The organism is Plebeiibacterium marinum, from assembly GCF_026013615.1.
Lineage (GTDB): Bacteria > Bacteroidota > Bacteroidia > Bacteroidales > Marinilabiliaceae > Saccharicrinis > Saccharicrinis marinus_A.
On record NZ_JAPDPI010000043.1, the window covers coordinates 1 to 47916 of the forward strand.

Consider the following 47916-nt stretch of genomic DNA (forward strand, 5'->3'; position numbering starts at 1 on the left):
GGTGCGAATATCCTTGTGGATGGCTTTGTACTTTTTATAAAACTCCTTTTCCGTCATAGTATGGTCTTGATTTTAGGATGAGTACCAAGCCCGGCGACTGCCCGAAGCTGTTTTTGCTTAATCAGGATTGCCTTTGCACGGAGCTTCACAAGCTTCAATTGCTTGCCTGTGTCAATGCTTACCTTTTTACCTTTGGGTGCAGATTGTTTTTGTTTGGCCAGTCGTTTGGGGAATTCTTTTTTATCCTGCTCAAATAGCTGCATCGCCTCATTGGTAAGGCTGTCAGTAGAGTTGCTTCGCTTTGTTCCCTTATCTAAAAACTCATCGTAATAATGGCGTGGAATTTTAACCGATAAACTAAACCGTTCACCAAGCAGATTAAGAAGCTTAGGCATCTTGCTTTCTTCTATCGAAGCCTTCATATTGCCTGAAACCATTTCAAAACCATCCCGATTATTAACCAGGAGCTTCACCACTTCTTTATCGGTGTAAATGGGGATATGTGTTTTAGTTTTAGGCATGATGACCTTAAAAGTGCCATCATAATGCCTGGCTATTGTAATCCTGTTTTCGGTGGCAATGGTTGCACCATTGCGGAGGCTCATAATGTGCTTTTGCAGTTTGGCTATTGGAGCTACAACATAGTTGTCGGGCGACCATGCCTCACTCATTAAAATACCTTTTTGAACACCTCTGCCTTTGGTGGTAAAGCTTACCAACTTGCCTGAAAAGTCCGCAGAGCCTTGAAGTATGTTTCCTGTAACGATGTATCGTATTTGACGGTCTGCTGTGAAGTCTTTTATGGCTTCATCCCAACGCTCAATCAAGCTTTCCTTTTGACCTGTGGAGAGCTGCATGCTACGGCTCATTACACGCTCAATTTCTTTGGCAGTATCGCCCGAAGCAGGGAGAACTATGTATTTACGGCTGTCCGATATGGCAAAACAAAGCTTTACCGATGAAGGTGCATAAGGATTCTTGCGTTTTGGGTTGATGTCGAAACCAAGAAATACGGAGTATGAATTGGAACTGCTATCGGTTTCAAAACTGACTGCCGGATAGAAATAGCCATGACCGACTTTGAAAAACTTGAAAAAGTTGTTCAAGTAGCGTTTTCGGTTCTCGCTTTGTGTTTTGGTCTTGGTAATTTCGGCTTGTTTCCCCTCTTCAATTTCTTCGGTTCTTTCAGCGACATAATCTCTTTGGGCTGCTTTGTCATATACAGGAATTTTCTGATAGCCTTTCTCATCGGTAATGCCATTAAAAAGGTCTTTGTATTTATCCTCCAACGCCTTTAAATCGTTAGATAACTTATTTTGGACGAATTTCTCGTGAGCCAAAACTATTTCTTCAGAAATGCTATCAGGGTGTTTGCTGCTTAGTTGTTTTTGAATCAGCTTTTCAAGTTCAGCCTTGCCATAGGGCTTTTTCAAAACGTTGCATTCGCACTTTTCCAAATAGGTATCGTTACCAAATACCGAACGTCCACCTTTCCCGGCAATCACAACACGTTTTTCAAGTGATTCCGCTTTCAGGTTCAGGACTTCCACTTCAAGGTCGTACTCATCGGCTTGCTTGAGGTATTCGATGTAATCGTTATATCGCTCAATGACTTCCTGATAGAATTTCTCTTGTTCCTTAACCGATAGAACAGCCACACGCCCTGTTACTTTTGAAGCATCACCTTCGGATGGTGTCTCATCACTCTCTTTGCCCTCAAATTTGAGTGGGTTATCCAGGGCTTTATTTAGCTCTTCATTCTCCAACATGTATTGACGAACTACCTTGTCTCCATACTTATTCAGAAAGTCATCCGATTCCAATTGTGACGTGCTGCTTTTCTGGTTGGAAGTGGTATTAGCATCCAGTGATTTCAGCTTCTTTTTGAGCATCATCATAAAACGCTTTTGTGCCGGGATAGATGAAATAATGTAATCATAAATCGGTTTCATTATCTGCCCTGTGCGATTGATACGACCACGCTTTTGAATTTCAGTATTGATGTTTAGCTCCGGTTGGAGTATCACCATCACACGCTGCTTCACCTGATCAGCTGATACCTTATCGGTAACAATGGCATGTGCCGAAGCTCCTGTAGAACCACTTTGGTTAATCAACAAGCAATCAATTTCATTGTCGTTGAACTGACGGAACAGGTCAGCTGTATTTTCCTTTTTCCGGCTCATCACCAAAGCCGTTGTGTTATTGGCTTTGGTAGATTTGTACTGTACACAAAGCTTACGTCCTGTCACTTCGCCAACTGAATAGCCGGCTTCTTTAATTTTCTGTATAATCAGGTCCAGGGGACTTATTGTAATTCCTGTTGAAGCTTTTTCAATGCGTTGAATAATAACACGATATGCAAACTGAGCTTCTTCCGGTAAGTCAGCAATATTGAACTGTTTACCTTTGCCTTCTCCGTCAATATCCTTTTCAGTATAACGAAGAACTGAATCCAATCCTTTTTCCAACACAGTTGAAAAATCACCATTAATAATATCATCCGGTTTTGCCATTCCCTCCAGGAAACTTCCCATTGTTGATGCAAAAGCGATAATCGGTTTCTTTCCTTCTTTTAAACGCTTAATGGCATGATTGGCTACATCATTGGCATTGATGGAAAACAACAATTGATTGATAACATTGAAAACCTTTGAGAAATACGGCACATTATCAACTCCTGCCTTGCTTGTTCCTTTCCTGGTTTCTACTTCCTTTCCCTCGGCTGCAGCAATCTTATCCAGCTGCTTAACCTGTTTGTTAATATACTTCTCCTGGAAACCTATAATATCACGAATGATAGCCGTTACTTTATCAGCAATATCAGCCTGTTCTTTGGCTTTTTCTTTTAGCTCGATGTAGTTTACTTCCACACCCTCAAAAGAACGTTCTCGTCTTATCATTTGCCCTTCTGAAACCAATTGCGCTGCTAATACTTCCTGTAAAGCCACACCACCTTTCATGATGGCTTCCACCAAATCCTCTTTAGGCATATTGGCATCACTCATCGAAGTCTTTTGAGCGTAAATAGGCATGTTATCTGGTCGCTTGGCAAATGTGGCAGAAAGGAAACAAACACCTTTGGTTTGCCTCAAAACATCTTGCATAAATTCACCTGTATTGGAGCTTCCCGAAGCATTGTGAGCTTCGTCCATAATTATAATGTTCCCTTTAGCTGCTGAGCTTAAAAACTCCTGCTTGGCTGGTTTCTTGGGTTGGTTGAATTGCGAATAGGTGGCACAAACAAAGTTATAGTTTTTAGGTACTTTCTTGCACTTGATAATCCTTTCTTGTGTTGGCTTTTCAGGTGCAGTATAAACTATCACACCGCTTTTATCTTTTACATTGGTTTTACTCTCTTTGGTGTTCACGATAAAAGGAACCAGGGCAGAACTTCCAATGTCTGATAAATCCCGATACAGGTCAGTAAACAAATTGGGCTTTTCAGAAAGGAAGATTGGTTGCAAACCACTTTTAACACCGTAGCGTATCAAAGCTGCTGCGGTTCTACCTTTACCAATACCTGTTTGGTCACCAACAATGATTCCCTGGCCACGCTTTTCAATATTGTAGATGGCCAACGAAACAGCATCAATCTGTTCGCATGAAAGCGATTTTACAAGTTCATCATTTTCGTAATCGAGTTTCTCAGAGATGTAATCAAACAAAGGCATCCCAATGCTTTTCTTGATTTTGCGGATAGCAATGTGCATTTCATGTCCCATTGAATCGGGCACTGTTGTATCCAGGATAAAACCTTTTTCGGCAGTCGGGATATAAGCCATACCCAGACCCTGAACACCCAACATTCCTTGTAGGTATTCATGTTCGTTTTGAGCCAGTTTTTGAGTTCGGATAAAGCTTTTATTATCCTTTGAAGAAAAGCCCAGTTCAATTAACCTGGAAACAATATGCCCCTTTGGTTTTTGGCTGAACTTTATCTTTATGCTTTTTTTCTGGAATTTAATTTCGGATTTCATATTGCTTTTGTTTTAGAAGGATGGCTTTAGCTCTCAACTTTACTAAGCTCAATTGTTTGTTATTAGTATTACTTTGGGGATTCTCTAACCACACCCTGTCCCAAAGCTCTTCGTGAGTATTGACTACAGAGCTATGCAGTTTATTTTTAAGGGGTGCTGCACCTCCCGGTGTTTCTTTTGCTCCATCAATCAGAATCAATCGGGTATTGACCGATGTTCCTTGTCTGGAGTAAAGTTTTTTCCCGTTTATCAGGATAATGTCCTCTACATTGTAAAAGTGATAGAGGTGATTCAGGAAGATTCTATTAGCTCCGGCAGTCACCCTGCCTTGTTCATCCCAGGTAGTATGGCCTCCTATGATAATGGCTGCTTTACCATCATCTTTCATGCAATGCAAAGCTTTCAATGCCATTGCATGTTCCAGGCGTTTAATCTTGAATTTACCGAACATCATAGGTTCAGAGAGTGAACCAAAAGGAGGATTGGTGATTACACCATCAAATTTTCTTTCATAGGGATATGGAGGTTTTAAGGCATCCCAACTGCTGACCTTTGCAAAAGGTTGTTCTTTCAGGTTAGCCAAGCGTACATCATCCAGTTCGTTTACATGGGTGAATTGATAAGGTAGAGCAATCGTTAAGAGTCCGTTCCCTGCCGATGGTTCTAAATACTTTGGAAAGTCACTATCAGTATTATTTTTGAGAATATAGCTCGATGCCAGGAACGAAATAGGTGCAGGCGTAGAATATTGCTGCATCAACACGCTCATGCTTGTTCGCATAGACAGGTTGACCTGTGATTGATACAGGGCTACAATATAAAGGTACTTTTCGTAAGTGATCAACGAATTATCGTGTGCTGTCTCTCGTGCATTAAGGATTATTGCCAGTTCGGTATATTCCTTAACCAGGTTCTTGTTGGTGATACCAAAACCTTTGGCAATGCTTTCAATAGTGGTTTTAGAGTGCTTACGACCATTCAGTAAATCCTCACGAATCCTTGATATGTAGCCCTGTTTATTCATTTAAAACTATTCAAGTGTGATAGATTTCTCTGATTCGTCAGTAAACCTCAATTTCATGCTGTTTCCAACTACATCCACAGCAACGCTGTTAACCCCTGCATCGACAAAGTTTTTCATAAACTCTATCTGAAAATTCAATAGTTCTGTAAGTTGAGCTTGCCAGTTTTCCCCTTCAATAATCCCTGCCTCCACATAGGTATTGATAAAATGTGTTAGAAACTCGGGAATATTAACCAGATTGGTATCCCAGTCTGCACCTACGGTTGCATTTTCTTCAATGTCTGAAAGCTTGTCTTCATCAACTTGCGGATAACTGCGTTTTTGCGTATTTGCTTCAATAGCTGCGGCCTGTTCTGGGGAAATAGTAACAGGCTTATTCTGTATATTCGTCTCCCAATCCGCACCAATAGTCGCATTCTCTTCAATTCCTGCTAACTTATCGGCATCTACTTGTGGATAGCTTACCTTTTGTGTATTGGCTTCAATAGCTGTTGCTTGTTCTGGGGAAATGGTGACAGGTTTGTTTTGTACATTCGTTTCCCAATCCGCTCCAAGTGTAGCATTTTCTTCTATGCCAGCTAACTTATCAGCATCTACTTGTGGATAACTTACCTTTTGTGTATTAGCTTCAATAGCTGTTGCTTGTTCCTCGGTAATTGTAACAGGCTTATTCTGTACATTTGACTCCCAGTCTGCTCCGGCAGTTGCGTTTTCTTCAATCCCTGCAAGCTTATCTGCATCTACTTGTGGATAGCTATTCTTTTGGCTATTTGTTTCAATAGCTGCTGCTTGTTCAGGAGATATGGTTACAGGTTTGTTCTGCACATTTTGCTCCCAGTCTGCTCCAACAGTTGCATTCTCTTCAATTCCTGTCAACTTATCTGCATCCGCTTGTGGATAGCTTACTTTTTGCGTATTGGCTTCGATAGCTTCGGCTTGCTCAGGAGAAATGGTAACTGGTTTGTTCTGCACATTTGATTCCCAGTCTGCCCCAACAGTCGCATTTTCCTCGATACCCGATAACTTATCTTCATCGGTTTGTGGGTAACTGCGTTTTTGAGTATTCGCTTCAATAGCTGCTGCCTGTTCCTGAGAAATGGTTACAGGTTTGTTCTGTACATTTTGTTCCCAATCTGCTCCAATAGTAGCGTTTTCTTCAATTCCAGACAGCTTATCTTCATCTGCCTGTGGGTAGCTGCGTTTATTGTTATTGGATTCAATGTCTGCTGCTTGTTGTGGGGAGATGGTTACAGGTTTATTCTGCACATTTTGCTCCCAATCAGCACCAACAGTCGCATTTTCCTCGATACCGGAAAGCTTGTCTTCATCATTTTGAGGATAAGTACGTTTTTGAGTATTCGCCTCAATTGCTTCTGCCTGTTCCTGGCTAATTGTTACAGGTTTGTTTTGCACATTGCTTTCCCAGTCTGCTCCGGAAGTTGCGTTTTCTTCAATACCTGCCAACTTCTCGGCATCTTCCTGTGGATAGCTACTCTTTTTATTGTTGTTTTCAATGGCTGTAGCTTGTTCCGGAGAAATGGTATTGGGTTTGTTTTCCAGTTCCTCAAAATTGGAAGTCAGGTTCATATCGTTTTCCAACTGTGATAACTTTGTCGGAATGGCAATATTGATATTTCCATCAGGGTCGGTCACAAAACCGCCATGTACCTCGATACCTCCATTGGGCATATACACAGGACTCTTCTCTGAAATCAATAAGTCTTCGACGTTCCCTGCGATAATCAAACCACCTGAAATCTGTTGTACAATGGTCTTTGGTCTAAAGTCCGGAGCTGATTTTGAACGGGCGATATTAATGAAAGAACCAACCGAAGCTTTATCCAGGATAGTGTCCTGAACATCCCTGTTCATCTTGAAATAAGTATCGGAAAATACAATCTTATTATAACCTCGGTCAAATACACATGATTGATTGACCTTAGCCTCAAAACAGCAATCGTCTATGTTCGTAGTACTGTTCAGAAATGCCAATGCACCGCTTCCTTCATCGCTGTACTCAAAACGGATATCCCTGAAATTAATGGCACTATTGTAAATCTCAATAGCCTTGTCGCTCTGGAAAATTACAGGTTTTACGTAAGTACCAACCATACCATCCACCTTGTTACTCAATGAGCAGATGTTGATTTGATAGGAAAAATCACGAAGTACCAGGAATGTTCCCAGGTCGTTAATAAAAGTACCGTCCTCGAACATGATACTGATACTTGCACTTTCGTTGGTATGGTATTTCAATGCTTTAGGCAATGAATCGAATAAAAGCTGGAGCTTTGAAAATGGAGTTCCCGAAGGAATGATGATTGCCTTTTGGTCAAGGTCATACTCAAAACCTGAAATTTGTTGGTCTTTACTCATGTCAAATACGCCTTGGAATACCTTGTATTGTTCGTGTTCCATTCCTAAGTAAGCGTACTGGCCATCGGAAGCCCATTCGCCTTTTTTAAGTAGCGGAGGGGTTGTTCCCCTAAACATCTTGATTGTTCCCATATATATTATTTTTTTAGTATCAAGTATTAAGATTTGAGTATCAAGATGATTTACACAATGGTAATAGTCTTGTGTCTTGATACTTTTGTCTTGTGTCTTTTTATATCATTGAATAAGCTTTGTCGAATAGTTCTGTGCTGACATAATTGCCTCCATTTTCAACCCTGGCTATTGAAAGCACCAAAAGGCGAAGCGTATTTTTGGTAGGTAATAGCTTGGCTGTTTTATTGACCTTTAAGTCCTGACAAACCGTATTGATGTATGCTGCGGTGTTATTCTCAAACTTGGGTGCGTATTCCTTAATAAGAGCCGGAACCGTATTCTTGCCTTTTTCGATGTCGTGCTTGAGGTCTTTTATCATGGCACGTACACCATATTCTGGCGAAATGAACATTTCAAAACGCCTGTCTTTGTTTTGCTCTTTGGGTAGTTTGCCGTTCCATTTGATTTTGGTATAAATCAGGTTTCCCGGATTGTTGTTCCTGATTCCCCTGGGGGCATTCGATAAGTAGTTGTTGCCACCATTCCAGTTCTTAAAATTGGATGGTAACTGATTGCTGTTTGTTGTAAAAATGTTAGAACCACCAGGAGGCAATAGCCCTTGCCGTTTCGCTGTTTTTCCAGCTTTTAATGCAGACTGCTTCCTATTTCGTCTGCGAATAAGTAAAACGGTGGTAACTATTGCTCCCGTGGTTAACACCCCTCCCGAAATAAATAATATCTTCTTTTTCTTGTTCATAGCTGTAATCGTGTTTTAAAGAGGGATTCCCCAAGAGTCGAACTTGGGTTTGATTTTGGCAATTTCTTTACTGTCCAGTTCGGCTCTTAACCACCCGATAAGATTGTAGTTCTGACCTAAGAATGCAGCTCTTGCGCCCCATAGGTATTGTTTCATGCCGAAGGCTTTAATTACAAGCAACATGTCATCCTTGGATTGAATCTTAGCGATGGTGCTATAAATGGTAGCTTCATCAGTACCGATGTCAAGCATTGCACCATATAAAGTGTTTGCAAACAAGGCAGCATCAGATGGAGAGATGGTCAGGTTCTCTTTCTTCAGAACCATTTCACTTAATGAGGGAGCTACCTGTGAGGTTGTTCCGTCAGCATTACGCTTGAACATCTTTTTGATGGCATAAACACCGATACCGATAGCCAATATAGGTACTCCAATGCGTATTCCTGTGCCAATTAATGCTGCTTTGTTTGCCTGGTCCATTTGTAAACTGTTTTAGATGTATCTCAATGCGGTCTTTACAATCTTTGGGTTCTTTACCACCTTGGTCAGTAGCTTGATGATGTCCTCCTGGTCAACCTTGTTAACCGCATTTTGTATCAGGTTTCCCATCTGCTGAACCGTCTCCGGAGCTTCAGCTTCAATCGTGATTCCTACTTTGAATTTTCGCATAATCGTTTGTTTTAAATGTTTATTCTTCACTATCCGTTTGCTGCATTCCTTGTAAAGTTTGGTTCAGGAATGCAAGGGTTTTATTGATGAGTTCCGCTTTATCCAGGCACAGCCCAACAATGTTGGCTATCTTGGCCACATCTTGCAATTCCCACGTCATAAGTGCATCCGAAAGGTTCTTGATAATCTCTGCTTTCTTTTTGTCTTCAGGAGAACTTGCTGAACCCATATCGGTAATCTCAACATTGGTATCTGGAATTGTGGCTGATTCTTCAGGACTGTCATCGACCATACCCAATGCACCTTTCAATTCTTCTGCGGTAAGCCCTAACAACTCTGCTGTTTTGGGACTATTGGTAAGTATGCGTGAACCTAAACCGACCAATGCACCTGTTGCAACCCTTTTCATCACTTCGTTGGGAGCATAACCAGCCAAGCGGTTTTCAAGGTCTGACTTTTCTGTTTTTAGCTCCTTATTTTCGCTCTGATAACGGTCTTTTTCCGCACGTAGTTCGGCATTCTCGTTACGCAAACGCTCATATCTTTCTTCCAGGTTGGTGTAGCGTGTCTCGAACTTAAAATCATCCAATTGTTTTTGGTAGTTGATGCGCTCCACTTCTTTGTTGTTGCCCGATAGCGCATTGAACAGTCCAAACAAACCTTCAACTTTGCTTTTTGCCTGTTCGTTTTCTCCTGTAATCAAACCTAACAAACCATTCAGCTCACCAATCTCATCCGTACTGTTCTGAATTTGGTGCTGCTTCATTTCCTCTTTAATGATGGTATGGATTTCAGCCCTTTCAATGGGTTCTTTGGGTGGATTTAATAACCCACTAACATTTACCGTGTAGTCGTTGATGTGTTTTGCATTATGGCTCTTGCCACCATATACCACCACACGCAAAGTGCCGTGTGCCTGTTTGGCTTTTTCGATAGCCTTTTCTATATCGCTGTTGAACATCTCTGTTCCTGCGGTTCTTGATGTAAGTGCCGTCTCATCAACACCTGTCAATAAGAATATTTCATAAGCGTATGGGTATTTTTGTTCAACCTCGGAACGCTTGATAAACTCGTATATGCTTTGTATCTGGTCTCTGTAATCTAGCATAGTTGTATTAATTACGGTGAGGGATAATCTTTACAAACTCCAATCGGTAAGGCTTAAAGCTTTCCGTTTGGGTTTTAATGTCGATGTAATCGGTGAATACCTGGTAACGGTACTCATCCATAAAGTCGTACTCTTCGGGTGTTGCAGTAAACACGTTATCGCTGCTTATCATTTCCAATTCATCAATTGAACCGGGAAGACCTTTGGTGTTCAGAATCCACATGTCGTTTTTCAAATCAAGTGACATGTCGGGACTTGTTACCCTGACTACCGTTGGTTTTAACTGGTAACTATCAATGGTTCGTAGTCCGGCAATACGGTCTTTGGCGATGGTATGTAATAACTCACTAGTGTTCATTGCTCACTTCCTCCTGATTTGAGTTCGACAATTGAAGTTCTTTTTTGGATGGGGCTTCGTACTCGATATAAATCCTGATGGTCAGGATATTTTCATCGCTATTCTTGTTGCTTTTGAATACCGTGTAGATGTTGCTGTTTACTTCCAATGGCTCATGGAAAGGAATAATCTCTTTACTGAGATATTTAATCTTTCTGTTTGCCGTAACCATGTAATCACGAAGCAAGAAACTGTTACCGTTTACCAATAAGCTGATATTGCCACATTCGTAAGATTCCGGTTGTTCGTATGCCTTGATGGTTCTTTTGAACAATTCATCTTTATGCTGATAGGTAAAAAACAAGGTCTGCTGTGCGATAAAATCAGAAAACTCAAGGTTGGTCATTCCTAATCCCCTGGCAAACAAATTGGCTTCGTCATAAATGTAGTCGGTAAACTGTTTGTTGAATACCTGGGAAATATGGTCGCTCAGTTCCTTTTGCTCATCTTTATCCAGGCACGAATAAGCGATGCCGTTGGTCAGTACCCTGACAATCTCCGGCAGGATATCGCTTTCAAAGAATGCACGGCTATCATATTCGTCAGCCCTGGTGCGTAAAAAGGAGTAGAATAAGTCCGTAATCTGCTCATCGCTTAACAGGTCGGTAATCAATGATTGTGGAAAAGCCAGGCTCTCCACCACATCAATCAGCTCTGTTTTCTTTTTTACGGTAGCGATAACAGCCAAACCGGTTATCAACTTACAGGAAGCAGGAAGTAAATCCTGTGCGTTGATATGGTTGTTGTCCTCGGATTTATGCGTAATAACAAAATATCTTTTCATATCGGGAGTATTGGGGAGTTGCTAATTATCTACCTCTGCAAGCAGATATACACGGACATGGTAACTATCGTTAACAGTCAGATTTTCGCTATCATCCTTGTAAATGATTCTGACAGGGCTGTTCTTGGCTTTTTCGTCCACAGGAAAAGTCACGTCTTTGATGCTCATATCATCATTATGATGTAACAAGGCCACTTCTGTATCATCCGGAATTATCTCGGTATCGTCAATCCAAACACGAAGTGTTGCTCCGGATAAGGCTTGTGGATTCGATAGGCGTAGGAAGATTCCTTTTATGCGGTCGTGTTCTGTTTTGGTGTTACCGTTGAACTCAAAGGTTTCTCCTTTCTTGACCTCGAACTTTACAACCTGTAGCTTCTTTATGTTGTTGTCTTGTACTTCCATTGGTATAAGTGATTAAGAAAAAAGGGGCGGAAGCAGATACCGCTACCGCCCCTCTAACGATTATGGCATACCCTAAAAACTATGCTTTCTCTGTGATTGTACCCAATAGCGTAATCTTAACAGCCGGGTTGAAAACCTTGTCGCTGTTGTTGATAGCCTTTGGCATATTCAACTTTGGCGTGATGTCCATTGATGGCTTTAACCACTTTGGATTGGCAAGCTTGTACTGGAACTTACGCTTGGTTGTATCTGTATCATCGAATACCGCACATGAAACCTCTGGAAGAATTACTTTCGTTCCCAATGTCATCTCGAACGTACCGTTAAGGATTTGTGCAGGAAGTGCGAACTGACCAAATGAGAAATCAGCCGGGTCGTTATCATCTTCCGATGCACCGTGAGCGTACTCAAGAACGATATCAGTCAATAAGAAATACTTTCCTGAATCCAACTGGGCACGGTTCAGGTTGGTACGTCCAGCCTTTTTATCATCCGATGCTTCCATCAAATCAATGTCTGACTTATCCTTAATGGATTTAATGGTATAGATTGCCGTATCAACGGTCTGCATACGTGCATCTTTCAATGCTTTTTGAATCTCTGCCGGAAGCTGTTGTCTGCGCAATTCAAACTGACCTTTTGAAGTCAATTGGGTTGTCAAACCAGTTTTTACGGCTGTACTTCTTCTACCTGCATTGTATGACCTGCGAACGGCACGTCTGCGGTAACTACGTCTGCGACCTCTATGGCTTCTGCGTCTTCTTCTGCGTCTCGAACGTCCGAGTTCACCGATGCCTTCCGTTGCATCATCCTGGTCATCTTCTTTATCCAGGGTATCCTCTTCCTTATCGAGAATCGCTTCTTCTAAACCTTCTATATCTTCCATTGAAGGGTACAAATCACTTTGCTCATTAATCTCTGCCATGATAATTTGTTTTTGTGGCTCAATAGCCTGTTATAAAATTGAATTGATTACTTAGTTGTGAATAAATCAGGATGCCATCATATCACCCGAAAAGATGTCATAGTCCATGCTGTCGGGGTCGATGTCTTTTATCTTACCGATTTGAGGTTCTTCATCATCCGGATAGTCTGTTTTGCCGATAGGTTCATCGCTCATTGCATAATCTGCTGCTGCACTTCCCACAGGGTCGTCACTCATGGAGTAATCTTCTGCTGCACCAGAAACAGAAGCTTCTATTTCTCGTTCGATGTCAATATCGGCTGCTGGCAATGCCTGTGTGATTGGGTTTAATGCTTGAAGCCCGTCTACTTCTTCGTAGTCCACATCAATAACATCCTCTTCACCCATTAAACCCGTTAATCCCTGAAGAATGGTTTTGCCTGTTGCTTTTTTGATGGTGGCTTCAACTCCGGCTCCTGCCACACCATACAAGCCCATCTTGATGAACTCGTTCTTGGTAAACTGCTGACCTACCAGACCACCCATTGTAACCACTGCCGGAACGATATAACCTTTCATGTCGTTACCTAGCAAACCGCTAACTGTTCCGCTCTTTTGGAGCTTCTTAACAGCGTACTTTCCAACCGCAAACCCTGCTACGGCAGCAATGGGCTTGCCTATGTTGTTGGTGGCTTTCATAAAGTCAATTTTTGTCCCTGCGGATGTTCTCCTAGGGCTTGACGTTGTTTTCTTAACTGCCATGTTCTTAATTTTTAATGATTGTTTATCTATGGAGACAAGGCGTACCTTGTCTTTACTTTAATTCTATGCTTCCTAATGCCTTTTTCGAAGTGGATTTCTTTGATGGCGTGCTTCGCTTTGGCTTATCATCATCCTTGTTGCGGAATGCGAAGTATGCACCTGTACCAAGCAATGCCAATGCACCGATTCCGATACCTATTTTAGCTCCCTTGCTCATTCCTTTTTTCATTGGAACAGCATTATGGGTAGCCCTTTGCGGAACTGTAGGTGTTACGTATGGAGCAACCGATGTTGATTGTGGGATTGCCTGAGGTACATAACTATTTGAATTTACTACAGGCTGTGGCGTATAACTATTGGTTTCCGGAGCTACGTAGTTTGAAGTCTCCTGAACTTGTTGATTTGATTTGGATGGTATATACTGCGATACAGTATTCTTGATTTTCTTAGCTTTTGAGAATTTGCTTTTAATCTTCGAAAAGATGTTTTTAACTGGTTTCAACCAGCTTTTTATCTTGGCTAACACTCCCGATGCTGCTCCAACCGAAGCTGCGGTAGCTGCTGCACCTAAATGTCCCAAATCTCCAAGTTCTCCGATTGCTTCCAGTCCTTGCAAATCAAGCAATAATCCATCAACACCTTTTAGAGAGAAATCTTTACTTTTCTGTTTAGCTCCTTTTAAAATGGCTTTTCTCAGGTTCTTTTCCCTGCCTTGTAAGCCTTTAAATAATTTACGAACACGTTTATGGCGTTTCTTTAAATCCCTTAGTTTCTTTGCATCAATACCATATTTAGATGCTGATTGTTCCGGTAGGTAAGCATATTGAAGTTTCTTTGCTATGCCAAACATGTTCAATCGTAATGCGGCCAACAGTCCATTACGAATAGCGATAGAAAGCGGATTAAAACGCACAATGGCTTTGGCTACTTTCTTGGCGATTTTACCAACCTTTTTAATGTGTTTTTTAACTCCCTTTTTAATCTTTTTGCCGATACGCTTTAAGGATCTGAAGAAACCTCCCAAACCTCTGTTTCCTTCAAGACCGTCAATTTCTTCATCAATATCATCCACTTCCGCCAATCCCTCAATGGCATCCATATCCAGTTTAATCAGACCATTCTTTGTCAGTTTATCTTCAATGTCAGATAGTTTTGCCAAAACCTTATCTCGCTGTGGTGTATTCCAAAACTTTATTGCCTGGTTCAGCATAGAAATAAATTGGTCAGGATTTTGGATATGCGCCATCTTAGCCTTGTTATCTGCATTTCTTAAGAGGAAATTACGTGTACGGACTAAATACCGATAGGTAGCATCTTCTGCATCGCCCAAACCGTTTATGGCTTCATCAAAATCAACACCTGAAACAATGGCAATTAGTTCTTCATGGTCGGCTTGTGCCTGATGACCACCTGCCAAATCAATACCCGACAGAACAGAAATGGGTAAACCTAATGAACTTGAGCCTGTCAAACCATCAATCCCCTTTAATCCTGCAATCTGCACAGGAGACATATCAAAATTTGATTTCTCAAAGCTGTATGGTTTCTGGTAGTCAAACTTTGACAGTACCGGGTCAATCACAATTTCATCCTCTGAATCACCTAAAGCAGGGACAATAACATAGATATGCTGAAAGTTCTTTTTACCATCGTACTTGGTAATGCGAAGTTTGAACGGAATGCCCAGGTTCTTCAGAAGCGAACCCACAAAAATGCTGTAATCATCACAGTCAATCCCTGCTGATTTAATCCCTTTTTGTTTGAACCTCATTTGTCCATCCAGCCAGAAACGGGCAGGAGTACGAAGCTGTTCTGTACCGTCTTCGTCTTTATGATATTGGAGATACTTGTATGAAAAGTCAAAGATATTTTTACAACTTGCCTTTACGTTATCGCCTTGCAGCATTGAGGCAAGTTCCTCGACTTCACGGAAATGTTCGGCAATCGTTTCAATACAGCTTTCAACCGTTTCCAAGACGTTACCGTTTTTTATAAATACATCTGTGCCGGATGCTTTTTTTATCAGATGGTTATATTTACGACCATCCTGTGTATTACGTGGGCCGGACACAATGCCCAATTCGCCCAATGCTAATCCGTTCATATTTTGCCTCATTGTGGTTTTATTTTCAATGGTATTCAGCGAACCCAACCTGGCGGTATGGCTTTCGTGCGTTAAATTTTGCGTGGTGGTGATGGTTTCGCCATTGATACTTAGCGAAAGGGTAAAGCTTAAATCGGCTTTAAGCTGTGCGGTGTTTTGGAGCAATGCTGTTGACAGACCTTTGCCAATCAGGTTCAGGTATGGCACTTGAAACTTGATCTCAGGTTCTTGTGTAGAACCTGCTTCAATAGTAAGACCTTTAATATCGGAGGTGGAATAAGCGATTGCCGAACCTTTGTAGTTTGCGACTACCTGGTTAACGGCTAATGTAATGGGAGCATTGGTAGGATTGTAACAGCGAAGCTTGACTGCAAACTGCACTTCTTGCAGATTCAGCTTATGAATGCGGAAACCAAGAAGTGCAAAGTTCATCTTTGCACCGGACAAGAGCTTTCTACCTTTTTTTATCAGGTAAAAACCACCGCCAACGGCTGCTGCAACTGCTAATGTACCTAAGACTTTTTTCGTGCTTGCTTCCATAGTGGGAGCAAACATATGGTAGGCTTATTAGAAGATGTGGTTATATGTTACAATCTGTAACTTTCTGTAGGTATTAGATTAAAGATGTAGATATTTGAGCATATATACACAATATAATGATTGGTATAGTTTTTGAAATTAAGATTATTATATGATACTATTTAAATTCTCCTTTATTAAATTTACTTGCTGTTTTTTTAGAGATATTGACCTTGAAAACTTTGATTGTATTTATAAAGAAATATACATAAGTTTATCAACTGATCTACGGATTTCTTATTGTGAAAGACTTATGAACGAATAATATTTGAAACAAAGAAAAGTAATATAAAAACTATACTTAAGAATGCACGCTTACTTAAATCTGCACAATACGAAATAAGAAAATTAACAACTACAATTTCATAATGATATTTCACATATGATTCAACACTACTTTAACTCTGGTCTGTTTTGAGAAAAATTATAGTGTTGAACAAAAACGAACAACATCAAGCAAGGTTAACAACATAATATTAACCGCTATTTTATAAAATTGTAATAAAAATTATCTATTGGTAATTAGCTTTTTATAGGTCATAAATTTTTACATATATTCTCAATAAATTCATCTACTTTATCCCAAGATGTATATTCTATTGGAGTATCTGATTTTACTGGCCCATTTGTTAATTTCATAATTAATTTAATAATAAGCTTATCTAATATTGAATAGCTGCCGTAATCAAGCCTACCTGCAAATACTGATTTTACTTTAGGTTCCCATCTCATTTTATCAAGAAAATTTATTACATATGGGTTTGTGTCAGGTGTATTTTTAGCTTTCTTTCTGGCTACCAAATTTACTGAAAAAAAACCAGTATTTATTTTCTCTAAGGCATGTCGATACTTATCAATAAACCTGAATACTATTTTTCTATGATGACCATATCTAATACTTGCACCAATAACTATGGTATCAAAGGCAATAACATTTGACGAAAAACTATTAATATCTTGAATACAAGTTTCAATACCTTTATTAGAAATATTTTCTGCTATGTAATTACATATTTTTAATGTTTGTCCATCTGTTGATGAATAAAGAATACAAACACTTTTTAATTTTAACATATTGAAACACTTAATGGATAAAGTATTTTATAAACTAACTCTAATTAAAGAAATAGGTTTTTAAAACCCATTTCTTTAACATTGATAACCTGCATAGGTATTCCTACTTAATTGGTTGTGGAATAAGCACCTTCTCTAATTCTAACTTATAAATGCCAAGGTCAGACAATACTTTGTCTTTCATATTCATTAATATACTATCATTATCGGAAAATATCTTTTTATAATAAGCAATACCATCCAGCAAATTAGCTTTAAACAAAGTAAAATATTTTACTTTAACAGGTGTATTTTCATTTTTACTTTCCACTTCAATTTTTGCTTTTAAATAGTCAATATAGATCTTAAGTTCCTTAATAAATACATTGGGTCTATCATTATTAAAAAGGTGTGTTGTTTTACCATAAATGTGATTTACCATTTCTCTTAACGAGTTAATCCTATTAAAGTATGCTAAGTTAGGGCCTGGACATACAACAACACCATGGTTACCTTTAGCAAGAGGTAATTTATAATAATCTAATACAGTATTACCGAGACCTGTACACAGACATACTTTCTCAACAACCTTATCTACTTTTTCTTTTAATTCAATTGGATTTGCGATTGCTTTTTTAAGTTGTGAAATTTTGTTTTTCTGATACTGAACAGAGGCTGTACAAATTGATTTTGGAGTAAACTCAGTGTTAAATTGTAAAAATTTCTTCAAACAAACAGCACCAGGATTTCCTTCATCAATACGTTTTTGTTTTTCTTTATCAGCCCAATTTCCTTTAATAGAGTTAAATGGCACACCTAGAGGAGAAATCCGACTCAAATAAAAATCGTTTTCTTTGCCTTTTAAAAGTAAATTTTGGGTAAATTTATCTACAGTTGTCGCCTCAGGCACTAACATAAATGGTGACCCCCAACCTACAGATTCCATTCCATAATAATCCAAGAGCATTTGATGCTCATAGGCATCTCCAATTCCACCCTGAACCGTATAAAGTAACGGAAGAGCACGATCCACTTCAATATCCTTCTCTTTCTTTAATACTTCAGCATATGTAGTGTGCAACTGTTTATTTAGTTCCTTCTTGTTTTCCTTAAAATCATTTAAGATTGGTCCTAATAAATACCCATCAGTAGCAAATGCATGGCCACCACAATTTAAACCTGATTCAATTCTAAATTCAGAAACCCAAAGTCCCTTTTTTGCTAGAAATTTACCCTGGATCATTGCAGACCTATAATCGCTTACCTTTAAAGCAATTCTCTTTTTCATTTTCCCTTGTGCATCAGGAAAAAAATCTTTAAAATTTGCCATATAACCATATAAACGAGGATTTAAACCTGCCGAAAGGATAAGGGAAGCATCTAACTTACTTTCTGCAAAACCTCTTAATGCAGAGTGTGCATCATTGTAATCTGTAGGGTATGGCTCATTCTGTTTGGTGTAATTTACACCATCCAGCTTAGTCATAATGTTAACATCTATACTGCCCGGAAGCATTAAATCTCTCAATTCATCTTGGAGTTTTCCTTTCATATCACCAACAGATTCAAGCATTTGGTTGTACTTTACTTTAAGAGGTGTATTTGAGGGTAGCATCTCAAAATATTTGGTTATCTCACTTCCTGCTATAAAAGGGGAATTCCTTACTTCTTCAAATTGTTTTTGAACAATATCATTAACTAAATTTAAATATTGACGAATAATAATTGCCCTATTTTCAGGATCATAAGGATCTAATAATTCATAACGCAAATTGTGCTTGCAACTATGTATTTCTATTAATGGATTCATTATGTAATGATCGCTTAATGGAATTACTGAATTAATTCCATATTTAGCAACCTTTAAGGGGGATTCAATAGTGTATCCAGTTCCCATTACAGGAATATGAAAAGTATGTGGTAATTTATTTATATCCAAAATAATATATTTTTAAATTGTTAATGTGTTTATTGTAGGTTGTATTGTAGTTAATTTTGGTATTAAATGTTTTTTTTAAGAGTTACGCAAAAAATACTTGAATCTTGAGATTCTTCAATCCAAATTTTTCCTCCTAAAAATTCAGTATAAGATTTTGCTATAAATAATCCTAAGCCAATACCTTCATTAGCCCTTGACAAAGAATTGTCGCCATTCAAAAATGATTCAAAAATGTTATCGTAATCTTCTTTTGGTATTTTAGCGCCATTGTTTGTAATTTTTATTGTAAAAAAGTTATTGTTAACCAGCGAATTAATATGTATTTTTATTTTTCTTTGTGTATTTGAAAATTTAAAAGCATTGTCAATTAATTTTTCAAAGATTACTTTCACCTTTGACTCATCATTGGTACATATTAATTTATTTGATTCATCGCTTTGTATTTCTACTCTATTGGTATTGTTAAACATTCTACTTTTCTCCTCAATAACGGCATTCAAAAGGTGTTCTAAATTAAAAGTAGATGTTGAAAATTCTAGTTGGTCTGCAATAATAATTGAGCTATCTATTATGCTTTGCATAGTATAAAGCAATCTATTGCAACTTTGCAGAATAATGTCAAGTTTTTCATTTATTTCTGGGTAATTTCCTTCTTCAATTATTAATTGAGAAAATCCTATGATACCATTTAATGGTGTGCGTACTTCGTGGGATATGTTTCGTAAAAAAACATCTTTAACGTAATTTGCTCGTTTTTCATTATTCAACGCTTTTTGTAAACTAATCATAAGTTCACGGTTATTTTTCTCTAAATTATATTTATCTATAGCATTTTGAATAATCAATTTCAACTGTTCGTAGTCCCAAGGTTTAGAAACAAATGCATAAAATGAATGAGAGTTAATGGTTTTTATTGCAAGTTCAGATTCAGCATGAGCAGTGACTAGAATTTTTATTACATTGGGAAACTTACATTCTATTCTCTGAGCAAATGAAATACCATCTTCAATAGGCATTTTATAATCAATAAGCAGTACTTCTATTTCATTATTGTAAAGATATTTTTCTGCAATTATGGTATTCTCGCACGTCATAACATTATATTTTTGCAGAAAACTAGTTTTAAATCCAACAAGATTGCCTATTTCATCATCTACGTATAGTATGTTGCTTTTTAATTCATCCATAATATTATAATTATCCTTACTCATATTGTCTATTTATCTTTTAACTGAATAGTTTTGAGAAAGCACAAATCCTTTTAGATTTATTTAATTTTCAATTCAAAATTAAAGATTGAGATCACTTCTCTTTAGTCAAGGGAAGTTCTGATTAACCATTTTTCAATGGCTAACCAGAACACTAATACAAACCTAAATGTCAGGTAATTATAGGTGTATATAATGCATTACATAATACAATAGGCACTATGAACTATACTAAATTAAAAACTTGTAAATCCATCATCTTTTGTATGCTCGAACTTAATTTGTTGCGAACCTTTTATTTTAGTACTCATGACAGCCCTAGGTTCTGTGGTTTTTGTTGCTGTATTACTATTTGTCTTCAAAATCACAGACTTATTTTCGAAAGTATCCTTCAGTTTAAAAAAAGAAATTACCTGTTTTAATTGTTCTGCTTGTGAGGCAAGTTCCTCAGCATTAGAGGCCAACTCTTCACTTGAAGAAGCATTTTGTTGTGTAATTGAACTTAGTTCTTGAATAGCTGAATTTACTTGATCTGCCCCTGTATTTTGCTCCATACTCGCAGCTGATATTTCTTGTATTAACTGGGTTGTTTTAGTAATTTCCGGTAAAGATTTAGCCATTACTTCTCCAGCACCATTAGCCAGATCGAGGCTTTCCTGGGTAAGAGCGACTATTTCTTCAGCAGCAACTTTACTTCTGTCTGCTAGTTTCCTAACTTCTGCAGCAACAACAGCAAAACCTCGACCATGTTCTCCGGCACGAGCAGCCTCTACTGCTGCATTTAATGCCAAAATATTTGTTTGAAAAGCTATATCATTAATAATTTTAACTCTGTCTGCAATTATCTGGTTGGATTCTGCTGCCATTCCTGCTCGTTTAGCAACAACCTTTATACCGTCCAAGGTGTTAACAGACATCTTTTCTGTTGTTTGAGCATTTTGTGTGTTTTGATTAATATTTGATGCTATTTCTTCCATTGTTGAAGAAACCTCTTCGATAGAGCTTGCCTGCTCACTTGCACCTGTAGACAATTGCTCAGATGCTGTGCTCGTTTGCTGACTAGCAGCTGCAATATAATCCGAGCTGGTTGAAACATTTTCGATTACACTACGAACTTTACCAATCATTGAATTAAGTGCTTTAGCTAATCTGCCTACTTCATCTTTTTGGTCTATATTAATTTTGACTGTTAAATCGCCAGAGGCAATTGCTTCTGCAAATTTCACTCCTTCATTAAGATTTTTTGAAAGAGTCCGGGAAAAGGTTGTATTTATGGTCGCAAAAATGAGTATACCTATAATTAAAGCAATAATAATAGAATTGCGTGTTCTATTAGTTAAACTTAATAATTCATTATTATTAATACTTACAGCTACATATGAATCGATAACTTCAATATATTTAAAATACTGATGTTTTTTAATACCTTCCCAAAGATATGTGGTTTTTCCTTCCTGTAGATTATTTGATTTAATTTGCTTAAAAGCCTCATGGTTAGCTATATTCATTCCTTCACTAGTTGGGTGTATAATAAAATTTCCTTTACTATCAACTAAAAAGGGATAACCCGATTCAAAATATTTTTTTGAATAAAAAATTTCACGCAAGCCCTCCATATCATTCTCAGGCATACCATAAGATATCATTCCTAGTACTTTACCTTTTTTTTGAATAGGTTTATATCCTGTTAAGTACCATGTGTCTACAACAAGTGCTCTTCCATGGTAAGAATTTCCTGCTGAAATGGCTTGCGCTATGGGGGAATTGCCTGGAATATAGGAACTTATTACCTTTTCTCCTTCTTTATTTGTTGCATTTGTTGCAATTCGTAAGTATCCATTGGGAATTTTTTGAAAGATGGTAACAGTACCTTCAACCTTATTCGTAATGTCATCAATTATAGCATTTGACTGTTGTAATATTTCATTATTAATTAGCCAAGTGCTTACTTTTATTGTTGTCTTTTGATTTGTTTCCTGATTAACTGCATCCAGCGTAACTTTCTCTTCCTGTATAGATAATTCACCAAGGCTTTTAAAGTAGGCATCTACATATTCTATGCCTGTATTTACTTGTTTCTGATTTAAAACAATCTCATTTTGTATAACTCTTGAAACATCACTTACCTGCTCATACATCCTTACATCTGTAAGGTTTGTTATTTCAGCTTTCTCTTCATTTAAAACATATACAGAAATACCAATTAAGATACCTGTCATCGCAAATCCAAGGGCTAAATTAAGCCGAATTCCAATACTAATGTCTTTTATTCGTTTCATTGTAATATATTAAAATCATTTATTAATACATTACAACAGCTGCGCCAAAATCTATATATCTCTACATATTAAATACATACAAAATACGCATAATCCAATATAGGTGCGATATATCACACCTTGTATTAAATATCATCCCTGTCGGATTTTTCAATTTTTAATTTCCTCATGCGAGAAAATAGTGTAGAAGGATTTATATTTAAAATTTCAGCAGCTCCAGATTCTCCTTTTACTTTCCATCTGGTTTTTTTTAAGATACTTAGTATATAATTTCTTTCGTTCTCTTCAAGAGTAAGGTGCTCATTTTTAAGCTGTGAATTACCGTTTCTATTAAAGTTAAAATCAACATCTAGTTTGTTTCCACTACTTAATATATATGAACGTTCTATAATATTTTCCAATTCTCTTACATTGCCTGGCCAATTATAATCGATAAGTTTTTTTAGAGCTTTAGACGAAATAGAAGTAATATCTGCACCTATTTTCCTATTAAACTTTTCCATAAAAAAATGAACCAATAAAGGGATATCATCTTTTCTATCACGAAGCGATGGAACACTAATAGGCATTACATTCAATCTATAGTATAAATCTTCTCTAAATTTGCCTTTATTTACTTCTTCTTCAAGATTGCGATTTGTAGCTGATATAAGACGAATATTTATTTTTTTTGTTTTTACTCCTCCCAACCTTTCAATTTCTTGTTCTTGAATTGCTCTTAGTAATTTCGACTGCACCGTAAGTGGTAATTCTCCAATTTCATCTAAAAAAAGTGTTCCGTTATTTGCTAGTTCAAATTTACCAGGTTTAGAAATAACTGCACCGGTAAAAGCTCCTTTTTCGTATCCAAACAATTCGCTTTCTATTAGATTTTCAGGAATGGCTGCGCAATTCACTTTTATAAATGGTTTTTCTTTACGGTTGCTATTTGAATGAATTGCATTCGCAAACAGCTCTTTTCCTGTACCACTTTCCCCTAAAATTAGAATTGACGAATCGGTTTTTGACACTTTTTTTATAAGACCAAGCACTTTTTTTAGAGCTTTGCTATTACCTATTATCTCACTAAATTCATTATTCCCAATTTCTAACTTTAATTGAATATTCTCTTCCTCCAATTGATTTTTTAATGTATTAATCTTTGCAAATGCCTCTGTTAGTTCTTTGTGTTTCTGCATGATCTTATTAAACAGCCCCAACCTTTCTTTTCTAAATCTGTATTTTTCAATGGCTGAATCAAGTGTCAACTTAAGGTCATTTATATCTACGGGTTTAAGTAAATATCGATAAATTCCTCCTTGGTTTATTGCATCTAACATCGTTTTATTATCATCAAAAGCCGTTAAGATTATCACAATAATATCAGGATATTTTTCTTTTAATATTGCAGATAGTTCAAGTCCAGACATTTCTGGCATACGTTGGTCTGTAATAACTATATGATAATTTGATTTCGCTAATTTAGCAAGTGCCTCTTTTCCACTTTCTGAAATATCAATTTTATACCATTTTCGGAGCCCTGCCCGAATAGTGATTAAATTATCTTTTTCATCATCTATATATAGAATATTAATTTCCTGCATCTTTTTTTACGGGTAAAAATATAACAAACTCCGTTCCTTCTCCTTTTTTAGTATTAACTTCAATTACTCCACTGTGTTCTTCGATTATACCATGAACTATGGATAATCCTAGCCCTGTTCCTTCTCCTACATCTTTTGTGGTAAAAAAAGGGTCGAAAATATTTTTTAAAATTTCCTCAGGTATACCCGAACCACTATCTTTTATTTTGACTATAATATTATCTTTTTCATTACTTAAGCTTGTTGTAATAGTAATCTTACCTTTATCTTCAATTGCTTGAATTGCATTTACCAACAAGTTTAGAAAAGCTTGTCCTAGTTTTCCGGGAAAACAGTAAAACTCTTCAATATCTGAATAGCTTTTAACTATTTCAATTCTACCTTTATACTTATTAAATAAAATGGTTAATGTAGAATCAATTAGTTGATTTATGTTGGCTCTTTCAAATTTTTGGGAATCTAAACGAGTGAATGTGCGTAATCCTTTAACAATGTTGGTGGTACGGCCAACTCCATTTTTGATTGATTCCATTACCAAAGGAAGTTCTTCAAGCAGCTCTGTAATTTTTTCTTGAATTTCCGAGGCATCAATATTACCTTTGACTTGACGATTTTCAACTTCAATGGATACCGGAATAAATTGATGTATTAAGTGAGTCATTTCTTCGAGCATAAACTCCAAACCTGTAATACCGCTACTGATAAAGTTTACAGGATTATTTATTTCGTGGGCAATTCCAGCAGTTAATGTACCGATAGAAGCCATCTTTTCCTGTTTAATCAATTGAGCTTGAATAAGCTTTAGTTCCTCCAATGCTTCTTTTAACCTGTTTCTTTCTTCAAGAAGCATTTCATTTGTTGTATATAGCTCTTCATTGTTTGCTTGTAACTCTTCATTCAATTGATTTATTTCCTGAGTTCTTTCCTCGACAAGCGATTCAAGATTATTTTTGTGTTCAATAAGCTCATGTTCAACCTTCTTTCTTTTTTGAGCTTCGAATAATTGGGCTACAATAGCAGCAATTGTAGAAATAAATGATTCTTCATCTGGCATCCATTTACGTTTTTCGCCAATATGCTCAGCGGAAACAACTCCAACTAGCTTTCCTTCGAGAAATATACCTGAATCGAGCAATGAAGTTATACAATGCTTTTTTAAATGTATATCTTTTAATTGGCTTGTGCGTGGGTCGTTAAATGTATCTTCAGCATAAACACGATTCTCTTTCTTTATGGCATTGAAATATGCCGGAAATTCATTAATATGTAAAATATCTCCGGAAGTATAAGTTTCTGTTTGTTGGTTAAATAAGAATAAACATTTTAATTGAGAGCCATCATCGGAAAATGCCCAAATGCTTCCACGGGCTACTGAAAGCGTTGAAGAAATTAAATGGGCAATTTTTTGAAAAGCGTCATTAATATTTTTAAATGAAAAGATGTGAGAAAACATTATTTCTGCTAAAGCGGCTCGTTGAATATTTGCCCTATTTTGACTTTCTACTTTTTGTATTTCAGCTTTTTTTCGTTCAGTTATGTCAATCGACAGCGAAATTGCCCCGATAACCTTTTGTTTGTGATTATAAGGGACAACAATTTTTCGAGCATATATGTCATGCTTCTTATAAATCAATTTATCTTCATAGTCCAGTATTTGGTTTTTCTTTATTAATTCAAGGTTTCGTTTCCATTTTTCTTTTCCTTTTTTTGACGCAGTACCCTCATAAATATTCTTCCCTTCAGAATCGCCCCAAATACTTTTAGAACTACTGTTTTGTAATAAAACGTTGCTATCTAAATCGGTGGCAAACAATTCAAAAGGCAAACAATCAATAATTGTTCTTAGCATTGTCTTTTGTTCAGTGAGTTTTTCTTCTGCCATTTTTTGTTTTGTAATATCCCTTATAATAGACAAGAAATTGCCATTAAGACCATTTTCAATTTTGTTTATTGCAACTTGAGCAAAAAGTGCCTTCCCTTTTGCATCAATAAACTCCCACTCAAACTTTTGTGGAAACCCTTCTGATACTTTTTTTAATATCGCTACACCTTCATCAAAGGATTTTTTTCCATTAGGTTGGTATTCGGGTGACAAATCAGCAAAAGTAAAGTTTTTTTTAGTGTCGGTTATACCAAATAAAACTTTTGCTGTTTGGTTACAATCAATATAATGCTCATCCTTATGAATAAACACCGCTTCAGTCGATGAATTTAAAAGTTGTCGATATTGTCGTTTAACTTCAGCAATAGTGGTTTCAAGGCTTTTTTGGTAGCTTAAATCTTCAATGGTACTAATCATATAGTCAATGTGGTTTCCTTGATGGGTGTATTTTTGCAAAAACAACCTGACATCTAAAAGCGAGCCATCTTTTCTTCTAAATTTCACCAAATGGGGGGTATTTATCTGCCGGGTTATAATTTCGTGATATATTTCTTGCCGGGTTTCAGGTTTGTCGTATAAATCGTAGGCAAGATGTTTGATATGCTTTTTTGCATCACTAAAAGAGTTATACCCCAGCATTTTAATAAATCGTTCATTCATGCTTACAATACTACCATCAACTGTTGATAATGCCATGCCTATTGGAGCATTGTCAAAAATGGTTTTTATGCTTGTAAATTCATCTTTCATTTTTATGTCATATTAAAACCTTACCTTATAATTCAAATCTAAAAGTTACAATTTTTTGAGTTTTTTATGTAAAAATTAAAGAATCATTTAGTTTGCTTAAAATGTAACTCCTGTCATTTTCATAATCATAGATTGAATGATGGCATCTTCATCAGCATCATTACCCTCAGTCTTTAGTTTGGCAATCAAATTGATCAGCTTCATTATATCCAAGTCGTATTCAGATAACAATTCAACCATCCTATTCAGAACATCTTTGCTTTTCTTAAGAAATTCCTTACTTGACGAAAAGACAATTTCATCAGCTCCGTCTTTTATGATTTCGTTATCCAATAATTCAAGCGATTCATTTACCTCACTTTGCAACCACACATATAAATCTTTCATTCTGATTTGTGTTAAAAAGAAGCGTGGCACTGAAACCACTCGTAACTAAGGTATCGCCAAACACCCAATCGCAAAGCAGCACAGGCCACGCCCGTACCTACTCTCATTGCGATTTTAAAATTTGGCGATTTTTAGTTACAAGAGATTAAGTCTTAATATTTTAAGATTATATGTTCGCTTTCTTTTTTGTTTATATCAAATATTCAGTTTTACTGTTAAAATTTATACAAAAGTAATATTCAAAAGGCAATAAATGGAAAAATAAGGCAATAAAAAACCCGATACCAAAACTGATACCGGGCTATATCTTAGATTAACTACTCTTAATGAGAGTTGTTTGTCCGAATCTTTTGAATATCCTCAATGGCAATATCTGTTATTTCAGATATTTCATTATCCGCATAACCTTTTGCAATCATTTTTACTACAACTTCTTTTTTACCTAAGTATTTAAGTTCGTTGGCAGCTTCTGCAAAAGCATCTTTAACTTGTGGTGAAATTGTTTCCATAATCTCATCTATTTTATCCGGTTCTAAACCAGAAACTTTATACAAATATAACGCTATTTTTTGGAAAATAGTTTCGTCAATTTCCTTTAGCTGACTGAACATTTCTCGTGCCAAATCAGGGTTATTCTTGATAAAGCCAATAAGATTATCACTTCGCTTCATAAACCATACTGCTACTTTTACACTTGGTCGCTTAAAGTGACGGATGATAGCATGGTCTTCAATATCTTTTGTATCAAACAAAGCATAATCAAAAAGTGGCACAAAGCGCTTAAGCTCCTCCGGAACCTTTACAAAACCCGAATCTGTCCACTTAGGTTTACCATGATAAAACACCATCGTAATTACAGGGGTAAGCGGTTGTTTGTTGGCTACCTGACTTTCCCATACGTTCAAAATATATCTTAACAACTGCAAGTGTATGTTTTTATCTGGGTAACTCTTATGCTCGTACAGCAACGACACCTTAATATTAGTATATCCATACTGCATGTTGCATGATATATCTTTAAAATATGGTGCAAGCTCCTTGTCCACATATTCAGTCGGATCATAAGTAAGCGTCTCTGGCTTTAGGCCCTGGAGTACTTCTTTGGGCAATGTTCCTAACAACAAGTCTTCCAGGTTCTCTTTCACAGAAAACATGCTTTTAAAAAAGTTGTCGTGTATGTTGTTGTTCTTCTTTATGCCATTATTCTTTTCCATATTACAAATGTATTTTAATTCATTCAGTTATTTAAGTTTTGTATCGGTTCTGACTTGGTATCAAGGTTAAGGTTCAGCTTATCGAGATAGAACACAAAAGCTGTTGTGCTGGTGTATTTCTTATTACCCTTCTCATCTATTTCCTGGTAACCCGATTTGGCATCCATCTTTTTAAAACTCACTTTCTTAGTATCACAGATAAATGCAGGGCTGTTCTTCAGGTAATATTCCACTGTTGCATCGGGTAGAGGTTTGTCTCCCTCTCGTAAAGCTTGTGATTTGTATAAGGCAAACACACGGCTAACGGATAGATAAAGGAGCTTTAAAGGTTTCTGAAAAACTATATCTGATTTCTTCCACTTGCCATCCTCTTTAAAAGTGCGTTCAATTTTTTCAGCATAGACCAAACGGTAATCACCTTCTTCAAACAAAACATTGGAGCTGATAAGGTATTGGACAGTTTTCCAGAAGATACCCAAATCATCATTCCTGGCTGTTTCCTTGTTCTGTTCAATCATCATCTTTACAAACAGCTCCATAATTTCTTCATATAAAAACGGCAGCTCCACTATTTTGGCAATGGTAGCATAAGCTGATGCAACGGTAAGCCAGTTATTGTATATCCTGGTTTCAACTGCTATCGTTTCTAATAGCTCCCTGAACTTATCACTAACGGCATCAACCGTTTTGTTATAGTTCCTGGCAAAAGTCTCCCTATGTTTGAGCAACTGGTGGGTTATCTGTGTCAACCCTTGTTTGTTAATTTGCTCCAGCTCTTCAAATAAACGCTTTTCTTCAAAGGAGAATACCGTTTTTGAGAATCCCAGGGCAATGAATCGGCTAAACAGTGCAATATCAGCTGTAGCTATTTGCTGACCACAGACAATGATTCCCTGGTTCACTTTTGAAGTTTCCTTTTTCTTGTCCTTATCCATGTTCATGCGTGTCCGTCCGGTCTTATCCCAAAAACCTTTGAGCAGCTCACGTTTTTCCATTTCCAAATCATTACGGTATTCATCCAGAACACAAACAGCATTGGAACTGGTGGCTACGTGGTCGGCAATGGATGGTTTACTGGAGTTATGAAGATTGGGGACTTTGCCTTTTCTCCCAAACATGTACAAGATGCTCTCTGCGCAAGTATTCTTACCAGAACCTTTTTGACCATACATGTTCAGGATAGGGAATTTATCAAATCGCTTTGATATGATGTCCATAAACAAACAGGCAAAGTAGAAGGATAAGGTCACAATACCGTTTAGCCCGAATACGCCATAATATTTTGTGGCATATTCATACAAGGTTATATTCCCTTCGTTATGGATAAAATGGCGTTCAAACTCAAACAAGGTATCGTCACCTGAATAGATTTCGGAACAAGCAGGAATATAGAAATACCTATCCTGGTGCTTTACGATTCCATATCTATCTGCTTTTATAAAATCATCGCCATTAAATATGCCGTTTCCCCAACAAAAGAAACCTTCTCGTTGCCATCCCATCTGCACTATCTCTTTGCAGCTTTTCGTTTTCTCATAAAGCCAGGCTTTGAGTTTATTCAATTCGCTTTCCCCTCCAGTCCATAAAAAGTTACCCAATGATTCTATCTGGAGCTTGAAAGCTGTAATACTAACAATATCACGTTGTGGAAGCTCAATAATCTTTACCAGGTTATGACGGTTCTTGATTTCGTATAAGCGTTTGGCATTAATTGGACTTTCAATATGAAAGAGTGGGGTCATTACAAAGTTGGAATGAGGCACAAAATCATCTCCTTTTTTATTCCGGAACACGTAACAATTGTTCTCTACATAAAAGCCCCAACGGTCAAATTTATTCAGACTAACATGTTCGGGAATATTGTATCGGTGGCTTCGCTTTGGCTCATCTTTGATAAACTCTTTAATGGCATCTTGCCATGCTTTCTTAGGCTTGATATGTTCAGCCACAAAGTCAATATAAACCTCCTGCTTTGTCTTATCGTAGTTCGCAATTAGCATAGAGATTCGTTTAATAGCTTCCGATTTTTTAACCGGGTCGGAAGCAAATCTTTCTGCATACTGTGAAGTTTTATAGACTATGTAATCGGCTTGCTGGTTATTATACTGAAGAAATTGTTCTTTGGTAGTAAAAAGTGAATCCGGGTCTTGTTTATCAGGCAAGGCTATGACAGAAACATGGAACTGGTTTTTAATCAGTATTTCCGCATTTCTATCTGTGGCATTTTGCCCTGCTTTATCTCCATCAAAGATTAATGTTACCTTATTTGTATAATGCCTAAGTAGTTTAACCTGTGCTATGGTCAGGGCAGTTCCACCAGTAGCAACCGAATTTACAATCTCTATCGAATGTAATCTTAAAACATCAGTATAACCTTCTGTGATATATGCCCTATCTTCCTTTTTAATGGCAAACCTCGCTTCATTTAAAGCATACAGCTCATTACCTTTTGTATAGATGCAACTTTCAGGTGTATTTAGGTATTTTATCTTGGGGTCTTTACTTATGTCACGCCCTGCAAAAGCGATTGTTTGCCCTCGTGAATTTGAGATAGGAAATATCAATCTGTTTCTGAAGAAATCATAGATACCTTTATCATTGCTTTTTAGCACTCCTATTTCCTCAAGTATTTCAGTTTTAAGGCCACTTTTTCTTGCATGGGCCAGGAGTGCATTCCCATTTGGAGCATAACCGATGTTAAAGCTACTTTCTTTGGGAATAGCAAGTTTGCGTTCTTCAATGTACAGTTGCGCTTCCTTTTGGCTGACCTGTTCCAGAAAGAACTTCTCAATCACGGTACACGCTATTTTCAAACTCTCTTCATGCTTATACTTTATTTCATCAAAATTAGAACTATGCTTCCATTGAAAGTCCATTCTCAGCTTCTTCGCACCAATCTCGACTGCCTCTTTAAAATCAACGCCTTCATGCTCTTTAATAAATTCAATGGCATTACCACCTTTGCCACAGCCAAAACATTTAAAAATACCCTTTGCCGGGTTTACACTCAACGATGGTGTTTTTTCGTTATGAAAAGGGCAGCAACCCATAAAATTACTGCCCCTTTGTTTTAACTCTATAAAATTTTCGACAACACTTAGAATATGGTCGTTTATTTGCTCAATAACCTTGTTTGCATCCATGTATGCTACCTCTTTAATTTTTAAAATCTAAAGTCAATTGTCGTTTGTTTAATTGCCATTCCTCAAAGGTCATTTCCTTAACTTCATTCAGCGCTTTTCTGGCTTCATTAAACTGGTTCTTTGTTTTGGTGTAATCATTTCGAATGCGTTCTACTTCTTCCATTTGTTTTTCCAGTACTTTTTGCTTTTGCTCCAAAAATTCTGATTGGTCGGAGAAGTGATTAAACAACGCTGTATAACATTCCATTTTGTATTTAAGAATGGTTTCCTTGGCTTCTGCTTTAACGTTCTTTGGATTAATGGTAAAAAGCCACCCCAAAGCATACATATAGGGCAAACAAAACATCTCCCTATCTTTACCATCAGCTCCAACTGAGGTGCTGAGCACCCCAATAGAACCTAATATCTCATCATTTTGAATTTTTGTCCTTTGATTTTTGGCATCGATACCCAATGCTTCGCAAATCGGTTTTATGGGTACAAGTTTATCTGCACCATCAATCAGCATAATGCTTACATTATTAATCTTTGCTACTATCTTTTGTTTTTTTGTCATAATTGTTTCTTCGATATGTTTCTAAAAATGGCAGGGCTGCCCTTGTTCAGCCCTGCCCAAACCAAATTAGCCGTCAAGGGTGGTTAATAATCCTCTAATATCTTCTGGTGAAAAGCAAAGAGGCATCTTATCATCCATCGCTGCTGTCAACTCAATTCGTGCCATCAAGCTCTCTTTCCAGTCTGGTAGCATATAAATAGTGCTACTACTTTGAATAAAGCTTAACCTTAGTCTGATATTCTCTGACCAATTAAGTTTATCAAGCTCTTTGTTTTCCGGGCTGATAACAGTACAACCCAAATTCAACAAATAGATTTTTATCCCATCAATTTCCTTAATATCGGTTTCCTTATTTATTCCGGAGAGGTAAACTATCATTACTTAAATTTTATAGTATTTCGGAATGCCCTACAGATTATGTTTTGCTTTGTCTTGAAGACCACCTAAGCGTTCCTTATAAACATCACAAAGCTCTTCTACGGATTGTACGCTACTACGTACCTTTCGGCTTTCCAGCACCCTCTTTATTTCAGAAATTGTATAATAGGTTTTACCGCCCAATGTGGAATATGTGATATTACCACTACTGCGCAACCTTTGCAAAGTCCGTTGGCTAATTCGTAGGTAAGTACATACGTCTTCACCATCAATCCATGCTTCATCAGGATTAACCGAATTATGGTTTAAATCTAAAAATTGCAATAGGGAATCTAATTTGTCTACAATAGCTTTATAAGCTTCTGACTCAATTGTTATAACGTTCATGCACTGATTTTTTAATTCAGCACAAAATTGTAAACAAGGAAAATTTTATGAACTCAACTTGAGTCTCAAGTTGAGCAAGATTTATTTAAGATTCTGAATTTTGGCGTTAAAGCTGTTTACCAAATCACTTAAAAAATATGCTCTTAATCCTCTGTTTTCTATAGAGGTGCGCACTGCCATTCGGTTTTGTTCCGGATGATAATATTCTAAATTAATTTCAAAAATGCTTTCGAAAAGCTCAACCAAACGTTGTAGTTTGACATTTCCGCTATTGATACATTTGGCTGAGTGCAACGCACTTATAAGCTCAATTAAATCTCGTTTAGTAGCCGTCCATGACATGGTATTATGAGATGTCCCTTTTATGTCAGTTGTTCTTTTTTCAACACTTGACTTAAGCCTTAAACTCTGTAATTCAACATCTATGTATCGAATCATAGTTTCTAAGAACTCCTTTAAATCTTCACTCTTTTCAGAACACCACCGTTTACTATGCCATTGTACCGTAAATTTCAGGTGATTCAGGTTGCGATGGATTTGTCTTGCATCATCATCTTCATAACACCTAATCGAAATCAATTGCCTCCATTCTCGGATTAACATTTCAAATTCGGTAATACGAACCTTTTCTGATGCAAATGCATTTTCAACCTTCTTAATAAATCGCTCTGTTTTTTGTTCCATTTTTTAATGATTATTAATTAATAAAAAGGCCATCGTTATGGCCAAACACAGCGACTTAATACGGACGTATTCGAAGGCGTTTTTTACAACACATTATGGAACAAAAAACAACGTGTTGCATTTTCAATAAAAAGGTGTAAATTAGAACCTGAAATATTGTAGATTTTGACTGAGAAATGGCACTGCCAAAAGTCATGGCTAAATCATGACCAATCAGAACAAAAAGACTCTTAAGTTATTGATATACAAAATCATAAGAGAGAAAGTTCACTTACCTCTCTCTCCGCTTAGTTAAATGTCAATAGAAGACAGAAAAGAGACAAGTCCTATAATATCAAGATATTGTAGGACTTTTTTTATGCCCTTTTGTCTGTAAGTACTTTGATAAAATTGCCAAAAAGCGACATAGTTTTGTGGCTAAATCGTACCCTATTTTTAAAAATCAAAAATAGGTCACAAATTGTCGCATATTGGCATAGTAATGTCGCGAATTGGCACACCTGCAATCATTTCATTTTGAGATTAATAAACTAGTTTTACAATTCAAAAAAATGAAGCAAATGAGAAGTACATTTAAAGTTTTTTTTACATTAAGAAAAGTGCAAAAAGAAAAGACGGAACAGCACCTATTATTGCAAGAATCAGTGTTAATGGTAAAATGGCACAATTCAGCACAAAGCAATATATAAAGGTTACTGAATGGAGCGTTAGTCTGGGCAAAGTAAAAGGGCGAAGTTCGGAAGCAGTGGCCACTAATAGCCTTTTGGAAGAAATAAAGACCTCCATTCATAAAACATACAATGAACTTATCCGAAAAGAAATCACAGTAACTGCTGAAAAGGTTAAAAATACCTTTTTAGGTATCGGACAAGAGCAATTCTTTTTAATGGAGTTTTTTGAAGACAGTAACAACCTGCTAAAGAAACAAATTGGCATAAGTAAATCTAAAGCCACTTACCAAAAAGCAGAGGTCTGTAAACGTCACGTATCCGAATACCTGAAATCGGAATATAAGTTATCCGACATAGATTTAAGGGAGATCAACCACTCCTTTATTGTAGGCTTTGAAACCTACCTGAATACTCATTGCAAATGCAATTACAATACAACAGCTAAATTCATTCAGAAATTTAAGAGCATCATTATTACAGCTCAGAAAAACGGTCAACTCCATAATGACCCCTTTGCCAACTACAAAATATCTTTAAAGAAGGTTGACCGGGGCTACCTGACCAAAGACGAGTTAAATAAAATAATGGAGAAAGAAATTAAAAATGAGCGACTGGAGCGCATTCGTGATATTTTTGTTTTTTCCTGCTACACCGGGTTAGCTTATATCGACATTAAAAATCTAAAGAAAGAACACATTATCCAAGTTTTTGATGGCAACCCATGGATAATGACCAAAAGGCAGAAAACTGAAGTGCAAACCGTAGTTCCTTTGTTGGATGTAGCTCAAGAGATTCTGAAAAAATATAAAGGGCTACCCAAGGATGTATTGCTACCAGTACCAACGAACCAAAAAACAAATGCATATCTCAAGGAAATTGGTGACCTATGTGGAATAAATAAAAACCTCACCTTTCACCTTGCCCGACACACTTTCGCCACAACCATTACCCTATCAAATGGTGTACCCATTGAAACAGTAAGTAAAATGCTTGGGCATACCAATATTAAAACAACTCAGATTTATGCTAGAATTACAAACGAAAAGATAAGCTCAGACATGCACCTATTATCACAAAAATTAAAATGCTCGGAAATGAGTTTAGCATAGAAAAATATTATAAAGTCAGTTTTTATTGTGCCCCTAGTTATCAATTAGATAACTAGGGGTTTTCTCTAATACAAAGCCGTTTACTTCAACAGCTCCTTTTTTGAAATAAACAATTTATTGAAATTTGAACTTAGGGCTTCTTTAAAAACAGTTCCTTGGTTTTGAGAAGTTGTTAATATAACTTCTTCATTCTCAATCACTGCATTCACCTCTACTTGCTCCCCACTATCTGAAAAGATTTTCGTTTTATGAGTAAATGAGCTTCTATTATCACCAGTAAAGCTATTTCCTTTCAACGAAGTAATTCCGGATAAATAATTGGCTACAGATGCAGAATCAAGCTGTATGCCATTACTCATCCAGACCCCTTCGTTTTTAACCATTGTAAATGAACTGTCAGCAGGATAACTAAACTCAATTTTGTTAATATTGGTTTTATTTGTTTTTAATAGGGTTTTATCCCTAAACGCATCTACATTTCTATTGGCAGAACTACCCAAGAACCCCTCAACTGCATAAACCTCTTTTTCGTCATTATATCGCACGTAAGATGTCATGGTTCCTTGCGGACGCATATAAGGGTTTTGTTGCACCATAGGATTTGTTTTGGGTTGGGAATACGAAAACTTTCCGATGTATATTTTTGCTAATTCGCCTTTAGCTCCCACAAACTGCACCTCTGTTGAAAGCGAATCAGTCAATTCAAATTTATCCCATCCATCTTTTGTTTGAGAAGCAAGTCTAATAGGCTTTAGTCCATTTAATTGATTGATTAATCGTTCTATTGTTGCTGCATCAGCATTATATGACTTTCCGTCAGATACGACTCTCCAATTCTCATTATCCTTTTTAAGTTCTATACTTTTACCATTAAGCATTTTGGGTTTTACAATTACAGATGTAATTATATTTTCTTCAATATTAAATAGTTCAGACTTGAGTGTATTAACACCTCTTCTGTTATCCAACACCTTTATACCAACAGTTAATATGAGCAGGCCTAAAAATACCCAGCTCAACGTTTTTATATTCAATTTTCTAAACATAGCTTTCTCCTTTAATTTTTAAGCGGGTAAATTTTCTTCTTTGATAACGATAAATACCAATACCCAGAATGATAAGGATTGGTAGAGTAAAGTTTAGAATTTTCAACAAGTTCTTATCCCCATCTTCTAACTGGTCTAATGGTCGCATCTTTACCTGCTTACTCCTTAATTGAATAAGTCCGGTATCATCGCTCATATAATCAATAGCATTTACAAGAAAATTGGCATTATCAGGTTGAACCTGGCGTACCTCCTGACCAGAACCATTAATGGCCAAATCACCATCTGTGATTACTACCAATTTATGATTGTCTTTTTCCAGAAGTCCTGCAACTGTAAGTTTTGAAGCTGTAAAGTCCCTTTCCTGCCATTGTTTTTCAATATTAAAATAAACTGGAGCCGGTTGTTTTCCTGATTTATCCGAGGTAAAGACCAATGGCGTAAAAGTGCTTAATGAATCCCCACTAAAGGTTAACGAACTACCAAATTGCATAATCATTGTTCCTAAGCCTTGTGTGATAGGATGGTCGGCAAAATTGGATAAAATTGGTAAATAAGGAAAGTTAATCGGACGATTAACCGTAAAAATACCTTGGCGTTGTTGAACATTTACAGAACCACAATTGGCATCCACAACAAAATCCTCATTAACGGTAAGTCCTTGTTTTTGCAGCCAATTACCCATTCCTGTATATTTAGCAAAGCCCATTCCTTGATTTAATTGAGCATCAACCTTATTAAAAGACACAAGTAAATTTCCTCCCTGATTTAAAAAATCCTCTACGTAAGTAAAATGCTCTTCAGGAATTGAATCCTGAGGGTTTATCCAGGCCAGTGTTTTATACTTGCTGAGATTTACACTATCTGATAATGCAACTTCTTCCGGCACATATAGAACTTCCAATCCCTGAATTACCTGTATTTGTTCATTTAGTGTTGGCTCTCCATGACCAACAATAAAGCCAATTGCATCCTTATCCGGAATTGTCATCTTTTTAATGGCTGTTGTTAATGCATATTCCATTTGTGCTCCCGGCTGAATAAATGGTATTGTTTCAGAGTTTTCACCAATCTGCACTAAAGCCCCCATATAGGCTTTTTTTGTAGTAGCCTGGTCTTTCTCTCTTGCTTCAATCATCACTGTCTGAATTCCCGCCTGTACAGCTTTCTGTTCTTCCTGTGCATCTTCATTGGGATTAATAAACTCAAATACCAGTTGATGATTACTTCGAGATGCATATTCTGCCAATAAATCTTTAAAATCATTTCTTAATTGGTCGAACTGAGGTTGCAGACCTTCAGAAAAATAAGCAGTTACTGTTATTGGCTCTGTAATATCTTGTAAAATATCTTTGGTGGTTTCACTCAATGTATATCGCTGGTCTTCAGTAAAGTCAAGGCGAACAAAAAAACGATTAGCCAAAACGTTAATTAATACCAAAACACCTAAAGCCAATGCGATATAATATTTAAATCGTAGCTTGTCGTTCATAATTTTTCTTTTTAGTTGATGTTACGTTTAACAAGAGACAGTTCAGATGCCATTAATCCTCCAAGGATTATTGAGACAAAATAGATGATGTTTTTACTGTCAATTACACCTCGTGTAATACTTCGATAATGATATTGCATATCGAGATATGATAAAGTATCTCCAATCATCCCCGGAAATGCCCTTGAAATAATGCCAAATAGAATCTGAAAGAAAATTCCAATAATAAGAGCCAATAAAAAGGCCACAATTTGGTTAGATGTTATACTACTGGCAAAAATACCAAGACTTATATATGCCGCACTCATTAAAAGTAAACCTAAATACCCGGTCAGAACGGAGCCATGGTCTATTGGTCCAATATTGGCAATAGAAATATAATATGGCAATGTTAGAGCCAGTGAAATTGCAATTAGCAGAAAAGTTGCCAGAAATTTACCTGTAACTACCTGCCAATCTGATACAGGTTTGGTTAAGAGCAACTCAATAGTACCTGTTTTAAACTCTTCGGCAATTTGCTTCATGGTTAATGCCGGAATAAATATAAAAAGCGTCCAGTATGCAATACCAAAGAACGGTTGCATGGTTGCTCTATTTATGTAGAATACATCATTGTTGCCATAGAGCCAGGTAAAAAAGCCACTTAGCCCAAGGAACACAACAATGAGTATATATGCCATCAAGGAATCAAAATACCCTTTCAACTCCCTTTTTGTTATTATCCAAATTTGCTTCATAATATTTAGTATCAAGATTCAAGTATTAATACACAAGACTTTTATGAAAAAATAGGTATTAACACTTCATCATTATTTATATAATATTTGAACTATCTAGGTTTTGTTAATTCTCTAAATACATCCTCCAAGTTCTTTTCAATAGGTGTTAACCGAGTAATAAACCAACCTTTACTTACACACATTTTAAAAATGCTTTCTATTGATGATTTACCAACATGGCTTTCAATCTCAAAAATGCATGAGTTATCATCTACAAATGAAACCATTGCAACTTCATCAATATTGCTCAATGCTTTATAGGCTTCATTGCGATCCGTTGTACTTAGCCCCACCTTTAGAAGTTCTGTTCCCTGTGCTTCTTTTCGTAATGATTCCGGTGTACCATCGGCTACAATTTTACCTTTATTGATGATTAAAACCCTGTCACAAGTTGCTTCTACTTCCGCCAAAATATGAGAACTCAGAATAACGGTTTTTTCACGTCCTATTTCCTTTATGAGCTTTCGTATTTCAATAATCTGGTTGGGGTCTAAACCTGTGGTAGGCTCATCAAGAATTAGCACTTCCGGGTCGTGGATTAAAGCCTGTGCCAATCCAACCCTTTGTTTGTAGCCTTTAGATAATTCACCTATCTTCTTGTGTTTTTCAAGGTCTAACCCACAAATTCGAATCATTTTCTCAACCTGTGCTTTAATATTGCTTTTGCTAACCCCTTGTAACTCGCCAATAAAATTCAGATAATCCATAATGGTCATATCTAAGTACAAAGGGTTATTCTCCGGCAAGTAACCGATGCTTTTCTTTACTTCATCGGGTTCATCATGAACTGATTTTCCTCCCAGGGTAATATCTCCTCCATTGGGAGTAATATAGCAGGTGATTGCCTTCATTGTTGTGGTTTTACCTGCTCCATTAGGACCAAGAAAACCAAGAATTTCACCTGTTTTCACCTTAAATGATAAATCATCTAGGGCTTTTTGTGTACCATACGTCTTGGTAATATTCTTTACATGGATGTCCATTGTTTAGAATGATTTATTATAAATTGAAAATAATTAGTTAATTATCTGGTTCTATACTCGTAAATAGCTATCTGGAACGTATTTCTCTTCGCATAAACATGGTGTATGCAATAGCAAAGAACAACAGCGTACCTCCAATAAGTGCTACAACTTGTGGCCAAACCAACATAAGACTCTGACCTAACGGCAGAGGATTTGGTATAGCTCCAATGGTTTGTTCTGTTGTTAAAGGACCCAAACTTCGAACTGAAGGGCGCAACAGAGTAGTTGTAACATCATTGAATAATTGTCCGGGATTAAAACGCATTAAGTTTTGGACAAAACGTTGAAAACTGACCATTTGATTTTCACTAATAAACCTTACCGGCGCAAGTCCTTTTGCAATAAGATTTACAATCATACTATAGAATATAGTAAAGAAAAGCCATACTGAAATCCCAGCCAGGGCAGAGGTTGCTGCCTGCCTGAATTTTACAGAAAACAGTATGGACAGATTCAGCCAAAAGCCAACGTATATGATGTTTACAATAGAGAAAATAATGATTCTCATCAATTCATCAGTTGTAGGAGGAATACCTATAAATATAAGACCAAAACCAAGTACCAATAAACTTAGACCAATAAAAAGGTAGCTTAGAATGGTTAAGGCAGCTAAAAACTTGGCATTTAATATATAGTCCCGATAAATAGGTTGTGCCAATAATCTGCTTAAAGTTCCTTTGTTTTGCTCGGTATTTATGCTGTCAAATCCCATGCTGATACCTAACAATGGCCCCAGGAAACTGATAAATACCAGAAACGAAGGCAAAGTACCATTTGAATGTGTATAAAGCTTCAGGAAGAAGAAATCATCATCAGCACTTCCTCCTTTTATAGCAGCCGAAAAATCATCCAGGGCAGCATAAAGCGACCCCATACATGTTAGCAACACCAATGCTACCATGATAATAAATTTCCAACTTTTTACTGTGTCGGAAATTTCCTTACTTACAATAACCCCAAAGGGATTAGTTTGCTTTGTAGCTATACTAATCATCGCTTAATCCTCCTTCAAAATAACGGTTATAAATAGCATCAAGTCCATATTCTTTTTTACTCAAGAAATTAAGTTCATAATCAGCCTCAATAACTGTTTTAGCAATGGATGAAGAAATATCTGAAGAGCATTCAATTTGAAAGAGCGTATTATCTGCCGATACTTTCTGTATACCTTCTATTGGAGCTAATAGCTTTTCCAATTCTTCCGAACCTATTGGAGATTTATCACCGCTATCTATTGCAAGTTCAATAAGGTACATACCGTGTGTAAACAACTTTTGCGATAACTCTTTGATATTTCCTTCTGCCAACAACTTACCACTAACAAAAATTCCTACACGGTCGCAAACTTGCTGAACCTGATGAAGGTTATGAGAAGAAAATAGTACTGTAATATTTTGCTCTACGCTGAGTTTTTTTATTAAGCTAAGCAATTCCATTACGCCTTTCGGGTCGATGCCAGTTGTCGGTTCATCTAATATGATGACTTCCGGATTTTTAATCAATACATCAGCTAAACCTAATCGTTGGCGCATTCCTTTAGAATACTTGCCTGTTTTTTTGTTTTTATCGTTACCAAGACCAACTCTCTCCAACAGTTCACCAGCTTTTTCTTTGGCAGTGCTATAGTCGAAACCATTCAGCCTGGCCGTATATATCAGGTTATCCAAACCCGATAAATCATCATAAAACCCTACATCCTCTGGTAAATACCCTACCTTCTTTTTAACAGCAATAGGTTTTGAGGTAGAATTAATTCCACATACACTTACACTTCCCGAACTAGGCTCTGTAAGCCCCATAAGCATAAGTATTGTAGTTGACTTTCCTGCACCGTTTGGCCCAAGCAATCCAAAAATCTCACCTTTGTTAATGGATAAATCCAGATTATTAACAGCAGTAAAGTCTCCGTACTTTTTAGAAATTCCATTTAGTTGTATAACTGGACTATCCATACTTACCTCCTTCCGAATTTCTTGATTAAGAATGCTATCCCTCCTATGGAAGCTAATATGATTAAAATTCCTAACCAACCCATAAGCATTGGTGTTTTGACCATAATTCGAAAAGATAGATTTTGATTAGCTTCTGATGTTTTTGCCGTAATCTTGGTCACATAGTCTCCGGGAATGGCCTTTTTATCGGCTTTAATGGTTGCATAAACCGTTGATGTTTTTCCCGGTTCCAGGCTTTCTATTTTTTTGTTATCGAATGAAACTTCCCAATTTTTCGGTTTAGATGCCGATAGTTCTATATTCTCCAATTTTGTAGAACCTGTATTCTTAACTACCAACTCTACCTTTTTATCATCTCCTGCTGTTATTTTTGCACTTAACAATCCTGTTGGAGTTGAAAAAGACATTTCGTAAGTACCCGTAATAACAACCTCTAATTCCATCTCTGCAGAAGTGGAACCTGATACTGCTTTTACAGGAATCTTATAAGTTCCGGCTTTTACATTTGATGGTGCTTTGATGGTATAATTAATATTTTTTGTGCCATTGGCATCTACCTCGGTTGAAGTAGCCTGTTTATGATTAGGCTTAATCGTTACACTCCATCCCCTTGGTGGAGATGCCATTAATGCGTATTGTTGCTTAGTAGCTGTTTTATTCTTTAATACGGCATTAAATGAAAAGTTAGATTTTGAAGTACCTTCCATGTTTTTCTGGTCGCATGTAAGTTCTGATTCATTAGAGCCTGCTGTAGTTACATTAATGGTCAATGGCAATGAAGCTATACTGCCAAGCTTTGCATAAAAGGTATAAGAACCTTTTTTTACACGATAAGGAACATCAATTTTAAGTTTTAAAGTTTGTTTCTTGCTTCCTAATACAGCTACTTTATTAATATTCATTCCACTAGCTGTAAGTGTATAATTCCACGAACGTGGAATGTTGCTAATGTTTATGTTTTCGTTTATTGTCTGTTCGTTATTGTTGATGATATCCAGTGAATAATTTACTGTACTTCCGGGCGATACAGACACCTTGGTGTAAGGTGTAAAAATTTCTGTTTTACCATCATTAGCAAAAATGTTTTGCTGAACATTAAAAAATAAAATAGATACAATTAAAATTTTACAATAAGAATGTAGACTTTTCATAAGTTCCTCCTTAAAACATTAATAATTAAAAAATAAAACGCACTAAAGCATCCATGTTCAGAAAAGAGCATAGACATATATGAAAAGCATGCACAGAACAAACCTATGCATGCTTCAAATCAAAAATTTTATGATGCAAATTGGTACTTAGTATTTAATATTTCATCAATGACATCTGCATACTCATTTCTGAAACGTTCTCGTACCCAGTTTTGGAATTTTTCTTGGTCTTCTTGATTGAGCCAGGAGATAGATTTTATCAATTCCTTTCTAAAGAGGCTTTTGTCTTCATGAACTCCATTCAATACTGTCTTACATAAATCTAACATAGAACGATACTTTTATAAAATTCAACAAAACATTTACTGTTTTAAAAAGATATTAATCTGTTTTTTATTTATATGGTTTTATAATCCAAATGCGTAATAATAATTACCAGGATAATCCTCATAAACACCTTCCAGCATAACACCGCCTTTTTTATCTTGCAGGTAGTTTACTAAATCATCAACTGTTTTATAAAGCTTTCCATCCACCTTGGTAATAATAAAACCAACCTTTACATCTGTATGTCGTTTCAATTTACCTGTGAACAACTTAGTTATTCTGATTCCTCCGTCAATATCAAGTTTTTTAGCAGTTGACTTGTCAATTTCTTCCAACTCAACACCTAATACATCTAATATTTCTTTAGTTCCTCTTTCGTATAGTTTGGTTTTTCCCTCCTGATTTCGGAGTGTCACCAGATACTCCAACTCTTTTCCATAACGGTTTACTACAATTGCTACTTTGTCTCCTGGATGACGCCTACCTATAACTTCTAATAGTTTAGCAGATGCAGCTACTTCAACATCATTTACTTTAAGTATGACATCTCCAACCTCAATTCCGGCTTCTCCGGCAGCACTATTGCCGGAAATACTGTCCACATAAACACCTTCAGTAACTTTAAGGTCTTTTTCTTTTGCAAGATTCCCGTCAACGCTTCGAATCATTAAGCCCAAATAACCTCTTTGAACCATTCCATATTTAAGGAGGTCTTCAATAACTTTTGAAACTATATTTGCAGGAACGGCAAAGCCATATCCGGCATAAGCACCTGTTGGGCTCGCAATAGCAGTGTTAATTCCAATTAATCCACCCTGAAGGTTAACCAAAGCTCCACCGCTGTTTCCCGGATTAATAGCTGCATCTGTCTGAATGAAGGATTCAATCGCACTTTGGTCTCTTAAAATATTTATATTTCGTCCTGTAGCACTTACGATTCCTGCCGTCACTGTTGAATTTAGATTGAAGGGATTTCCAACCGCTAATACCCATTCTCCAACCTCTACTTCATCTGAGTTTACTAATGGCAAATAAGGTAATCCCTTTTCTTTTATCTGCAACAGAGCCAAGTCTGTAGACGGGTCTGTTCCAACTACTTTAGCTTTAAAAACCCGATTATCATCCAAAGTTACCTCAATATCATCAGCATTGGCAATAACATGGTTATTGGTTACAATATAACCATCTGCATTAATAATTACACCTGAACCGCTGCCTACCCTTGCTTGCGGACCTCTTTGTTGTGGCTGAGGGGATTCAAACTTAAATTCCGGACCAAAAAAGCGTTTAAACATGTCATCTTGAAAAAAATCCCTAAACGGGTCGGATTGATGACGATAGTTGTAGTTTTTAACATTCTGAACCTGTGTAGATTTTATATGAACAACCGCAGGCATTACTTTTTTTGCTACTTCCGTAAACTCAAGAGGAACTATTTCTCCACTTTTATTAACGGTATATGTAGCTCCTACAACCGGAGTGCCCGATATATGTTCAATCTTTACTGTTTTATTATTATTGCTATTTATAAAAAGAAACGTACTAATTGTAAGGGCACTGCTTACAACAGACACCAATAGCAATGAGCCAAACCTTTTCATTGTTGCTATATTTTATTGTTTAATACAAAATTAATTTCTACGACAAATTGTTTTGGTTAAAGACTGGTTAAACTCAGTTAAGAAAATGTTAAAGTGTATCACAATCCTTTATGCGACTACAATTCCGCACATTAATTTCATCCGTTTGTAAAACCACTTCAAGTCTCATCATTTCTTTATCCCATGAAACATTACTAATCATATAAATATCCTGGGGCAACTTATACTTAAAGCTTTTAAGCCTGTCGTAAGTTGATTTTTCGTTAATAGTTTTATCAAGTAACCTGAAGTACCTGGGTTTTACAATTTCTCTTCTCTCATAAATGATTAGAGATAAACAAGCCCCCTTTATATTTAACCTATAATTATTCTCCTTTAGCAAAGCCGAACTTATAAAAACACAAGTCCGCCCTTGCTTTTCCTCGTATTTAAATTCTACATTCTGATTGTTACATTTTTCTGTTGAAATGTAAGCATGGTTATTTCTTAATTGGTGATTACACCTGAACGTTTCTTTCTTTAAAACTTCCATTAAATCAAGATTTATCCATTTAAACAATTTGCTTCTCCTTATGCTGTATTCTTGAATAAGTTGTTAATACGAAGCTTTATCTCGTTAAGTATATTTTTTGGTTTATTGTTTTTTTCTTCCAACACTGTAGCATTACTTGAATCGCCAAATACCGGAATTTCCCTATAGCTTATGTATTCTTCTTTTTTTGGAATCTCTACTTTTAGAACACCTTTTTGGAATGAAGCATTGATATTATCGCGATTCATATCACTTGATAATCTTATATTTTTAACAAAGTGCTTTTCTATACTATTGCCAGTATTACTATTCCACCATGAACCTTTATTTTTGTTTGTTCCTTCGATGGTTAATACATTGTTTTGTAGACTCATTACTAAGTCTTTTTTTCTAAAATCTGGCAATGTATAACTATAGTTATAAGCAAATGGAGTTTCCGATATACTTTCTGTTTGCAGACTACTATATTCAAGTATTGGTTCAAATAAACTAAACTCAAATAATGGGCTGAACCAAGGTATTGTATTTGTACACATAATCGTTTTCATGATAATTACTTTATAAAATTAATATCAAGGGATACAACTTACTATCTAACTCTTAATTCTATTCTCCATCGTTCTTTCCTAATTTTGATGAATCAGGCTGTAAGACTGGAATGTTATGCCAATATTGAAATGGAGTAAATAGATTAAAAGTTGAATCGATTTTTGAGTTGAAAAATGGGTACATATAAACAGAATCACTATTAGGAGCTAGCGGAACCTGAGTAATTTCATTGGTTTCAACAATCTTTTCAGAAGACTCACTCTTCTTTGCTGAATCAACATTTAGTTCTTCCATTTGGTCTTCTACTTTTTTCACATCCGGCAAATACCATTGCCAGAACAAATAGTGATAAAACTATCCTTTTCATAACAAGATATTTAAAGAATTCGAAAATAAGGGCAGTAGAAACTGCCCATAGTCAATTACATAATTTCGATTTGTTTTGCAGGTTTTGGTTTAACCTCTTCGCGTTTAGGAAGTGAAATATGAAGGATTCCATTTTCGTAATTAGCTCCTATTTTTTCAGCATCCACTACATTTTCAGAAACTGTAAATGAGCGTTGGAAAGACTGGTAGCTGAATTCACGACGAGTTACTTTTTCACCATCTTTTTCTTCTACTTCACTTTTCTTTTCTGATGAAATAGTCAAACGACCATTGTCATAGTTTACTTTGAAATCTTCTTTGGTTAAACCTGGTGCAGCAACATCGATTAAAAACTCATTGTCGTTTTCTTTAACATTAACTGCTGGTAAGGTAGTGTCTGTGCTTGAATAGTTAGTTCTATTCCAATCCATCAATTCGCCATCAAAAAATCTATCGAAGATTGAAGGGGCTGATGGAAACCAGTTGTTTGATAATTTTGCAAGTGTCATAACTTTATCCTCCAAAAATTTAGTTCAATAAATTTTAATTAATTACACCTAATCTTTTTCAAACTAAATGCCAATTTTGAGGCCTTTATCCATTAAGAATTATTTTTTATTGATTTTCAAATAAATAGATTTTGTGGTATAAAAAGCAGTATTTATCCAAGAGTCATTTTGACATAAATCAATAACGTACTAGTGTCATTATAACCACTTTAACTGACAAAAATTCATATATAAATGAGCAACAATACTTGTAGTTAGATTCGCATTAAATAATAATCTAACGAAAGTTAATTGAATCAATCCGTCTCAACCACCCCTTCAAAAATTTGTGATTCTGACTTTTCTGAGCTATGGTGATGTAATAATGGATGCGAGCTGATTTAATGGCATTAAACAGTGTTTCCGAAGGGCAAGAATTAATTGCTTTAACTGTGTTCTTTCCAATAATCCCATCCAGTTTAAGGTCGTATTCAAAAAAGCGATTCAATACTTTTTGAACTCCACAGCTACTGCAGTAACTACTATTTACGCACCAGTCAAAAATATTTTACACTCCCTTTTATTATCCTATAGTATGCCAAGGATATGACGTTGTGTTGACTATGGTTTTACTAGGCCAGTTTTATGGTCTTTCTTCGGTTCCTTTGAAGCAGTGCCGAAGCATAAAACAATCAAAGAATGTGCATAGTCAACACAACCACAATACAAACACAATACAAAGAAATAGCAACAAACATGCATAGAATTAGCAATGACTATGCATAGAAATAGCAAAGCCACAGCATAGAAATGCAAAGCCATAGCATAGAAATGTCATAAAAACACCGAAAAACGACAAAACCGTGAATATTTTTGGCCAAAAACGCGATTTTGATGAATATTTTTGTCGTTTTTAGCGATTTTTGTGAATATCGGTCCTTTTTTACACCTTTTCGGCTCAAACCCGATTCTACCCCAAAATCATTCTACCTCATTAACAACATGTTACAAGCGAAAAAAGTTACTATAAAATTACAGTAATTTTTTTGCATTACTCTGCACGCTACTTTAGCACTATACAAATTAGTTGAAAGTTAAAAGTTGAAAGTTGAAAGTGATTTACAGCAGTGAGTTGAAAGTTAAAAGTTCAAAGTTGAAAGTGATTTACAGCTTGTAAAGAAGTATTATTAATGGTTATCGTGCAGCAGGATTCAGCTTTATAGTTTAATGACTGTTGACTAATGACCATTGATAAATAACTAGTTAACTAAAAATTCGGCCGATATATGTTTAACCCAACCTCTTTTAAAACCTGATCAATTTTGAGGGAGGTTACAAAAACAGAAAGATGCATGAACTTAAAAATTTCGCCATCGGTTCACTGGGTACTTTAGGAGTGATGGAAGCAGCAGATGCTCAAAT

At 36.4% G+C, this 47916-nt stretch carries 41 protein-coding genes; 1 reads left to right on the top strand and 40 read right to left on the bottom strand.

Going from position 1 to position 47916, the window contains the following annotated elements:
* Nucleotides 1-53: 53 nt before the first annotated feature.
* From OM074_RS16810 to OM074_RS16935, 26 genes are all read right to left on the bottom strand, one after another.
* Nucleotides 54-3980: a strawberry notch C-terminal domain-containing protein gene (locus OM074_RS16810; protein ID WP_301201578.1), complete on the bottom strand. Its 3927-nt coding sequence runs from the start codon at nucleotides 3978-3980 to the stop codon at nucleotides 54-56.
* Nucleotides 3964-5004 carry a hypothetical protein gene (locus OM074_RS16815; protein WP_301201580.1) on the bottom strand — a complete coding sequence of 347 codons (1041 nt, stop codon included), beginning with the start codon at nucleotides 5002-5004 and terminating at the stop codon, nucleotides 3964-3966. Before OM074_RS16815 ends, OM074_RS16810 begins: the two co-directional genes overlap by 17 nt.
* Before the next feature lie 6 nt (nucleotides 5005-5010).
* The gene (locus OM074_RS16820) at nucleotides 5011-7512 is read right to left on the bottom strand and encodes a hypothetical protein (RefSeq protein WP_301201582.1); all 2502 of its coding nucleotides are present in this window, start codon (nucleotides 7510-7512) and stop codon (nucleotides 5011-5013) included.
* A 100-nt stretch (nucleotides 7513-7612) separates the two neighbouring features.
* Entirely contained in the window at nucleotides 7613-8251 is a 639-nt protein-coding gene (locus OM074_RS16825; protein ID WP_301201584.1) for a hypothetical protein, read from the bottom strand.
* A gap of 15 nt (nucleotides 8252-8266) precedes the next feature.
* The gene (locus OM074_RS16830; RefSeq protein ID WP_301201586.1) at nucleotides 8267-8731 is read right to left on the bottom strand and encodes a hypothetical protein; all 465 of its coding nucleotides are present in this window, start codon (nucleotides 8729-8731) and stop codon (nucleotides 8267-8269) included.
* Nucleotides 8732-8743: 12 nt separating this feature from the next.
* Nucleotides 8744-8920 (bottom strand): hypothetical protein, encoded by a 177-nt coding sequence (locus OM074_RS16835; protein WP_301201588.1) that lies wholly within the window; start codon nucleotides 8918-8920, stop codon nucleotides 8744-8746.
* A gap of 19 nt (nucleotides 8921-8939) precedes the next feature.
* Nucleotides 8940-10028, bottom strand: coding sequence for a hypothetical protein (locus OM074_RS16840; RefSeq protein WP_301201590.1), 1089 nt, complete (start codon nucleotides 10026-10028; stop codon nucleotides 8940-8942).
* A 7-nt stretch (nucleotides 10029-10035) separates the two neighbouring features.
* Nucleotides 10036-10386: a hypothetical protein gene (locus OM074_RS16845; protein ID WP_301201592.1), complete on the bottom strand. Its 351-nt coding sequence runs from the start codon at nucleotides 10384-10386 to the stop codon at nucleotides 10036-10038.
* The gene (locus OM074_RS16850; RefSeq protein WP_301201594.1) at nucleotides 10376-11209 is read right to left on the bottom strand and encodes a hypothetical protein; all 834 of its coding nucleotides are present in this window, start codon (nucleotides 11207-11209) and stop codon (nucleotides 10376-10378) included. Before OM074_RS16850 ends, OM074_RS16845 begins: the two co-directional genes overlap by 11 nt.
* A 21-nt stretch (nucleotides 11210-11230) precedes the next feature.
* A complete protein-coding gene (locus tag OM074_RS16855) occupies nucleotides 11231-11614 on the bottom strand; it encodes a hypothetical protein (RefSeq protein WP_301201596.1) in 384 nt (127 codons plus the stop codon).
* A 79-nt stretch (nucleotides 11615-11693) separates the two neighbouring features.
* On the bottom strand, nucleotides 11694-12512 hold the full coding sequence (locus tag OM074_RS16860; protein WP_301201598.1) for a hypothetical protein: 819 nt from the start codon (nucleotides 12510-12512) through the stop codon (nucleotides 11694-11696).
* Nucleotides 12513-12605: 93 nt separating this feature from the next.
* Nucleotides 12606-13217 (bottom strand): hypothetical protein, encoded by a 612-nt coding sequence (locus OM074_RS16865; RefSeq protein WP_301201600.1) that lies wholly within the window; start codon nucleotides 13215-13217, stop codon nucleotides 12606-12608.
* 115 nt (nucleotides 13218-13332) lie between these two features.
* Nucleotides 13333-15939: a hypothetical protein gene (locus tag OM074_RS16870; RefSeq protein WP_301201602.1), complete on the bottom strand. Its 2607-nt coding sequence runs from the start codon at nucleotides 15937-15939 to the stop codon at nucleotides 13333-13335.
* Between the two features lie 561 nt (nucleotides 15940-16500).
* Nucleotides 16501-17037 (bottom strand): menaquinone-dependent protoporphyrinogen IX dehydrogenase, encoded by a 537-nt coding sequence (hemG, locus tag OM074_RS16875; RefSeq protein ID WP_301201604.1) that lies wholly within the window; start codon nucleotides 17035-17037, stop codon nucleotides 16501-16503.
* 103 nt (nucleotides 17038-17140) lie between these two features.
* Nucleotides 17141-18955 carry a hypothetical protein gene (locus OM074_RS16880; protein ID WP_301201606.1) on the bottom strand — a complete coding sequence of 605 codons (1815 nt, stop codon included), beginning with the start codon at nucleotides 18953-18955 and terminating at the stop codon, nucleotides 17141-17143.
* A gap of 62 nt (nucleotides 18956-19017) precedes the next feature.
* A complete protein-coding gene (locus OM074_RS16885; RefSeq protein WP_301201608.1) occupies nucleotides 19018-20166 on the bottom strand; it encodes a hybrid sensor histidine kinase/response regulator in 1149 nt (382 codons plus the stop codon).
* A 233-nt stretch (nucleotides 20167-20399) separates the two neighbouring features.
* Nucleotides 20400-22442, bottom strand: coding sequence for a methyl-accepting chemotaxis protein (locus OM074_RS16890; protein WP_301201610.1), 2043 nt, complete (start codon nucleotides 22440-22442; stop codon nucleotides 20400-20402).
* Nucleotides 22443-22567: 125 nt separating this feature from the next.
* A complete protein-coding gene (locus tag OM074_RS16895; RefSeq protein WP_301201612.1) occupies nucleotides 22568-24025 on the bottom strand; it encodes a sigma-54-dependent transcriptional regulator in 1458 nt (485 codons plus the stop codon).
* The gene (locus tag OM074_RS16900) at nucleotides 24012-26603 is read right to left on the bottom strand and encodes an ATP-binding protein (RefSeq protein WP_301201651.1); all 2592 of its coding nucleotides are present in this window, start codon (nucleotides 26601-26603) and stop codon (nucleotides 24012-24014) included. The genes OM074_RS16895 and OM074_RS16900 overlap by 14 nt, the downstream gene beginning before the upstream one ends.
* A 150-nt stretch (nucleotides 26604-26753) precedes the next feature.
* Nucleotides 26754-27044: a hypothetical protein gene (locus OM074_RS16905; protein ID WP_301201614.1), complete on the bottom strand. Its 291-nt coding sequence runs from the start codon at nucleotides 27042-27044 to the stop codon at nucleotides 26754-26756.
* 323 nt (nucleotides 27045-27367) lie between these two features.
* Nucleotides 27368-28258 carry an Rpn family recombination-promoting nuclease/putative transposase gene (locus OM074_RS16910; RefSeq protein WP_301201616.1) on the bottom strand — a complete coding sequence of 297 codons (891 nt, stop codon included), beginning with the start codon at nucleotides 28256-28258 and terminating at the stop codon, nucleotides 27368-27370.
* A gap of 23 nt (nucleotides 28259-28281) precedes the next feature.
* Complete coding sequence (dnaG, locus tag OM074_RS16915) at nucleotides 28282-31401, bottom strand: DNA primase (protein ID WP_301201618.1); 3120 nt, start codon at nucleotides 31399-31401, stop codon at nucleotides 28282-28284.
* A gap of 13 nt (nucleotides 31402-31414) precedes the next feature.
* Nucleotides 31415-31957, bottom strand: coding sequence for a phage antirepressor N-terminal domain-containing protein (locus OM074_RS16920; protein WP_301201620.1), 543 nt, complete (start codon nucleotides 31955-31957; stop codon nucleotides 31415-31417).
* A gap of 66 nt (nucleotides 31958-32023) precedes the next feature.
* Complete coding sequence (locus tag OM074_RS16925; protein ID WP_301201622.1) at nucleotides 32024-32335, bottom strand: DUF4406 domain-containing protein; 312 nt, start codon at nucleotides 32333-32335, stop codon at nucleotides 32024-32026.
* Between the two features lie 30 nt (nucleotides 32336-32365).
* A complete protein-coding gene (locus OM074_RS16930; protein WP_301201624.1) occupies nucleotides 32366-32722 on the bottom strand; it encodes a helix-turn-helix domain-containing protein in 357 nt (118 codons plus the stop codon).
* 81 nt (nucleotides 32723-32803) lie between these two features.
* Nucleotides 32804-33406 (bottom strand): RteC domain-containing protein, encoded by a 603-nt coding sequence (locus tag OM074_RS16935; RefSeq protein ID WP_301201625.1) that lies wholly within the window; start codon nucleotides 33404-33406, stop codon nucleotides 32804-32806.
* Nucleotides 33407-33995: 589 nt separating this feature from the next.
* Here OM074_RS16935 and OM074_RS16940 point away from each other — a divergent pair.
* Nucleotides 33996-35186, top strand: a complete 1191-nt coding sequence (locus OM074_RS16940; RefSeq protein WP_301201653.1) for a site-specific integrase — start codon at nucleotides 33996-33998, stop codon at nucleotides 35184-35186.
* An 80-nt stretch (nucleotides 35187-35266) separates the two neighbouring features.
* On the opposite strand, the gene OM074_RS16945 is transcribed toward OM074_RS16940, so the two are convergent.
* The 14 genes from OM074_RS16945 to OM074_RS21520 all read right to left on the bottom strand — a co-directional run bounded on the left by OM074_RS16945 (nucleotide 35267) and on the right by OM074_RS21520 (nucleotide 47002).
* Nucleotides 35267-36232 carry a DUF4340 domain-containing protein gene (locus OM074_RS16945; RefSeq protein ID WP_262327093.1) on the bottom strand — a complete coding sequence of 322 codons (966 nt, stop codon included), beginning with the start codon at nucleotides 36230-36232 and terminating at the stop codon, nucleotides 35267-35269.
* Nucleotides 36225-37724: a GldG family protein gene (locus OM074_RS16950; protein WP_262327092.1), complete on the bottom strand. Its 1500-nt coding sequence runs from the start codon at nucleotides 37722-37724 to the stop codon at nucleotides 36225-36227. Before OM074_RS16950 ends, OM074_RS16945 begins: the two co-directional genes overlap by 8 nt.
* A gap of 11 nt (nucleotides 37725-37735) precedes the next feature.
* Nucleotides 37736-38461, bottom strand: a complete 726-nt coding sequence (locus OM074_RS16955) for an ABC transporter permease subunit (RefSeq protein ID WP_262327091.1) — start codon at nucleotides 38459-38461, stop codon at nucleotides 37736-37738.
* 92 nt (nucleotides 38462-38553) lie between these two features.
* On the bottom strand, nucleotides 38554-39486 hold the full coding sequence (locus OM074_RS16960) for an ATP-binding cassette domain-containing protein (RefSeq protein ID WP_262327090.1): 933 nt from the start codon (nucleotides 39484-39486) through the stop codon (nucleotides 38554-38556).
* Nucleotides 39487-39553: 67 nt separating this feature from the next.
* Nucleotides 39554-40522, bottom strand: coding sequence for an ABC transporter permease (locus OM074_RS16965; protein ID WP_262327089.1), 969 nt, complete (start codon nucleotides 40520-40522; stop codon nucleotides 39554-39556).
* Nucleotides 40515-41480, bottom strand: coding sequence for an ABC transporter ATP-binding protein (locus OM074_RS16970; protein ID WP_262327088.1), 966 nt, complete (start codon nucleotides 41478-41480; stop codon nucleotides 40515-40517). The genes OM074_RS16965 and OM074_RS16970 overlap by 8 nt, the downstream gene beginning before the upstream one ends.
* Before the next feature lie 2 nt (nucleotides 41481-41482).
* A complete protein-coding gene (locus tag OM074_RS16975; protein WP_301201634.1) occupies nucleotides 41483-42631 on the bottom strand; it encodes a COG1470 family protein in 1149 nt (382 codons plus the stop codon).
* Nucleotides 42632-42759: 128 nt separating this feature from the next.
* Nucleotides 42760-42960, bottom strand: coding sequence for a hypothetical protein (locus tag OM074_RS16980; RefSeq protein ID WP_301201637.1), 201 nt, complete (start codon nucleotides 42958-42960; stop codon nucleotides 42760-42762).
* A gap of 78 nt (nucleotides 42961-43038) precedes the next feature.
* The gene (locus OM074_RS16985) at nucleotides 43039-44559 is read right to left on the bottom strand and encodes a Do family serine endopeptidase (protein ID WP_301201639.1); all 1521 of its coding nucleotides are present in this window, start codon (nucleotides 44557-44559) and stop codon (nucleotides 43039-43041) included.
* A gap of 88 nt (nucleotides 44560-44647) precedes the next feature.
* Entirely contained in the window at nucleotides 44648-45091 is a 444-nt protein-coding gene (locus OM074_RS16990) for a hypothetical protein (protein WP_301201642.1), read from the bottom strand.
* Between the two features lie 38 nt (nucleotides 45092-45129).
* On the bottom strand, nucleotides 45130-45639 hold the full coding sequence (locus tag OM074_RS16995) for an Hsp20/alpha crystallin family protein (RefSeq protein ID WP_301201644.1): 510 nt from the start codon (nucleotides 45637-45639) through the stop codon (nucleotides 45130-45132).
* 58 nt (nucleotides 45640-45697) lie between these two features.
* A complete protein-coding gene (locus tag OM074_RS17000) occupies nucleotides 45698-45934 on the bottom strand; it encodes a hypothetical protein (protein WP_301201646.1) in 237 nt (78 codons plus the stop codon).
* A gap of 128 nt (nucleotides 45935-46062) precedes the next feature.
* Nucleotides 46063-46515, bottom strand: coding sequence for an Hsp20/alpha crystallin family protein (locus OM074_RS17005; RefSeq protein WP_301201648.1), 453 nt, complete (start codon nucleotides 46513-46515; stop codon nucleotides 46063-46065).
* A 277-nt stretch (nucleotides 46516-46792) separates the two neighbouring features.
* The gene (locus OM074_RS21520; RefSeq protein WP_363320288.1) at nucleotides 46793-47002 is read right to left on the bottom strand and encodes a putative peptidoglycan-binding domain-containing protein; all 210 of its coding nucleotides are present in this window, start codon (nucleotides 47000-47002) and stop codon (nucleotides 46793-46795) included.
* Nucleotides 47003-47916: the final 914 nt, after the last annotated feature.

What these genes read in the sequence shown, in the direction of transcription:
- OM074_RS16810 (WP_301201578.1), bottom strand. Translation starts at nt 3,980, where the DNA reads ATGAAATCCGAAATTAAATTCCAGAAAAAAAGCATAAAGATAAAGTTC.
- OM074_RS16815 (WP_301201580.1), bottom strand. Translation starts at nt 5,004, where the DNA reads ATGAATAAACAGGGCTACATATCAAGGATTCGTGAGGATTTACTGAAT.
- OM074_RS16820 (WP_301201582.1), bottom strand. Translation starts at nt 7,512, where the DNA reads ATGGGAACAATCAAGATGTTTAGGGGAACAACCCCTCCGCTACTTAAA.
- OM074_RS16825 (WP_301201584.1), bottom strand. Translation starts at nt 8,251, where the DNA reads ATGAACAAGAAAAAGAAGATATTATTTATTTCGGGAGGGGTGTTAACC.
- OM074_RS16830 (WP_301201586.1), bottom strand. Translation starts at nt 8,731, where the DNA reads ATGGACCAGGCAAACAAAGCAGCATTAATTGGCACAGGAATACGCATT.
- OM074_RS16835 (WP_301201588.1), bottom strand. Translation starts at nt 8,920, where the DNA reads ATGCGAAAATTCAAAGTAGGAATCACGATTGAAGCTGAAGCTCCGGAG.
- OM074_RS16840 (WP_301201590.1), bottom strand. Translation starts at nt 10,028, where the DNA reads ATGCTAGATTACAGAGACCAGATACAAAGCATATACGAGTTTATCAAG.
- OM074_RS16845 (WP_301201592.1), bottom strand. Translation starts at nt 10,386, where the DNA reads ATGAACACTAGTGAGTTATTACATACCATCGCCAAAGACCGTATTGCC.
- OM074_RS16850 (WP_301201594.1), bottom strand. Translation starts at nt 11,209, where the DNA reads ATGAAAAGATATTTTGTTATTACGCATAAATCCGAGGACAACAACCAT.
- OM074_RS16855 (WP_301201596.1), bottom strand. Translation starts at nt 11,614, where the DNA reads ATGGAAGTACAAGACAACAACATAAAGAAGCTACAGGTTGTAAAGTTC.
- OM074_RS16865 (WP_301201600.1), bottom strand. Translation starts at nt 13,217, where the DNA reads ATGAAAGCCACCAACAACATAGGCAAGCCCATTGCTGCCGTAGCAGGG.
- OM074_RS16870 (WP_301201602.1), bottom strand. Translation starts at nt 15,939, where the DNA reads ATGTTTGCTCCCACTATGGAAGCAAGCACGAAAAAAGTCTTAGGTACA.
- hemG (WP_301201604.1), bottom strand. Translation starts at nt 17,037, where the DNA reads ATGTTAAAATTAAAAAGTGTTTGTATTCTTTATTCATCAACAGATGGA.
- OM074_RS16885 (WP_301201608.1), bottom strand. Translation starts at nt 20,166, where the DNA reads ATGAGTAAGGATAATTATAATATTATGGATGAATTAAAAAGCAACATA.
- OM074_RS16890 (WP_301201610.1), bottom strand. Translation starts at nt 22,442, where the DNA reads ATGAAACGAATAAAAGACATTAGTATTGGAATTCGGCTTAATTTAGCC.
- OM074_RS16895 (WP_301201612.1), bottom strand. Translation starts at nt 24,025, where the DNA reads ATGCAGGAAATTAATATTCTATATATAGATGATGAAAAAGATAATTTA.
- OM074_RS16900 (WP_301201651.1), bottom strand. Translation starts at nt 26,603, where the DNA reads ATGGCATTATCAACAGTTGATGGTAGTATTGTAAGCATGAATGAACGA.
- OM074_RS16905 (WP_301201614.1), bottom strand. Translation starts at nt 27,044, where the DNA reads ATGAAAGATTTATATGTGTGGTTGCAAAGTGAGGTAAATGAATCGCTT.
- OM074_RS16910 (WP_301201616.1), bottom strand. Translation starts at nt 28,258, where the DNA reads ATGGAAAAGAATAATGGCATAAAGAAGAACAACAACATACACGACAAC.
- dnaG (WP_301201618.1), bottom strand. Translation starts at nt 31,401, where the DNA reads ATGGATGCAAACAAGGTTATTGAGCAAATAAACGACCATATTCTAAGT.
- OM074_RS16920 (WP_301201620.1), bottom strand. Translation starts at nt 31,957, where the DNA reads ATGACAAAAAAACAAAAGATAGTAGCAAAGATTAATAATGTAAGCATT.
- OM074_RS16925 (WP_301201622.1), bottom strand. Translation starts at nt 32,335, where the DNA reads ATGATAGTTTACCTCTCCGGAATAAATAAGGAAACCGATATTAAGGAA.
- OM074_RS16930 (WP_301201624.1), bottom strand. Translation starts at nt 32,722, where the DNA reads ATGAACGTTATAACAATTGAGTCAGAAGCTTATAAAGCTATTGTAGAC.
- OM074_RS16935 (WP_301201625.1), bottom strand. Translation starts at nt 33,406, where the DNA reads ATGGAACAAAAAACAGAGCGATTTATTAAGAAGGTTGAAAATGCATTT.
- OM074_RS16945 (WP_262327093.1), bottom strand. Translation starts at nt 36,232, where the DNA reads ATGTTTAGAAAATTGAATATAAAAACGTTGAGCTGGGTATTTTTAGGC.
- OM074_RS16950 (WP_262327092.1), bottom strand. Translation starts at nt 37,724, where the DNA reads ATGAACGACAAGCTACGATTTAAATATTATATCGCATTGGCTTTAGGT.
- OM074_RS16955 (WP_262327091.1), bottom strand. Translation starts at nt 38,461, where the DNA reads ATGAAGCAAATTTGGATAATAACAAAAAGGGAGTTGAAAGGGTATTTT.
- OM074_RS16960 (WP_262327090.1), bottom strand. Translation starts at nt 39,486, where the DNA reads ATGGACATCCATGTAAAGAATATTACCAAGACGTATGGTACACAAAAA.
- OM074_RS16965 (WP_262327089.1), bottom strand. Translation starts at nt 40,522, where the DNA reads ATGATTAGTATAGCTACAAAGCAAACTAATCCCTTTGGGGTTATTGTA.
- OM074_RS16970 (WP_262327088.1), bottom strand. Translation starts at nt 41,480, where the DNA reads ATGGATAGTCCAGTTATACAACTAAATGGAATTTCTAAAAAGTACGGA.
- OM074_RS16975 (WP_301201634.1), bottom strand. Translation starts at nt 42,631, where the DNA reads ATGAAAAGTCTACATTCTTATTGTAAAATTTTAATTGTATCTATTTTA.
- OM074_RS16980 (WP_301201637.1), bottom strand. Translation starts at nt 42,960, where the DNA reads ATGTTAGATTTATGTAAGACAGTATTGAATGGAGTTCATGAAGACAAA.
- OM074_RS16985 (WP_301201639.1), bottom strand. Translation starts at nt 44,559, where the DNA reads ATGAAAAGGTTTGGCTCATTGCTATTGGTGTCTGTTGTAAGCAGTGCC.
- OM074_RS16990 (WP_301201642.1), bottom strand. Translation starts at nt 45,091, where the DNA reads ATGGAAGTTTTAAAGAAAGAAACGTTCAGGTGTAATCACCAATTAAGA.
- OM074_RS16995 (WP_301201644.1), bottom strand. Translation starts at nt 45,639, where the DNA reads ATGAAAACGATTATGTGTACAAATACAATACCTTGGTTCAGCCCATTA.
- OM074_RS17000 (WP_301201646.1), bottom strand. Translation starts at nt 45,934, where the DNA reads ATGGAAGAACTAAATGTTGATTCAGCAAAGAAGAGTGAGTCTTCTGAA.
- OM074_RS17005 (WP_301201648.1), bottom strand. Translation starts at nt 46,515, where the DNA reads ATGACACTTGCAAAATTATCAAACAACTGGTTTCCATCAGCCCCTTCA.